A 57,671-nucleotide genomic window follows, 5' to 3' on the forward strand; every position below is an offset into this window, starting at 1 on the left:
ATTACGATCACGTGGAATCTGTAGCTTAAGTTCACCATATTCTGTTTTGACCTTACGGTCATAGGTGCCATTGCGAGAGTTACCTGAATGGAAACCAATCCGCTCATACTTCTCATAATCTAAAAAGACGGTCAATTCCGTTCTTAAGAGTGTATTTACGGCCAATTCTAGATGAGAACGAAAACATTCGTTTAAATCACCTTTTGTGGCTAGAGTCTGTAAGATATCTGTAGTAAGATTGTTCATAGGGAAGTCCTCTTTTCTGTGAATGTAGTGTGGTAACTCTATTCTACAGAAGGGGCTTCCTTTTTTCTATTTACACAAGATATTTTACACTCTCATAATAATTCACATAATAGTTATAAGGAGTTAAATAATGAAAAGTAGTTATACTAATAATAACGCAAGAAGACTAGTTATTCTAGGTCTATTTATTGCATTAATCATCATTCAAAGTTGGGTACCCTTCCTTGGCTTTATTACCATTGGGCCAATTGCAATGACTATTATTCCCATTACGGTAATATTAAGTACATTGTGGCTCAGTACTAGAGATGGTATGATTCTAGGCCTAGTTTTTGGTTTAAACTCACTTGTTCGTGCATGGCTTATTGGTAATCCGGTAGAAAGAATGATCTTCACGTCGCCTTTAGTTAGTGTTTTACCACGAATTCTTATGCCACTTCTTTTAGGTTTATGTATTAAATATATTCTTGATCGTTTTTCTGATTCTACTAAAGGTGCTGTTGCAGGCTTCATTGGTAGCATCTTAAATACGATTCTAGTTCTTGGCGCTATTGGAATCTTCAAACCTACAGAATATATTGGCGCCATAGATGGCGCAAATGTCAGTCAATTATGGCCGATTTTATGGGGAATTGTTACGGCCAATGGTATTCCAGAAGCGATTTTAGCAACAATTATTACACCCATTATCTTCATAGGGGTTAATCGCTCAAGACGTTAAAAAACAGCTTCAAAGTGTAGTGCCCCCCTGAATCCGGACATGGATTTAGGGGGTTTTTAGATGGAAAAAGAATATAATAAAGAGCTAAGATTGACGGTAGTTAAAGAAAATGAAGCAGGTGTTTCACACAAGAGTTTAGCTAAAAAATACGGTGTGGCACGTAATACAATTCAAAATTGGTGTTATCAATATCAAATGTATGGTGAGGCTGGGATTGAAAATAGCTTGTCTAAAACGAAATATAGTGGCGAATTCAAGTTATCTGTTTTAAACTATAGACACATACATCAGGTGTCTTATAGGGAAGCGGCTGAACACTTTAATATCAAACAAGGCTCCACGATTGCCAACTGGCAGAGAGCGTATGATAGTCAAGGGTTTGAAGGCTTAAATGGGGCACCGGGACGTCCAAAAAACAAAGGAGACCGTGCAATGACTCATCAAGATAAGCAACCTCGAAACCTATCACAATCTGAACTAGAAGAACTTATTGAATTAAGAGAAAAAACTATGTATTTAGAAGCGGAAAACGCGTATCTAAAAAAGTTGAAGGCCTTGATCCAGAAACAATCAAACACAAAGAAAAAACAAAAATAATTCTGGAGTTAAGGCGTGAATTCCCAGTGATTAAGCTTAATACTTGGCTTGAGTTGGTAGCCATTCCTAAGAGTTCATTCTATGAATGGAAGGCGAAATTAAATCAACCCGAGGAGGATACGGAAGAGAATACACTCATCGAAGTAATTAAAGCAATCATTGAAGCGTCAAGTCAAAGTTATGGGTATCGCAGGGTCACCTTAGCTCTAAATCAGCGAGGACGTAAAATTAATCATAAGCGTGTCTTAAGAATTATGCGAGAAAATCAGCTCTTGTGTGTGAAATTCCGCCGTAAAAGTCGTCGATATAGTTCATTCAAAGGAGAAGTTGGAACCATCGCTGATAATCATCTGGATCGCCAATTTGTTACGGAAGAACCGAATCAAGTTTGGTTGAGTGATGTGACCGAATTTAAAGTAGCCCATTCAGAAAGTAAATTGTATTTATCGCCGATCATGGATCTCTATAATGGTGAAATTATCGCGTATAGTCTCAGTCAATCTCCGACAGTTAAATTTACCAATCAATCGCTTGAAGATGCATTAACAAAGTTACCTGAGCAACACGACTTAATGGTACACACCGACCAAGGATTTCATTATCAACACTGGTCATGGGTCAAGCTACTTGAAGAAAACAATATTTGTCAGAGTATGTCCCGACGAGGGAACTGTCTAGATAATGCACCGATGGAAAACTTTTTTGGTTTATTGAAGCAAGAAATGTACTACGGTGAAACTTTCGATAGTATCGAAGAGTTAGAAGCACGAATCAGATCATATATTTACTGGTACAATCACGAACGAATTAAAACAAAACTAAACGGCCTGTCGCCTATTCAATATAGGTTACAAGCCGCTTAGTAAAAATATTCAATTAAAGTCCGTTTTTAAGGGTTCACTACAAAGTGATTTCACTTCGAAGCTGTTTTTTTATACGTCTTCTAAATATTCATAGCATTTGTTACTTCTAGCAGTACAGTAATATCTTCCGAATAGAACTAACAACTGATGTGCATGGCTCCAATATTTTTCAGGTAATTTTTCCATTAATATCTTCTCTACTTGTACGGGTGTAGCATCTTCAGGAACGATGTTTAATCTCTTGCATACTCTTTCAACATGAGTATCTACTGCAATCGCTGGTGTATCAAAAACAACTGAAAGTACAACATTTGCAGTTTTTCGTCCTACTCCAGAAAGTGACATCAAATCTTTACGGTTATCAGGGATCTTCCCATCAAATTTATCAACAATATCTTTAGCAGCACTTACTAAATACTTCGCTTTATTACGGTAAAGTCCAAGTGTTTTAATGTAGGGTTCAACTTCCTGAGCTGTGACTTGACTCATTGATTCTGGATTTGGAAAAGCTTCAAATAAGGCAGGTGCTATCTTATTCACTTGTTTATCTGTTGATTGTGCACTTAACATTACAGCAACTAGCATGTGGAAGGGATCATCATAATCTAATTCAGATTTTGCATCTGGAATTAATCGATCCATACGGTGGATAATATCAAGTACTTCTTCTGAATTTAATGTCATATGTCTCTCCTATTAATTGTTGTCCCAGTAATTAAGTGGTATTTCGATATGCTCATATTGTGAATCATCCACCATTTGTGAATTATTCTGATTATTTCGCTTCTCAAATCGCTCAATGTCCCTTTGAGCTTCTTCTGCCGTTCGAATATTTTTCTTTTCCCAATTGAGTAAAATACGATCAATGTATTTTAAACTCAATGCTTGGTTTAAAACTGCTTGTTTTAAAGCTAATTGAACTAATTTTTCATCGTATTTAGATATATTTACCCAGTCATTTAAGGTTTCTAACTCAATCTGTGTCAACTGTCTTCCAAATTCTTGTTCAAATGATGTTACAATATTTAATCCTTCATTTTTGGGAGTAGAATGGTTCTTTTTCGTATATTGTGCGCTCTGAGCACTTTGTTGGAAGTTTATCTCATCTAACTTGTCGAATAATGGTCTCAAAGTATAATGATCAGTTTGTTTGCCTTCATTATTCGGCACCAATTCGATTTCTAGGAAATCTTTATTCATAAGTTGACTTAATGTATCGCTCACTTTATGACTACTCCAACCAAGATTAATGGATATACGGTTCATATCTTCAGATAATCTTCCTCGATTGATTTGAGAAAAAATATATAATAATAAAACCATTTGATCACCGGTTAATTCAAGCTGATGGTATTGATCAAAAAGAATATTAGGTACCGACGTAAAACCGTCTTTAATCCAATCATAAGCCGTGCTTCTCATATCATCTTTAACTCCCTTCTATTAAAATTTTCCCTATAAACGCATAAAAGCCATCTGAAAATGGCTTTTACACAATAAATAATTTGTCTTATGGATATAAACGGTTTAATAATCTTGGGAATGGGGCTGTTTCTCTTATATGCTCAATTCCAGATAACCAAGCCACTACACGTTCAAGACCCATTCCAAACCCACTATGTGGTACGCTACCATAACGTGATATATCTAGGTACCATTGGTAAGCATCTAAATCTAAACCAAATTTAGTAATGTTTTCTTTCATGATTTCGTAATCATTCAAACGTTCTGAACCACCAATGATTTCACCATATCCTTCTGGAGCAATCATGTCGGCACATAAGACTGTACGAGGATCTTCTGGATTAATCTTCATGTAGAATGGTTTAATTGCTTTTGGATAATTAACAATAAAGATTGGACGATCGTATTTACTAGCGATAAATGTTTCATGAGGTGAACCAAAGTCGTCTCCCCATTCAATATCATCGAAGCCATTCTCCGTTAATAATGCAATGGCATCAGTATAAGATACACGTGGGTAAGGTAATTTCGTATATTTTTCTAACGTAGCAACATCACGTTCTAAAGTAGATAAAGCTGAACCACAATGATCAATCACATTACGTACAATAAAAGCAACATACTCTTCTTGTACTTTTAAGCTTTCCTCATGATTGTAGTTTGCCATTTCAGGTTCCATCATCCAAAATTCAATTAAATGACGACGTGTTTTTGATTTTTCTGCTCTAAACGTTGGTCCAAATGAGAATACTTTACCAAAAGCCATTGCTGCAGCTTCTAAGTATAATTGACCACTCTGTGATAAGAATGCATCTTCATCAAAGTATTTAGTATGGAATAACTCAGTTGTACCTTCAGGAGAGCTTCCTGTTAAGATAGGAGGATCCACTTTAATAAAACCACGATCATTATAGAATTCATAAGTTGCTCGAATAATTTCATTACGAATTTGCATTATAGCATGTTGTTTTGATGAACGTAACCATAAATGACGGTGATCCATTAAGAAGTCTGTTCCATGATCTTTAGGTGTAATTGGGTATTCATGACTTTCACCAATCACTTTAATTGATTCAACTAACAGTTCATAACCTAAACTTGAACGGTCATCTGTTTGGATAACACCTGTTAATTCGACACTAGTTTCTTGTCCTAAGTGTTTAACTAACTCAAAAGTCTCTTCGCCTACTTGGTTTTTTAACACGACACCTTGGAAGTACTCGTGTCCATCGCGTAATTGTAGGAATGCAATTTTCCCACTACTTCTTTTGTTTGTAACCCACGCATGAATTTTTACTTGTTTATCTATATAGTCGCCTGCTTGGCGCATTGTAATTGTATCCACAATATTCCCCCTATAATCTTAAATATTAGCGATAGTTTGAATCCATTCGCCATTTGACGCATTAATATAATAATACGATAGTGTATTATTCTCAGCTTTAAATGAAATCTCCCAAACGGGTTGCTTGCCCATCATCCCAATACGTGGTCGTAATAGTTTCGTTGGTTCATTTTCACTGAGTGTAATTGATAAGGCATCTTGATGAGATATGATATCTTGAGAAGTATAATACTGAATATCTCCTCCGTCTTGCGTAATAATTGCATATATTTGATTTCCATTTTCATCTGTAAAATCTAGTGTAAAGTAAGATTCATCAATAGTTACCCAATAGAAATCGTTAACTTCTTCGACAGTATGATCTAAAGAAACTAAATCAACAGTTTCCTCTTGAGCTTGCACCATCGAACCCATACTTTGGGAATAGATAAATAATAATGCAATAAGTACAATTAACAATATAATTGTTAATCCTGATACTACTTTACGGTTCAACGTTTGGCCTCCTTTCAAGATTACTTTCTAATTTCATGACCGTTATATAATAACATATTTTTGACGTAAATTGAATAAACACTTAATGTCGTTAGTTCAATATATTAATTTCAACCATTGACTCTAATTGATCTAATATTTCTTTTGTATAGTACTTTGTATATAAACGCTTATCCATAATATAAAGTTTTTCATTCGCATAATTATTACTAATAAAATTGATGAGGTTTTTAATTCTTTGAATCATTTGTGGTAGTAATATATCATCAAATAATTCGGTTTGATCTTTTGTTTTCTTTAGATAATGATACTTCGCTTGAATTTTAGTTTCACCTGGAGATTGAAAAGGTAAATTATATAACAGAACTGAAATTTCAGTTTGCTTATCTCCCCAAAGAAGATCTGTGAAACTTCTTTCTCTAAGAATAACAATAACTTTTTCAGTTTCATGAATCCGCCTTCTAATTCGATTTAAACTACCTGTTATGGACTCAGCTAAGATATGATAATCTTTAGAAATTTCATCATTAAGAATTAACTTATGGAACAAATCCGAAACTAAAAACTGATTCGGCATAATAATTATTATTTTGTCACCTAACATCTTTCGATCACTATTTATAAAGTCAGATAAATCAGAAATTCGTGTGGCATTATCTTCACCTTGAATAAATTCAACAGGATGATTTATGATGTGTTTATTTTCTTTAAACAATGTTGGGAGTTTTAAATAATCGAAGGCCACATCCAATTGAATCCAATTGGAATCTCCAGTCATTCTAGAATTATAATAGTTTCCTGAACTAACTAATAATGCACTTTGCATTTCAAGTAGCCAAGTAAGACTTTCTTTCTTAATACGAATAGGCTTCACTTGAATAGAAATATTATAAAATTTATTATTGACTCGTGTTGCACTGATTGTCATATAATTGTTTTCGTCATTCATCAAATTCATTTGTTCTAGTTGGTTTATGAAGCGATGTAAAAGTAGCACTGGTTGATTAATTTTCTTCACCTTTTCAGACTCAGCATCTAATTGCTTATAAAAACTAGCTAATTTATCTCTAATCCTATTGGCAAAGTCCATGATCTTATTCGCGTCATCGGATTCAATATTCACGAAAGTTTGAACTTTTTCTTGTTGAATTTTATTATCAAATGATTCTTCTTTTAATATATTGCTGATTATCGAAATCAAATTATTACTTAAGTCTCTCATCGATTGAATCTCTTTGCTTAAATGAACAATATACTGATTATCACTGTAAACTTGTTGTATATCATCGAATAAATTAAGTAATTGATTATTTAAATCACTCAATTCAATATTCCTTTGTTGAATAAAGCGAGCAGAATCAATAAAAGAATTAACATTACCTATAATTAATTTTCGACTGAATAAATACTCTATTTGTTCTCTGTTTTTTAGCATCATACTGTGCAAATTAACGTCATAAGTTATAATAATATTTGCTTTTTTAGCATACTCAATTACTTGATGAAAATTCGAATGATTCTTGACTAATAAGTCCTTTGTCTGATGTTTGCTTAATAAATTTTTAATAGACAATTCTTTATTTATTTCGCTAAAATCGCCAAATTTTGAAAATGATTGCCAATGTATAGATGCCGCTATTACGAGTAATTCCTGTTGATTATTACGTTTAAAATTATATTGAAGAATATAATTTTCGAAAGCTTTTTCATGTAAATAATTTCCTTGTGACTTTAATAAAGCTATCTTTTCTAATGATGTGTGATTTACAATCAAGTCATTCCAATAATTCGATTCATCTAACGTTGGAAAAGATAATAAATAACGTCCCTCTTTTAAAATCGTTTCATTAAATATCACATCATATGGAATGGGACGATGCGTATCTTCTAACACAGCAAAAGGATGGTTTTGCCATTTTTCATTTATAAATTCAGAAAGGGTTAGGTTCTGTTTAGGTAAGTTTTCCCCTTCTAAATTTACTTTTGTCCTTTTGACACTAACTATCTCGTTTAAAATAAACTTATCTGGATTAGTAAAAAATTCTATTTCATTATATCTCAGGTTCCTTAAGAAAGGTTCCATTCGACTAAGAGTCTCAATCGGAATCTTTTTCGCAATTTTAGCTAACTCACTCATAATATCAACAGTGATTAATGCATCTGAATAGGCATCATGAGCTTCACTGTATTCTAAATTAAAATGACGACTTAAATCAGTTAAATTAAACCCGATTGCAGTTGGAACGATAATTTTCGCAAGAACTACTGAATCTAAAGCGACAGGATTAAAATCCAGATCAAATCTTTCAAAACTTTCTTTAAGTATACGTAAGTCAAAGCCTAAATTATGAGCAATAAAGACACAATCTTTGAGTCTCTCATGCCATAAAGTTGCTACACTATTAAATTGTGGTGCATTCACCACATCTTCTTCTTTGATGCCTGTTAACTTAGCAATGTGATCTGGAATCTCGCGATTAGGATTTATTAACATCGAATATGTATTAACAATATTGCCATCAGATATAATAATTGCTCCTATTTGGATGATTCGGTCACCCTCGTCAATATTTGGACCTGTCGTTTCAATATCAACGATTGCAATTTTATTCTTTAACCTAGGCATACAAACACTCCTAATCTATACTGCCTCTATTTTTTATATAAGTTTCAATCATACTATAAGTATTTTCTAGTTCCATTTCAATAATTAATCGTTCTATCTTATCTAACCATGCCCCAATTTCTGGACCGCCTTTTTTAAGATTAAGGATTGTCATAACATCTTTTCCATTAACGGCTATATCTTTTTTGCTTTTAATAGGTAATGCGTTGTAGATATCAGCGACAAATTTATGGTCTAAAAATTGAGTTTCAAATAAAAAGTCTTCAACAAGTTGAACATTCAAGTAGTCATAATTGTAAACTTCCCAACTTGTGACTAGTTCTTCTTTAAAGTAGTCAAACAATTGAATCATTTGGATCACATCTTTAATAAATGCATTACTGTGTGTCCATTCTTTTAAGAAACTTCTGATTGTTTCTGGCTGAATGATTCCCATGTGCTTTAGCATTCTAGCCCAAACTAAACGCTCATCTCGTAAATTATTGGAGATGTTTTCAAAATCTTTACTTAATTCAGTCATGACTATTTTTGCTGACGCTTGCGTAAACCCAGGCAAATAATCGGCTAAGCCTGTGTTGACGAGTAACTGAGCTTTATCTGCAAATGAATTCCCTAGTAAAAATTTACTAAATTCAATTCTGATTCGTTCAATTGAAATATGTTGTAAATTTGCTTTTAAAGTTTGAATCGCTTTAAATGACTCTTCTTCTATCTCAAAACCTAGTTGAGAGGCGAATCGAATCGCTCTCATCATTCTTAAAGCATCTTCTAAGAAGCGCTCTTGTGCATTACCAACACATCTGATTAGATGGTCATTTAAATCCTTCAAACCACCGTGGTAGTCATATAATTCGCCTTGACGGTCAAATGCCATCGCATTAATTGTAAAATCACGTCTTAATGTGTCTTCTCTTAAATTTCGAACAAAATTTACTTCCTCTGGCCGTCTAAAATCAGTATAGTCGCCTTCCGTTCTAAAGGTTGTTATCTCATAAGGTGCTTTATCAACAACGACTACAATCGTACCGTGTTCTTTCCCGACATCAAATGTAATTGGAAACATGGCTTCAACTTCTTCTGGTCTTGCACTGCTTGCAATATCAATGTCGTTAATTTTTTTATTTAATAATGTATCTCTTACACAACCCCCAACAAAATAAGCCTCATGCCCATGAGACTCAATTTGTCCTAATACAGGAATTGCTTCTTGAAATAATGGATCTGTCAGTGATACAAACATATTATTCACCTTTCAATTTTTCAATTTGTGTTAAATAATAACTCACTTTATCAAAGTCGTATTTCTCTAATGCGGTATTTAAACCTTTATTTAATAAAGATAGTTTCGTTTCCAATGAAATTTGATATAGACCGTCTTCTAAGTCCACCAAAAATTGTAGATTTCCTGGGATATACGGATTATCTTCAAAAACATCAAATCTGTATAGCTGTTGATAAAGGTGGGGAATATCCAATTCAACATAAAAATCTTGCTTTGAAAAACGATGGTTCAAGCGAATATCATGAAAGGCTTGGTCGCTTAAAGTATAACTTAACTGATCTTTATAATAAATAAAAGGCAGTTTTGTATTCGAATTAAAGGAAATGTAAATTCCACGCGGAGCGTACTTTGCCCCTTCAGAAAATAGTATATTATTCATTAGCTCAGAATTTGTTGATAGAAATTGCAATAAATAATTCACAGATGGATTAGAATGTTGGTAATTTGAAATTAACCATTTTAAAAATTGTCTTTTCCTTTCATTTCTCTCCATTTTCTTACTCCCATTCTTTATATTCATCTAAATCAGAAAAGTCATTTTTAGACTGTATTTCTTTACTCAAAGCTTTCAATTTTGGTATATCATAAAACGTATTATTATATTGATTGATGACTTCTAATGCCTTCTCTACTTCTTTATTCGTAAAATAAAAGTTAGCTAGACGGAAAGCTAATTCCTCGTGAGGTAGTAAATAATCAAGCGCACTTAAATAATCTTCTTCTGCTTTATCTTTAAGACCTAAAGCTTCATAAACAATCGCAAAGTGATAACTCATATATTCATGATCAATTTGTTGCCCTTCAAATACTCGTAAATAATGTAAGGCTTGTGCCGCATCACTTTTACCTAAGTAATAATTTACGATAATGTTAATTGCCAAATAAAAATCTTCGCTATTATCAATTAAGTTTGTATAATCGATGAGCTTTTCAATGATGTCATCATTTAAATGATCCAAATCATCGGCTACTGTTGCTATGTTTAATATCATTGGATCTAAGGGTGGTATTGTTTTGGCTGACCATGTTAATTCTTTATATAAATTAGATTTCTGTCCAGTTGTTTTGTATAAATCAATTAAAAGGATTGAATAATTTATATTATCTGAATCTTTTTGTAGTGCTTTTTTAGCGTAATCAATTGCTTTATCGAATTGAAATAATGACTTATACACATTAGCAAATACAAAGAACTCATCTTCTGTTTCTAGTGGAATTCGCTCGTCTTTTTCGAGTTTTTCAACAGCTGCTAAATCAATAATTTCTTTTAAAGACTCAACTTCAACTAATTTCAGTCGAACATCACGGATATTTTCATAATCATCTAAATACTCATACACCGCTCTATAATAACTTTCTGCTTGCCTAATATTTCGCTGTTCTAAGTAAATATCTCCTAAATCTTCATAGGCTTCTCCTAGTGTCGGATAGCTTTTAATAATCTGGCGATACATATCAATCGCTTCAGTATGACGATTTAAATTTTTAAGTAATCTTGCTTCCAATAATTTGAGTTCAGGATCTTCATTGTCAGATTTCGCTAAATCTAACCAATAAAAGTACGCCTTGTCATAGGCTTCATATTGGTACAATTTGTTCACAATTTGCTTAGCATATTTTTTATATCTTTTTAATTCAAATAATTCAATTAATACAGTCAATCCTTGATCGACTGATCCCGTTTTAAATAGTATATCAGCTAAGCTTTCAAGTGCGGGTATATAACTACTATCTTCACTCGCTCTTTCTATATAATCAATAATAACTAACCGTTGTTCTTCAATGGTATCTACATTGCCTAATTCTTCTAAAATCTCATCTAGGATTGTCATTATCAAACCCTCCTTTACTCATTCTTATTTATTATACCACCGACATGTATTGTTGCCAAAATTAATCGGCGAATAATTGAATATTATGTGTCGTATATTTAAATTGGAAGGAATAAACAAAATATGTAATATTAAAATATTTAGTCCGCAATTGGTCCGCAGAACGTCCTAAACCCAAAAATAAAACCCCTAAAGCCTTGTGGCTCTAGGGGTTAAAAGCTTAAATTATTTTACAGCTTCTTTTAATGCTTTACCAGCTTTGAATCCTGGTACTTTACTTGCTGGAATTTGAATTTCTTCTCCAGTTTGTGGGTTACGACCTTTACGAGCAGCTCTATCACGAACTTCAAATGTACCGAATCCGATAACTTGAACTTTATCGCCAGAAGCTAAAGTTTCTTCGATTGTTTCGAATAAGGCTTCAACCGCTGCTGTTACGTCTTTCTTAGTTAAGTTAGTTTTTTCTGCTACTTTTTCTACTAATTGTGCTTTATTTGCCATTAGTATTCCTCCTTATATAAATCCTCATATTTGAGATATTTGAAATATACGACATCTCTTTAACGGATATTTCATTTATAAGAATAACACATAAAAGCTTATAATACAACGTTTTACACTATTCTTGAATAAATCTAAACTAAAATTTAAGCATTATGAACGCGCACGTGTAATTATATGTACCGGAGTACCTTCAAAATAGAAACTTTCACGTAACTGGTTCTCTAAAAAGCGTTCATAACTGAAGTGCATTAACTCAACATCGTTCACAAACACAACAAAAGTTGGTGGGTTGATCGCAACTTGTGTCATATAGTAGATTTTTAAGCGTCTACCTTTATCCGTTGGTGTTGGATTCATCGCAACAGCATCCATTACTACGTTATTCAATACAGAAGATTGAACACGTCTTGCGCGGTTCTCGTGAATCATATTAATTAGTTCAGGTAGTTTATTTAATCTTTGTCCTGTTTTTGCACTCACAAATAAGATAGGTGCAAAACGTAAATATTGAAATTCTTTACGAATTTCTTTAGTAAACTCGTCGAATTTATTATTACTTTTGTCAACGGCATCCCATTTGTTAACAATAATAATAATACCTTTACCAGCTTCATAAGCATATCCAGCGACGCGTTTATCTTGTTCGATAATTCCAGTTTCAGCATCTAATACCATACAAACAATATCACTACGTTCAATTGCAGATAAAGCACGCATAACACTATACTTTTCAGTGTTTTCCCAAACTTTACCTTTTTTACGAATTCCTGCGGTATCGATCATTGTATATTCTTTACCATCAGCTGTTTTGAACTTAGTATCAACTGCCTCACGCGTGGTTCCTTCAATATTTGATACAATGACGCGTTCTTCCTTCAATATTGAATTCACTAAACTAGATTTACCTACATTAGGACGACCAATAAAACTGAATTTAATTGAATCATCATCATCTGTATCACTAGAATCTGATGGGAACAATTCCACTATCTTATCTAATAAATCACCAATTCCGGTCCCATGTGAACCAGATATTGGAATAGGATCACCTAAGCCTAAAGTATAGAAATCATAAATCATTTGTCGTTGTTCAGGATTATCTGCTTTATTAATCGCTAGGACAACTGGTTTATTTGTTCGATGCAGTCTTTGGGCTACTTCTTCATCCTCAAGAGTGACACCTTCTCTAACACTCGTCACCATTACAATAACATCCGCTTCATCCATAGCTAAATCTGCTTGGTAACGTACTTGATTCATTAATGGCTCATTACTCATATCAATCCCACCGGTATCAATCAAACGGTATTCTTTACCAATCCATCTACCTGTTGCATAAATACGATCACGAGTTACTCCTGGATGGTCTTCTACAATCGATACCCTCTCTCCAATAAGTCGATTGAATATGGTTGATTTACCAACATTTGGTCGACCTACTAAAGCAACTACTGGTACTTTACTCATTCATTTCACCTCCATAAATTAAGAAAAGACTGACTAATGAAAAGTCAGCCTCGTTCTTTAAGTCAAATATTATTCCTATTCACCTTTGAATTGGTCTAATTGATCACCTAACATGTCAGCTAAAGTAAATCCTGAATCGCTGTCATCAGATGAGTCTTGGAAGTTTCTTTGACGGTTTTGTTTTTTGTTTCCTGTATTACGTTTGTTGTTCTCACGACGTGGTTTGTTAGAGCTAGCTGCAGGAGCTGGAGATTCTTCCATACCTTCTGGTTGATCCAATAATGCTTTCACAGAAAGTGATAAGCGGTTTTGTTCTGGATCTACACTTAATACTTTAACATCAATTTCTTGACCTTCCTCAAGGCGTTCGTGAGGTGTCGCAATGTGTTCGTGAGCGATTTGTGAAATATGTACTAACCCTTCAACTCCTGGGAATACTTCAACAAATGCACCAAAGCTAGTTAAGCGTTTAACAGTTCCTTTTAATTCAGAACCTTCTGGAGCTTTTTCTTCGATGTTATCCCATGGGCCTGCTAATGTATCTTTAATAGATAAAGATACGCGGCCATCTTCTTCATCAACTGAAAGAACTTTAACGTTAACTGTTTCGCCTGGTGTTAAGTAATCACTTGGTTTATCAACATGCTCATGTGCAATACGACTAATATGAACTAATCCGTCCACTCCACCTAAGTCGATAAATGCACCAAAGTTTACTAAGCGAGCTACAGTACCTTCAACAACTGAACCTTCTTCTAATTCAGCTAAACGTTCAGCGTGTTTTGCTTCGCTTTCTTTACGTGCAATTTCTTTATGTGATAAAATTAAACGGTTTTCACTTGGTTCAATTTCAACAATAACGAATTTTAAAGTTTGTCCAACGTATGGTGTGAAGTCTTCTACGAAGTGATCTTCAACCATTGAAGCTGGAACGAATCCACGTACGCCTGCATCTACAACTAATCCGCCTTTTACAACGTTTTTAACTGGTGCTTCGATAGTTTCTTCGTTTTCAAATTTAACTTGTAATTCTTCCCAAACTTTTTTAGCATCTACACGTTTTTTAGATAATAAAAAGTTTCCATTTTCTTTATCTTTAATTGGTTTTAATACCACTAATTCGATTTCATCACCAATATTAACAACATCCGTTAATTCTTCAACAGGTGTAGCTGATAATTCATTGCGTGGAATAACTCCTTCAAGTCCGCCACTTTCTTGAATAGAAACACGTACTTGATTGTCATCAAAGGCTAATACATCACCTTGAACAGTATCGCCAACTTTAATTTCTTTAACACTCCCTAAAGCGTCTTCCATAGTTTCCATAGACTCTTCTACTTCTGTAGTTTCTGTCTCTTCAACCACTTCTTCATTTTCATTTAATTCTTGATTTTCTACAAACTCTGACATTTACCCAATTCCTCCTAAGCGTTACCTAAAAAATAGTGGTTCTTCTTATAATTTAAGAACCGTATATAAGCATATCATATCAAATATTCAGTCATCAGTCTAGTAAAATGACAATATAATAGCGATTTAACAATACTTATTTCTTAATATGATTAATTATTGTATTTACAACTTGTTCCACTGATAAATGATCCGTTTCTAACTCGATTGCATCGTCTGCTTTTTTCAACGGACTGTGCTCGCGATTTGAATCATAATGGTCTCTTGCGACAATACTTTCTTCTATTTCCTCAAGTTTTTGATTAGATAAGCCCTTTTCAATATTTTCATCGAAACGTCTTTTCGCTCGCACTTTCGCTGAAGCATTCAAGAAGAATTTATACTCCGCATGTGGTAGGACCACGGTCCCAATATCCCGACCATCCATGACTACTGAATGTGTACTTGCCATATTCCGTTGGTCTTCCACTAGTTTTTCTCGAACAAATGGATAAGCTGAAATTTCTGATACATTTGCTGTGACCACATCCGATCGGATTTCACGACTAACATTTTGATTATTCAAATACATTTCTTGAATACCTTTATCTGATCTTTTAAAACTTATATGAAGTGTTGGTAATATTTTTTCCACTCTTTCAACATCACTTACGTTTATACTATCTTGTAAAACAGCTAAAGTGACCGCTCTATACATTGCCCCTGTATCAATGTAGACAATATCAAGTTTTTTAGCAATGGCTTGTGCGACAGTACTTTTCCCTGATGAAGAGGGTCCATCTATGGCAATTTGAAAATTCGACATTAAAAATTCTCCTTTTAATCAAAATAAATAGAGACCTTTAACAGATCTCTATTCTATAAACTTATACTATGGTAATACGACTGTGTCTCCTGGGAAAATAGCTGTATCAGTTGTTGCCCCATTCGCACTTAATAATGCATAAAGATCTACGCCGGTATTTCTAGAAATAGCATACCATGAATCCCCTGCTTGAACTGTATATGTTCCGCCCGTTGTAGGTGGTGTCTCTACAGGTGTTTCAGGTACAACTGGTTCAGTTGGTGTAGGTGGTAATTCCGGTTCAGGCTCAACTTCTTCAATTGATTCTATTGGTTCTCTACTAATTTCTGAACTGGACTCTTCTTCACTTTCACTTTCGTCTGTGCTTGATTCACTTTCATCAGCACTTGACACTTGTGATAACTCAGAATTTCTAGAAAAATTAATCTGTTCAGCACTACGATTTGGTATTTCGTCATTATCTAATTGTGTATTCACAGAAATAAACAATAAGAAAGGCGCAATAACCGTAATTACAATAATTGCTAACAACACTTTAGAAAGTGTTGTTGCTTCTTTTGCTGGTTGGTTGCGTGCAGTTCTTGAATATTGACGGTTTTTTAAATTTTCATCTTCTCCAAATTTTCGATTCCAAGGTTTGCTTTCTTTTTTTGAAGGTGTCTCTTCAATAGTTTCTTCAACCTCAGATTCAAAAACGTCTTGATCTTTATCTTGTTCCTTAGACATAAGAATCCCTCCTAAATATGCATAGTTAATGATGATTCATTTTAATACATAGTTAACTTTCCCTATTATATTACCATAACTTAATCTTTTTTTTGCCAATAAAATAGATTTCTATTATCAATAACATCATACTGAAAAGAATCTGTAAAGCAATGGTAATAGAACAAACAGGTTTGCTTTATCATTCTACATTATACATTATTTTTCTGCTTATTCCACTACTATATGAATATATTCGTCATTAGTTTTGTTTTTTATGTTTTAAATTGATATCTCCATACAATAATTTTAGTACAATCTTTAACTACAAACAAATAAAAAGCGAGCAATTCACAATTTATGTGAACAACTCGCTTGTATATATATTATTTGTTTTAATTTGTTCTCAATAAATTATATCCAGGATAAATAGCATTTCTTTTTCTTAATAAATTTGGAACGATTTTGATGACCAAAATTTGACCTACACTTAAAAAGATACCTTTTATTAAATTAAATGGTGCTACAACAGCTAGAATATAACCGAAGTAATCATCAATTGGGAAATTCAACACGGTTGTATAAATTGGCAAAGCGATATAGTAATTTATTATCGACATTGAAACCACTAAACCGACTGTCAGAGTAATACTCATTAATACAGCTTTGAATTTCCAACTAACTTTCTTAAGAGAATTTAGAATGAAGTGTGTCGGAATAAACATAACAACTGATGCAGTAAAACTCATGACAGCTCCAATTGGAAATCCTGCTTGCCCGCCTTGTAAGATATAGTTAATAGTATCTCTGATAAACGCGACTACAACAATACCAACCGGTCCATGAATTAACATTCCAACCAAAACAGCTAAATCACTAAAATCAATCTTTAGAAACGGTGCAGCTGGTAAAATCGGGAAATCAAAGAATCTCAGAATAACTCCCCAAGCACCTAATATAGCCAATAACATCATAGTTCTAACCTGTGATCTTTTTTGCATTTTTCTTCTCCTTTTTCGTCCCAAGACTAAAAAAATACGCCTTCTCACCCTACTTTTCCCAGGGTAAAAAGACGTACTTTAAAAGAATATACTCAAAAAAGTGTATATCATTTAATCTTCTTCCATCCAGACTTTACTGTCGGTACTGGAATCTAACCAGATCAGCTCGATGACTCGAGTTCGTGGACTTTACCACCGGTCGGGAATTACACCCTGCCCTGAAGACGTATTGTATTTTATTTAATTATACCTTAGCATATTCAATTGAATAAGGCAAGTCGTTTGTGAAAAAACACACGAAATTTTAACTATCATCATTTCATGCACTCAATTTATTACTTTAAATTTTATTCATCTAAAGCAATCTTCTTTAACTTACCTACTTCAAAAGCTGTTAAATCACGCCACTCACCTGGCTGTAATGTACCTAAATCCAAGAAAGAGAATCGTTCGCGTTTCAAGCGGTAGACTTCATGTCCTACAGCCTCGAACATATTTTTCACTTGGTGATTCCAACCTTCATGTATTGTTAACTGTACAACGGAAGTTTTCTTTTCTTTATTAGTTGAAATAACTTTCGCTCGGGCTTTAGAAGTTTTCTTACCATCTATCATGACACCTTGCTCTAATTTAGTCAGTGCTTTTGTGTCAACAATACCGTTCACCGTTGCAATATATACTTTATCTATATTATAGCGTGGGTGAGTTAACAAATTCGCAAAATCACCATCATTTGTTAATAAAATTAAACCGGTTGTATCGAAATCTAAGCGACCGATAGGATAAATACGTTCTTCTACTCCCTGAATAAAATCAACAACTACTTTACGGTCAGTGGGATCACTCACAGCACTGATAACGTTTTTTGGTTTATATAACATAATATATTTTGGTTCTTCTTTATAAATAGGAACCCCATCTACTTCAATAACATCCGTCTTAGATACTTTTGTACCTAATTCCGTTACTAATTTACCATTTACTTTAACATGTCCATCTACGATTAAATCTTCACTTTTACGACGACTTGCGACACCCGCATTCGCCATTGCTTTTTGTAATCTTTCCATTTAGTTACTCATCCTCATTCTGATTATTTTCTTCGTCATATAATTCAATTGGCCATTCTTTCAAGTCAAACAATTCTTCGGAGGAAAGTTCTGCATTTAATGCAATGGGTTCAATTTCTGGTAAATCTTCTAATGTTTTTAAACCAAAATAATCCATAAAGTAATCGGTGACCCCGTATAACACTGGTCGTCCCGGTGCTTCAATCCTTCCAATTTCTTTGATCAAATCTCGAGATATTAGTTTTTGTATTAAACTACTCGAAGAAACACCTCTAATCTCATCAATAGCCATACGCGTAATTGGTTGGCGATAGGCTACAATTGATAATGTTTCAATCGATGCTCTGGTTAGGTTTTGTGAAAATGGAGCTTGAGCATATTTTTCTACATCTTTTGCCAATTCTTTTTTGGTAATTAATCGGTATCGTTGATTGAAATTCACAACTTCAAGCGCTGATGAATCATCCGTTTGAAAATTAAGTTTCAACTGTTCAAGACAGTCGTCAATGCTACTAATTGGCTCTTCTAAACTCTGAGCCAACTCTTGCCGACTCACCCCATCATCACCTGCTACAAATAATATACTAAATACTCTCTTTATTAACTCATTCACAAATCTTACTCCTCTAATTTCTTCATTTGAATTGGATCATCTTTACTTTTTTGAAGAAAGATTAGATGTTGCTTTCTTACTAATTCCAACATCGCTAAAAAAGTCGTTATAATTTCATTACGTGTTCCGTATTGGAAAAATTGATCAAGAGTCACTGAATCATTATCTGTATCAAACTGAAATGCAGCCATAATCTTATCCATCTGATCTGAAACCGTTAATGATTCATGTTGAATTTGTCTTTCAAGTGGTTCTCGACTCGCTGCTTTTTCAACAACACTGGCCATCGCCTCAGCTAAATCAGTCAGTGAAAGTGCATCTTCATCTAAAGGTACAAATTCTTGATACGAACTTAAATCAGCCATCTGACGTGAGAATAGTCGCGCCCTCTCATCTTGTTTGATTTGTAATTGAGTCGCAACGGTTTGGAATTGCTGGTATAAAAGCAATTGTTGAACAAGAATATCACGCGGATCACCCTCATCGTAATCTTCTTCATAATCTGGACTTGGTTCAATTGGTAGTAAGATATTACTTTTAATCTCTAATAACGTTGCAGCCATAACTAAATATTCTCCAATAATATCTAATTCTAGCTTATTCATTGCCTCAATATATTTAATATATTGATTAGTAATCTCAGTCATGGGAATATCATTGATATCAACTTCCATCTGTTTGATCAAATGAAGAAGCAAATCAAATGGACCTTGAAATGATTCTAATTCAATTCTTAATTCTGTGTTTTGCAAATAATCTCCCCATTACATTCGAAAATTCTATAAAGATTGATTATATTTTGTGCTCCATTTTGCTAAGATATCTACCGTATTCATCGCACCGATAACAGTGGCATTAGGGTGTTGCTTACGCAGTAGTTCATACATTTTATACCCGATACCTTCATCTCTAAAAGAAGGCACAACCGCAATTCGATGTACGATAATTGTTGTCGATGAGGGTGTATCTTCATTTTGAGACTCTAACGTATTTTTTTCAATACATATTAATCCAATAAAATTTTCACTTTCATCATTTTTATATAACAAAATATCAAAATTAGGATCTTCTCGGTATGACTCTAATAGACTGCTCATTTCACTCAAATTCGCTTTCTCATCGTCATAAGTGTAAGAAAGTAACCCTAATATAATTTTTTCGTTTTTGTTTTTTGAACTAATTAACATGGAAACCTCCTCGTCCCTTAATCACTTGAGTGATATTACCATGTTATGATAATTATTTCAAGAAATTGTACATTAAGTTGATTCTATATATAAACAAACACATTGAAAAAAGACATGATACTTCTTTATAATTCAAACTGTTTTTTAGTAGACAAAGAAATATAATCGACTACTAAGAAAACACAATTTATCATTATAAACTTATCCTGTCTTTTTCCAAATGCATTGGCTAAATTTGATTAATTAATTCTGTAATAAGTAATTTAAATCTTGGTTTTACTTTAGTAGAAACTTCAACAACCTCTTCATGATTCAATTCAGCTTGCATACCTGCAGCTAGATTAGTAATACAAGAAATACCAAATACTTCTAAACCACAATGTTTTGCAACAATGGCTTCTGGTACAGTTGACATTCCAACTGCATCTCCGCCCATCACACGTGTCGCTCTAATTTCAGCAGGTGTTTCATAAGTTGGTCCTGTAAACCAAGTATAAACACCTTCTTTAATTGGGAAGTCATTATCTTTAGCAATATCTTTTAATAATTGTTGACCGCGTAAACTATATGTTTCAGTCATGTCTACGAAACGTGGTCCATGTTCGCTAATATTTTGACCAATGAGTGGGTTGGAACCCGTAAAGTTCAAGTGGTCAGTGATAATCATTAAGTCACCAGGATTAAACGATTCATTTACGCCACCTGCAGCATTTGTAATAACAACTGATTCAACACCTAATTCATTAAATATACGCACAGGGAAGGTTACTTTGTCTAAGTCATAGCCTTCATAATAATGAAAACGTCCTTTTAAAGCGATAACTTTTTTCCCAGCAAGTGTTCCATATACTAATTTTCCGTCATGACCTTCAACTGTCGACACTGGGAAACTAGGAATATCAGAATAATCAAGTTGAATAGACTCTTGAATTTCGTCAGCTAAATCACCTAAACCAGATCCTAAAATCAATCCTACTTTTGGTTCTGTGATTCCTTTACTTTTAATATAATCAATAGCTTCTGTAAACATAGTTTATACCCCTTTTATTTTATTTGGTCTAGGAAAGATTGCCCTTCTTTAGTTTGTTTCACTGAGAAGTTATCAGAGATTGTCGCAGCAATATCACTGAAGTAAGTTGCATCTAATTCTTTTGGTTCGTTGATTGCTTTGCTATAAACTAATACTGGCACATATTCACGTGTATGATCAGTTCCAGTGAAAGTTGGATCATTCCCGTGATCAGCCGTAATAATTAATAAGTCATTATCAGCTAAGTGGTCTATCATTTCTGGAATACGGGCATCAAATTCTTCTAATGCATCTGCATATCCTTGTGTGTTACGACGGTGACCGAATTTAGCATCAAAATCAACTAGGTTTGTAAAGCTTATGCCTTTAAAGTCTCTATCCATCACTTTGATTAATTTATCGACACCATCCATATTACTTTCAGTTCGGTAGCCTTCGGTAATTCCTTGACCGTTAAAGATATCTTCGATTTTACCAATAGAAATAACATCAAATGATTCGTCTTTCAAGTAATCTAAAGTTGTTTTTCCAAAAGGACTTAATGCGTAATCATGTCTATTACTTGTTCTTTCAAAATTACCTTCTTCACCTAGATAAGGCCGAGCAATAATTCGACCAATCATATAAGGATCTTCTAAAGTTATTTCTCTTGCATACTCACAAATTTTATATAATTCTTCTAATGGTATTACTTTTTCATGAGCTGCAATTTGAAGAACAGAGTCCGCTGATGTGTAGACAATTAAATCACCTGTTTCAATTTGGTGTTGGCCTAATTCATCTAAAATTTCAGTTCCTGAAGCTGGTTTATTCCCTATAATTTTGCGACCAGAAAATGTTTCAATTTTTTCAATTAATTCATTTGGGAAGCCTTCTGGGAAAACTCGGAATGGTTGGTCAATACGTAGACCCATGATTTCCCAATGTCCAGTCATTGTATCTTTTCCTGCAGATACTTCTTCTAATTTAGTAAAATATGCAGTAGCATTTTCAACTGGTTCGATGCCTTTAATTGGCGCTATATTAGCTAAACCCATCTTTGTTAAGTTTGGTAATTTTAAACCAACCGTGTTTGCAATATTACCTAAAGTATTTGATCCAACATCGCCAAATTTTTTAGCGTCTGCTGCTTCTCCAATACCTACTGAGTCCATAACTAGTAAATGTATTCTATCAAATGTCATATTTTTACTCCTTTAATCTATCGCTCTTGGAAATGAGTTACGATATATTTCTTGTAGTCGCTGTTTGGATACATGAGTATAAATTTGTGTGGTGGAAATGTCTGAATGCCCAAGTAATTCTTGTACCATTCTTAAATCAGCCCCATTCTCTAACAAATGTGTCGCAAAGGAATGTCGCAGAATATGAGGTGACACTTCGTGATCAATCCCAGCCAAGTTAACATATTTTTTTAAATTTTTCCAAATTCCTTGCCGGGTAAAGTGTTTACCACGTTGGGTTAAGAATAGAATGGTAGAATCGGTCGATTTTTTAGCGTAAATTGGATAAACTTCTTCAAGATACTTTTTAATCCAAAAAAGAGCTTCTTCACCGATGGGGATAATTCGTTCTTTATCTCCTTTACCGACTGTTTGTATAAAGCCTAATTCGAGATGAAGTTCATTCATCTTTAATTGAGTTAACTCGCTGACCCGTAACCCCGTCGCATACATCACTTCTAATATCGCTCGGTCACGGATACCATTATTAGTTTCCGTATCCGGTGCTTCAAGTAAATGATTAATTTCTTTTGAACTCAATGTTTTTGGTAAATGTTTGCGATTCTTTGCCCCTTGGATTAAATCCATTGGGTTGTGATCCATCTTTTGTTCTCTAATTAAATAGTGGAAAAAGTTTTTTAAGGTCGAAATCATTCGATTCGTTGTACTCGCTGCAAATCCCGCTTTGTTTAGGCTTATAATATACAATTGTATTGTGTCTTTATTAATATTGTTAATTTCGTCAAGTTCCAGTTTGTTAATAAATGTAACAAACTTCTTCAAATCTCTCATGTAACTTTGGATGGTGTTTTGTGATTTTCCTTGGTCAATCAATAAATAACGTTCGTAATCATCTATTAATTCATCCATTCAATCACTCCTATACTAATCCTTCAGAAAAATTCCTTTTTCCTTCTCTTGTGTAACACGGCCGTTCTTCATCAATCTTCCAACGGCACGTTTGAATTGTGATTTACTCAACCCTAAATAATTTTTGATTTCTTCAGGATCTGATTTATCGTGTAGAGGTAAGAATTTATCAGGTGTCTTACTTAAGACCGCATAAATCATTTCTGAATCATCATCTAATGCTTCAAAAGCACGTGGTTTCGCAGATCCATTTAAAGTACCATCTTTATGAACATGAATAATTCTTAATTGTACTGACTCACCTACACGAAGTCGGTGTTCCATTTCACTTTCATGAACAAATATCTCGAAACCTTCGACAGATATCGCTTGAACACCCACACCTTTATTGCTTATTACTGTTGCACTAACTTCCTGATTCATCATACGGGCTGGTGCTTTGCGTTTTAATTTATTAAAATCCTCTTCTTGTGCTAGAACACCCCAAAAACGGTCTTTATTATCAACTTGATATGTTAAGTATAACTTATCTCCGTGACGAGGCCATTTTTTATTATCTTCTGGTAAATCATCCAGAGATACTACGATGTCTTTATTAATTAAACCAACATCAACGAAAATTCCAAGACTATATATTGATTGAATAACTCTTCCCCAACCATAATAACCAGGGCGTATATTTGGTAATTCTACTTGTAAGATGTTCGTCTCGTCTTTATCTTGATAGATTAATCCCTCTACTATTTCACCATTTTTATAAGTTTCATCAGTAGAATCCTTTGGAATATTAAATGTAATACCGTCTTTTTGGGCAAAATAGCTTAGATCATTTTCATCTATAATTTTTGCTTCAATTATGTCTCCAAATTGAACCATTTAAGCCCTCCTTCTTATAATTTTTACTGCTCTTTAATTTCTATTTTAACATAAAGTCGACATGGATTTCTTCATAAACATCCATTATAAACCTTGTATAATCATTGTTACCTGTATTTTATACGAAAATTCATAAAAAAATGAGCGCCATCAAATCGAAGTTAGAATACGTAGATTTGATGGTGCTCTTAATTAAAATATAAGATTAGATACTTACTGTTGCCCCACGGTAAATGCGTCCACGACGAGCATCTACTGTAACTAATTCGTCAGCTTTAATTGAAGATAATGCTCCTTCAACTGCAACAATAACTGGAATTCCACGTTCAAGTCCAACAACTGCAGCATGAGAAGTAATTCCACCTTCTTCAACAATAAGTGCTCCAGCTTTATTAATTGCTTCAGAATAATCAGCATCTGTGTTTTTAGCAACTAATACTGAACCAACAACTGTTTTAATATTTGCTTCTTCAGCAGAGTTTGCAATAACAGCTTTACCGATGTAGTTTCCGCTACCAACACCTTCACCTTGCGCTAACAATGTTCCGATTAATTGGATCTTCATTAAGTTAGTTGTACCAGATTCAGTTACTGGGACACCTGCAGTGATGATAATTAAGTCACCTTCACTTGCAAAACCTGTTTCTTGAACCAATTGAGTTGCTGAGTCTAACATCTCATCTGTTGATCCTGGTGCTTCGATTTCGAAAGCTTGTACTCCCCATGATAATGTTAATGAACGACTAATTTCGTTATCAAATGTCGCTGCAATAATATTAGCTTGAGGACGGTATTTAGAAATCATTTGAGCAGTATGTCCAGAACTTGTCGCTGCTACAATTGTATTAATAGCTAAGTTTCTAGCAGTATGTCCTACAGCTTGACCAATCGCTTCAGTTAAGTCACGTTTGTCATATTCTTTAAGAGTAACCGCATCTTGACCAACTAATGCTTCTTCCGTACGTAATGCAATACTTGACATTGTTTTAACAGCTTCAACTGGGTAATCACCTGCGGCAGTTTCACCTGATAACATAACTGCGTCTGTACCATCAAAGATTGCGTTCGCAACGTCACCGGCTTCGGCGCGTGTTGGACGAGGATTACTTTGCATTGAATCCAACATTTGAGTTGCAGTAATTACAACTTTACCAGCTTCATTACATTTTTTGATAATGTGTTTTTGCACAATTGGAACTTCTGGCGTTGGGATTTCCACCCCTAAGTCACCACGGGCAACCATGATACCATCAGAAATTTCTAAAATTTCATCTAAGTTATCTACACCTTCTTGGTTTTCAATCTTAGAAATAATTTTAACATTAGGACGTCCTTCTTCTTCAAGTACTTGACGAATTTCCATAACGTCTGATGCACGACGTACAAAACTTGCTGCAATAAAGTCAGCTCCTTCACGTACTCCGAAACGAATATCATTTTCATCTTTTTCAGTGATACCTGGTAGATTAAGTGATACGTTTGGTACGTTCACACCTTTACGAGATTTAAGAATACCGTTGTTTTGGATTTCTGTTACGATATCACCATTTTCGTGATCGATTTCAGTGACTAATAAATCAACTAAACCATCATCTAATAAGATGTGCCCGCCGACTTTAACGTCGTTAATTAATTGATCGTAAGTAACAGAGAATCTTTCTTCGGTACCAGCAACTTCTTCCATAGAAATTCGAACAGTTTTACCTTTATCTAATTTAACAATATCTGTTGCCATTAAATGAGTTCTGATTTCTGGTCCTTTAGTATCTAATAAGATACCTACGTTTTGTTTAGTTGCTTCACGAGCAGCTTTTAAAGTGTTGAAACGAACTAATTGCTCTTCATGATCACCATGTGAGAAGTTAAAACGAGCAACGTTCATTCCAGATTCAATTAATTGCTCCATTGTTTCTTGAGCGTCACTTGCTGGTCCTAAAGTACAAACAATTTTAGTTTTTTTAATATTCATTGATAATATTCTCCTTTTAATTAGATTTAATTTCCACGATCAGTTAATTCTTGATTTAATTGGAATAGATCTTGTCTAACATGGTGTTCAGTTTTTTCTAAAGTTTCTACAATATCAAATACAGTTAATTGCTCTTCACGAACACCTAAGTAGATAGCTTTTTGTCCTTCAATTATTAAGTCAACAGATCGAGCTCCCATTAAAGTTGCAAAGACACGGTCACGTGCAGTAGGTGTTCCACCACGTTGAATATGTGATAACGTAACACCGCGAACACTTTGATCCGGTGCTAATACTTGGAATTGTTCAACGAAATTATCAACATCCATCGCCCCTTCAGCTAGAACAACTAGAGAATAATCTTTACCTGCTGAGCGTCCTGCTTCTGTACGGCGAACAACATCTTCAATTAAAAATTCTTCTTCAGGGATAATAATTGCATCTGCACCCGCAGCTACCCCTGCCCAAATTGCGATATCTCCAGCGTGTCTTCCCATCACTTCTACAACAAATGTCCGATTATGTGATGCAGCAGTATCTGAAATTTTATCAATCGCGTCTAAGGCGACACTGACAGCTGAATCAAATCCAATAGTGTATTCTGTTCCAGGGATATCATTATCAATTGTTCCAGGTATTCCTACGGCTGGGAAACCTAATTTAGATAAACATAAAGCTCCTGCAAATGATCCGTCACCACCAATAACCACTAAAGCATCAATACCAAATTTTTCTAATTGGCTAATTGCTTTTTCTTGATACTCTTTGTGTTTAAATTCAGGATAACGTGCTGAATATAACATTGTTCCACCACGTCGAATGTTATGATGCACATCTGAGAGTGTTAGTAGTCGGAAATCTCCTTCTACTAAACCACGATAACCATAGTATACTCCATAAACTTCTAAACCATGATGAATCCCCTGCTCAACGACTGCACGAATAGCTGCGTTCATACCAGGAGCATCACCACCACTAGTTAAAACGGCAATACGTTTGATTTCCATTTTCCACCTCTAATTCAATAATACAGATTGGTAAGATTTTTACCACTGCCGTTATTTTATCATTATTCATATATAAAGTCATATAATTTCAATTCTTTTTTATGAAAGGAACGTTTTCATTTTCATTTTCTTGCTTTAATATAGGTAATTAAATGATTTATTTAAAAACTACTCGATCCTGACCAAAGATTTCTTTAAGTTGTTGTTGAACTCGATAACTATAACTAATTGTATAAGGCGAATCCAATTGAATTGTTTGTCGATTTCGGTCGACTAAAATGATATCAGCTGGTCCAAAGTTGTCCAAGGCCAATTGCTTCACATTCTCAATTTTTGCATGAGCTTGGGTGAAATCTTCTATTTGTATAAAACAACGACGAATGGTATTTGTTGGTGGTGGCATTTTTTGATTATTTTTATATTTACTGACGGGTTTTAATCCGTCAACGACGATTTGTAAGTTGTCGCGCCGGTCAACACCTACCGTACCTTCGATAATTAATATATTATCCTCTCTCAGTAATTGCATACTTTTTTGATAAATCATTGGAAAAACAACAAGGTCGATGGCGTAAAATTCATCTCCAACTGTTGAGAAAGCCATTAATTCATTTTTCTTTGTTCGGATTACTTTTACAGTCTGAACCAGTGCGATTAGTTTTACTTTTTTCTTTAATGGAGCGTTTACAGCATCAGAAATATTAATAAAATCAGGATCATTATTAATAATATCTTTATACGCATCTAGCGGATGCCCTGAAATTGTAAATCCGAGTGCTTCTTTCTCATGATTCAACCGTTCGATCAGTGAAAAATCTTCTTTCCATTCAATTTTAGGTTCCATTTCTTGAAATAAATTAATATTTTGGCCACTGAATTCAACGGATTGGATCATAGCAGGTAAATTATGTACCAATGTTGCCCGATTTGCACCAAATCCATCAAAAGCGCCAGCATAAATTAATGGCGATATCATATTTACTTTTAATAACTTGAGTGGTAATCGCTGAAGAAAGTTCAATAGATTTTTATATGCTCCCATTTGACTCCGGTCTTCCAGGATATGGTCAATAAGTTCTCCCCTAACACCATTGACTGAGTTGAAACCAATGCGCAAACCTTCATCAACATTAAATCCTGCCCCACTTTTATTAATATCCAACGGTAATAATTTCTGTAATCTATGTTTAGCCTCTTGGATATAATGATTAAAAGAAGTCGATTGCGAGCGCCCATTGTTTAATATCGCTTGATAAAATTCTTCTGTATAATTAGCTTTCAAATAAGCTAATTGATAGGCCAGGGTTGAATAAACAACGGCATGAGCTCGATTAAACCCATAATTACTAAATTCATATATATAATTGTAGACAACTTTAGCAGCCTGTTCTGTATGACCTTTATTGATGGCTCCATTCACAAAATGCTCTCTTTCCTTTTCCATGACGTCTACTTGTTTTTTCCCCATCGCACGCCGTAAAATATCCGCTTCACCCAGAGAAAATCCAGCCATATCAACGACAATTCGCATGACCTGCTCTTGATAAACAATAATTCCATAAGTCGTATTCAATATTGGTTCTAAGACTTCGTTGACGTACTCGATTTTTTCCTTGCCGTGCTTTCTTCGAATAAAGGAATCAATTTCTTTCATTGGTCCTGGTCGATACAGTGCATTAACGGCGACTATATCTTCAAAGTTTTCTGGCTTCAATCGTTTTAGTACATCTTTAATTCCGTCTGATTCAAATTGAAATACCCCATTTGTATCGGCTTCCTGAAACAGTTTAATCGTTTCATAATCATCCATTGGTATATCTTGTGCTAAGAGATCGATATTTTTATTTACTTTAATATTTCGGATAATATTATCAAGAATTGTTAAGTTTCTTAATCCTAAAAAATCCATCTTTAATAAGCCCATTTGTTCGACATCGTTCATTGTAAACTGTGTGATTAACAAATCATTCTCACGATCTTTGACGGGAATAATCGAATCAAGCGGAAAATCATTAATTACTACTGCTGCCGCATGGGTCGAATTATGACGAGGTAATCCTTCTATAGTTTGTGCCGCATTAAAAATATCTCGATTAAATTCGCTCTCTGACACAATTGCTTGTAATAATTTGGATTGTTTGACTGCTCTCTCTAAAGTCATTAATTGGTTTTGATCAGATGGTATTGCTTGCGACCAACGTTTTAGTTGATCACTTTCCGCACCAACGACACGCAAAGTATCTCGAATTGAAGCTTTCGCACCAAAGGTTCCCATAGTTACAATTTGAGCGACTTGTTCATGTCCGTATCTTTTTTGAATGTATTTTAATACTGCTTCTCTTTTATTATCTGGAATATCGATATCAATATCGGGCATATTGTAGCGTTCTGGGTTTAAAAAACGTTCGAATAATAAATCAAATTCGATAGGATCAACTAATGTAATTTGTAATAAATAACTGACCAGTGAACCCGCTGCCGAACCCCTACCCGGTCCGATTCGAATATTTTTCTCATGACAATATTTGATAATATCCCATACAATTAAGAAGTAGTCACTGAAGCCCATTCGATCAATGACTTGCAATTCATGATTTAATTGCTGGATGTATGTTTCATCTTGACTTTTGGCTATTTTCTCTAGTTGATTGAACGTCAATTCTTTGACATATTCTGAGGCCGTTAAATCATCAGGCGCTTGATACTTTGGTAAATAGGATTGGCTTGAATCAATGGCCACATTCAATTTTTCAACAAGTTTTTCTGTATTATTCCAAACTTCTTCTAATCCGTTATTAACATACATTGAACGAAGTGTTTCTTTTGGAAATAAAAAGTTTGATCCTTTTGAATAACGTAATGAATGATCAATCGTTTCATTGTCTTTAATGGATTCGAGGATTTGTAAACTGAAAGCTTCGTCTTCTTTTAATGAATTTACTAATTGAGCTACCACTTGTTGGATATGATTTTCCTGCGCAAAATGTGATAACATCTCAATTTCGAATTTGTTGTAGGGATAGATTGTCATTCCCATAAATACATGATTATTTCCGAATACTTGATTAAGATAAGTTACTATCTTCTTTCCATGTTCGCCATCCTCATGAATAATGGCTTGTTCCATCTCACTCAATCTTCCCGATGATATATATACTAAATCAGTTGCTTGTTGTTCTAAATAAGCCCAAACTTCTAAATCATCAATGTGATTATTTTCGACCATTCTTGAAATTTTTATTAGATGATGATAACCTGTTTCACTCTTTGTATACAGCATAAATGGGTAACGCTCATCTTGTCTGATTCCACCAATTAGCGTAATGTTTAAACCAATTAAAGGCTTCAAACCCATCTTTCTCGCTTGTGTGTAAAATTGTAACGCTCCGTGAAGCACTTGATTATCTGCTAAGCCAATCGCATCATAACCTAATCGTTTGGCTTCTTTAATATAATCATTGATTCTTAACGTACTACTCAAAAGTGAATACTCACTTTGAACATTTAATAACATCGGATCACCTCCTAATCATTCTCGTTAATATCATACCATATCGCTTCTATTCCCTCTATCTTCAAACTTTGAGAGAGAAAAAAACACCTTGTTGGTTTGACCAACAAAGCGCTCAAATTTACTTACAAAATTAACATTGCATCTCCAAAACTAAAGAATCGATACTCATTGTCTACAGCATGTCTATAAGCTTGCAGTATTCTTTCTCGGTTATAGAATGCACTAACTAACATCACTAACGTTGATTGAGGTAAGTGGAAGTTCGTTATTAAATGATCCACTGCTTTAAATTCATAACCAGGTGTAATAAAGATTGATGTCCAACCTGAACCTGCTTTAATTTCTCCGTTATTATCATTTGCAATTGTTTCTAGGGTTCTAACAGAAGTTGTTCCAACTGCTACAATTTTTCCGCCATTATCTTTAATTTTGTTAATGCGCTCAGCACTTTGAGCACTTAAGTTATAAAACTCAGAATGCATTTCATGTTCTTCTAGATTTTCAACAGACACTGGTCTAAATGTTCCTAAACCTACATGCAGTGTTAGTGGAATAATTTCAATTCCTTTTTCTTTTGCTTGTTGAAACAACTCATTTGTAAAATGTAAACCGGCTGTTGGTGCAGCTGCCGAACCATTTTCTTTTGCATAAACCGTTTGATAACGCTCTGGATCTTCGAGTCTTTCTTTAATATATGGTGGGAGCGGCATTTGACCTAATGTCTCCAATATTTCTAAAAAGACACCTTCGTATTCAAATTCAATGATTCGCCCACCATGCTCTAATTCTTCTTTAACTACTGCGCGAAGTTGAGCTTCTTTACCAAATTCGATGACCGTTCCTACTTTGGCTCGACGCGCGTGTTTAACTAACACTTCCCACTCATTACCTTGAGTATTATTTAATAGTAATACTTCTAGATGTCCACCGGTATCTGGTTTTACACCAAAGATGCGTGCTGGAATTACTCGCGTTTCATTGACTACTAAAGCATCTCCAGGATTTACAAAATCTATGATATGTTTAAAATCTGTGTCTTCCAAGGTATCGTCTTCTCTATTAAGAACTAAGAGACGCGAAGCGCTTCGGTCTTCTAGGGGTGTTTGAGCGATTAAATGCTCTGGTAATTCATAATCAAAATCTTTTGTCGTTAACATTTTATTCCTCTTTCGTTTCCATCCATGGGTAGCCTAAGTGTTCATATGTCTTTTTAGTTGCTACTCGGCCTCTGGGTGTTCTTTGGATAAAGCCATTCTGTAATAAGTAAGGCTCATACATATCAATGACTGTCTCTGTATCTTCACTGATGTTTATCGCAATCGTACTTAGCCCAACCGGACCACCATCATACAATTCAATCATTGTTGATAGTAATTTTCGGTCTACGCCATCTAAACCGTACTCATCAATATCAAGAATTTGCAGAGATTCGTCTGTTACTGATTGAGTTATTCTTCCATTACTTTTAACTTGTGCAAAATCTCGCACACGTCTTAGCAATCGATTCGCAATTCGGGGAGTTCCTCGGCTCCTTAAAGCAATTTCTTGCGCGCCATGGTCATCAATCTCAATTTGGAAAACATTTGCTGTTCGATTAACAATTGCTTTTAAATCCTCTGTATTATAGTATTCCAAATGAGACACAATCCCAAATCGGTCTCTTAAAGGTTGTGAAAGCATTCCTGCTCTCGTTGTTGCCCCTATCAGTGTGAACGGTGGCAATTCAAAGTGGATAGGCTGACTTGCTGATCCTTGCCCAATGACGATATCAACAAAATAATCTTCCATCGCAGAATACAATACTTCTTCAATTATACGAGGAAGACGATGAATCTCGTCGATAAAGAGAACGTCGCCTGGATTTAGTTCATTCAATATCGCTAATAAATCCCCAGGTCTTTCTATGGCTGGACCACTCGTTGTTTGTATTCCAACTTCTAACTCATTTGCAATAATCATTGCTAATGTTGTTTTACCTAAGCCTGGAGGGCCATAAACTAAAATATGGTCTAATGCTTCTTCACGCATTTTAGCTGCTTGTAAATAGACTGACAATTCTTTTTTTAATTTGTCTTGACCAATATAATCTTTAAGTAATTTAGGTCGAAGCAGTAATTGTTCTTGCATTTCTTCTGCTTCATTTAACGGTTCGTTTTGTAAAATACGGTCTTCATGACTCATACTCTGCCCTCCTTGTTAGTTTTTAATTAATAATTTGAAGGCATAACTCAAGCCGTCTTGGGTTGAGTTAAATTGCTCAGCCTTTATTGCTTTCTCAACACGTTTAATTTCACGTTGCGAGTAACCAAGACCTTCGAGTGCTTCGATGACTTTCTCATTAATCTCATCTGATGCACTTGTGCTTTGTGATGTGTCACTCTTAGCTACTTCAGAGGCAAAGTCTAATTGCCCTCTTAGGTCTAGTACCATTTGTTGGGCAGTCTTTTTACCCACACCTGGAAATTTCGTTAAATACTGGCTATCTCCCGATTCAATCGCTTGAATTAACCCATCATGATCATCTAAAGCTAAGATAGATAAAGCACTTTTAGGTCCAATCCCGGATACTTTATTTAATTTATGGAATAATTGTTTTTCGTTGGCATCGTAAAAACCGTATAAAGTCATCGAATCTTCTCGAGTGACTAACTCAACTTGACATTGAACGGTTTGACTTAAGTAGTCTTGCCAACGAAAAGGATTGGCTGTAATAATTTTATAGCCAATCCCATTCACATTAATAACAATATATTGTGGCGTAACAGAGTGTAATATTCCTTCTATAAATTCATACATAGTCTAATTACTCCACTTGGCTTTTATATTCACTGTAGCCCGCTTCATCCATTTCCTCAAAAGGAATGAATTTTAATGAAGCTGAGTTAATACAATAACGTAAGCCACCTTGATCTTGTGGTCCATCGTTAAATACATGTCCTAGATGTGAATCAGCATCGGTACTTCTCACTTCAGTTCTAACCATCCCATGACTTAAATCGGTATTTTCGACAATATTTGTCTTCGTGATTGGTTGTGAGAAAGATGGCCATCCGCAACCCGCATCATACTTAGTACTACTTAAGAATAAAGGTTCACCACTTACGATATCTACGTAAATGCCTTTTTCATAAAAGTCATCATACTCTCCCGTGAAAGGTCTTTCTGTTCCTTCGTTTTGTGTTACTTGATATTGAGTTTCATTTAAATTTTTAATTTGTTCTTGATAATCTAATTTAGCCATTATACTCACTCCTATTTTACATATTTAAGATATTCGCTATATCCTTTTTCTGCCATCTCTTCTTCAGGAATAAATCTTAATGCCGCTGAGTTAATGCAATAGCGCAGGCCACCCAATTCCTCTATCCCATCTGGAAATACATGACCTAAGTGTGAATCGGCATCGGAACTGCGGATTTCAGTACGTTTACGGTTCAAGCTGAAATCATCATGTTCAGTAACAAATGATTCTTCAATTGGCTGTGAAAATGATGGCCAACCACAACCCGCATCATACTTATCTGAACTTGAGAATAACGGTTTTCCACTGACAATATCGACATATATACCTTTTTCATAGAAATCATCGTATTCTCCAGTGAACGGACGCTCCGTCGCACTTTCTTGTGTCACATTATACTGTAATTCATTTAATTTTTTAATATTTTCATTGGATTTTTCTGCTTTACTCATCTAAATACCCCTCTCTCGTGTGTATCTTGGATTCGTTTGAATAGTTTTTCTAATGTGTTGTGATCAAATTCGACAAATACAGGACGGCCATGTGGACAATGGTATGGATCTTCTAATCCATCTAGTCCATGAATTAAAGCAATTGCTTGTTTATCATCTAAATAATGATTCGCTTTAATCGCGCCCCGACAACTTTGCATAATAATTGACCGTTCTTTTAATTCTTGAACTGTCAGATTCGGTTGCTTATTCAAAAGTTCTACTAAATCCGTTACTAATCCTTCGACCTCTTCATAATACAACCAATCCGGATAACTTTCCAACTTATAGCTTGTAGGCCCCATCAATTCCAAATAAAGACCTAATTTCTCGAATTGATTTTCTAATTCGCTAATGATCTCCATTTCACTTGTCGTAAAATTGATGATAATTGGCATAAGTAGCTGTTGTTGGATAGTAACATCGACCTCTTCGTTCATTAAGTCTTCATAACGGATGCGTTCTTGAGCCGCATGTTGGTCAATTAAATAAAATCCAGTCTCATTTTCTGCGATTAAATAGGTCCCATGAATTTGACCGACATATCTTAAACTGTAAAAGTCTAAGGAATATCGTTTGCTTTCTTCTACAGGTTGCTTGTTTGTTGTTGAAGAATCGAAGTCATTTGTTTGAATTGTTTCGTTCGTTGGTTCACTTCGCTGATAGATTACATCAGTTGGTTCTCCAATGGAACCACTTCGATTTGTGCCATTATTATTGAGCGCATGTTGCAATTGTTCTTTATAATCCATCGGTTTCGCTTCGGATTCTGTGTTTTGAACCCAGTCCGGTTCGATATTTGTTGGCGGTGCTTTTTGCGAAAAGTTAAACTGAACTGGATTATAATTTGTATTGTTTCTATTAACATTGGGCAAATCACTTTCTTCTAAAGAAGGAATTGGATTGACTACATCTAACGTTTGGTGCACCGCTTGTGTAATTAACTCACTTAATTCATCTTCCTTACTTAAACGTAACGTTTGTTTCGTTGGATGCACATTCACATCCACCAGTCTTGGGTCGAGTTGAATTCGAATAATAGCGATGGGATAACGCCCAATCATCAATTGTCTACCATACGCTTTAATTAACACTTCATCTAACATATAACTCTTCACTGAACGACCATTAATAATCCAATGGATATATTGTTTGCTCGTACGAGTTAAGGTCGGTTTAGATATAAATCCATTGATTGAAAAATCATCCGATTCGCTTTGGATTGAAATTAAATCTCTTGCAAATGCAGGTTGATACACACTCGCAATCACTTGTTGGAGATTACCGTTTCCATGACTGGCGAAAATCTCTTGACCATTGTGGGTCAGTTTAAACCGAATAGCAGGATAGGCTAAAGCAATATTTTGTATGAATTTCAAGGAATGACTTAATTCTGTCTTGATTGTCTTTAAATGCTTAAGACGGGCTGGTGTATTGTAGAATAAACTATTCACTTCAACCGTTGTACCAATTTTTGCTTGAGTCAATCCTTCTTCAATGATTTTAGACCCTTCTATCTCAATAAAATGTCTACTATCGTCATCTTCTGTCATTGACTCGACACGAACCTTACTTACAGAACCAATACTTGCTAGAGCTTCTCCACGGAAACCTAAGGAATTGATATTGAATAAATCTGTTGATTCATATATCTTACTTGTTGCATGTGCCATAAACGCCATTGGCAAGTCTTCGGCAATAATCCCTTTACCGTTATCGGTCACTTTAATTTTTTGAATACCTGCTTCGATTAATTCAACAATAATTTGTGTACTTTCAGCATCTATGGCATTCTCCACTAATTCTTTTACTACCGAGGCTGGTCGTTCAACGACTTCCCCTGCAGCAATTTGATTCGCCAAAAAGTCAGGCATTTGCTTAATAATTCCCACTATATCACCTCCAACAATATACTATAGTTCTTGATTCCATTCGTAAAGTTTTTGCATTGCTTCGATGGGAGTCATTTGATTAATATTAAGTGAACGTAAATCATCCACAATTGATTGAATATTATCTGGTACCACTTCTTGAATGACTTCAGCTTCTCGTTCAGCAAATAAATCTAATTGAACTGCTCCAGATTCACGTAAGTTTTTCGCATTGGTTTCGAGTTCGAATAGAATTTCTTGACTCTCCTCTAAGACTCTTTCAGGTAAACCTGCTAACTTAGCCACATGAATCCCATAACTTTTATCTGCCGGTCCATCAAGAACTTTATGTAAGAATATCAAGTTTCCATCGTATTCTTGGGCACCGACATGAATATTTTTCACTTCATCAATGGTTTTATCCAATTCAGTCAGTTCATGATAGTGAGTTGAGAAGATAGTCAACGCTTTGACGTTTTTAGCAATGTATTTAATAATTGCTTCAGCCAAGGCCATCCCATCGAAGGTCGCTGTTCCTCGTCCTATCTCATCAAATAAAAGTAAACTATTCTCTGTCGCTTCTTCCAAGGCCACATTCGTCTCCATCATCTCAACCATGAATGTACTTTGACCACTTGTCGTGTCATCTGAACTTCCAATACGTGTAAAGATTTTATCTACGATTGGTAGTTTTGCACGTTTAGCCGGAACAAAACAGCCGATTTGATTTAAAATAACACAAAATGCAATTTGACGCATAAATGTACTTTTGCCTGACATGTTTGGCCCAGTTAGTAAAAATAAAGATCGATCATCATCAGCGGATAAAGAATTAGGCACAAAATTGGCTTTTCCAATTAAACTTTCGACAACTGGGTGTCGTGAATCTTCTAATTCAATTCTTTTAGCTTCATGGGTTAATTCCGCACGAACATAGTCTTCAGACTCACTAATATTAGCGAAGTTGACTAGTACGTCTAATGTAGCTACTTCATGAGCTAGCTCTTGTAAGTCGCTCACATATTTTGCTACGTGTTCTCTCAGTGCAATAAATAAATCATACTCTAAAGACGTTGATTTCTCTTGGGCACCGAGAATAGTCGCTTCAATTTCTTTCAATTCTTCAGTAATATATCGCTCAGCATTCGTCAACGTTTGTTTACGAATATAGCGGTCATCATTAAAGTTTGCTGCTTGGAGTCGGCTAATTTCAATATAATAGCCAAATACTTTATTGTAACCCACTTTTAACGTTTTAAGACCTGTCTGTTCGCGCTCTCTTTTTTGTAGCTCTGAGAGCCATTTTTGTCCGTTTTCCAAGGCATCTCTATATGTATCTAATTGTTCATTGACCTTATCTTTTATAATATTTCCTTCAGTGATTGAAATGGGAGGATCATCCACTAATACTGAATCGACGTATTCTAATAATGATTTATATTCATCTAATAATTTAAATGGCGTAGTATTGACATCATGAGCTAAATGATTGTTAATGACTTCTAATATTTTATTGATTCTAGGAATGCCTTGCAATGAATTACGTAATTGATTTAAATCACGTGCAGTTGCATTCCCTAAACTAATCTTTGTTATAAGTCGTTCTAAATCATAGATTTGGCTCAAACTGTCCATTAAGTCTACACGCTCAAAATAAAAACCCATTAAGTTTTCAACCTTTTGATGTCGATCAGTTAAATCATTCATATCTAGCAAGGGTTTGTCTAACCATTGATGTAATTTTCGGCCGCCCATGGCTGTTTTAGTTTTATCAATTAAGTCGAGTAAGGAACCTTTTTTCTTTTGTGAACGCAATGAGCGAGTCAATTCTAATTGTGACTTCGCATAATAGTTCATTTGCATATAAGAACTGAGTTCGTAACGTTCAACTTCCTTTATATGTTCTAAATTAGTAATATAAATACTTTCCAAATAGCCATAAAGCATATTTAAGTTTATTAATTCATCCTTTGTTGGTTCAGCTATCTTCCATGAATGTGTTATTTCATGGTTACTTTCGAATAAAGTAAAGAAACTACCTAAATGTTGTTTTAATTTCTCTAATAATTCGCTATCAATCTTGGAATCAATGATCACCTCTGAAGGATTAATCCCTTTGACTTCATTGACTAATTGATTCCAAATAGTCGTTTTGGTCAAATATAATTCCCCCGTTGAGATATCAATGTAGCTTAAATAATAGCCATTATCACCGATATGGATACATGCAAGATAATTGTTCTCTTTTGTTGGTATCGCATCATCTTCAAGAATTGTCCCGGGTGTCACCACTCTGACGACTTCTCTTTTGACCATACCTTTTGCTTGCTTAGGGTCTTCCATTTGTTCACAAATCGCAACTTTATAACCGGCTTCAATTAAGCGTTTTATATACTCTGTTGAAGAATGATACGGAACCCCACACATAGGTATCGGATTATCAGCATTTTTATTTCTGGATGTTAAAGTGATTTCTAATATTTTCGATGCTTGGATTGCGTCCTCATGAAATAACTCATAAAAATCACCTAACCGATAAAATAAAAACGCATCCGGATAACTTTCTTTAATCTTTAAATATTGTTCCATCATTGGCGTTTGTTTCGTCTTTTTTGCCATTTATATCTTCCTATCTAATTTGCTGATATATTGTTTTAATTGATTTTGCTAATCCTGTTGACGAATTGATATCGATGACAACTGCACTAATAACAGCTTCATTCGAAATTTCTTGTTCTAAGCGCGTTGGCAATTGGCTTGTAAAACGCCGAATGGAATCCTCTTTACGGAAACCAATCACACTATTTAAAGCACCTGTCATGCCGACATCTGATATATAAGCGGTTCCCTGTGGCAGGACTCTGCCATCATTTGTTTGAACATGTGTATGCGTTCCTACAAGTGCAGAGATTTGCCCATCAAATAAAAAGCCCATCGCTTGTTTTTCACTCGTTGTTTCACCATGAAAATCAATAAAAATATGGTTTGTTCTTTTCTTAACCGATTCAATTAACGGCTTCAAGTAATTAAATGCATCAAGTGAAGGCTTCATAAATACATTCCCTATGACATTAATAATAGCCAATTCCATATCATTCACTCTAACATAGTGAACACCTTTACCTGGAGTTCCTTCTGGCATATTGACTGGGCGCACTAAACACTTTGCGTCTGAAATAAATTCGTAAATATTTCGGTTATCAAAAGCGTGATTTCCTAGTGTAATCGCATCTACTCCTGATGACATTAGCCATTTATAGAGTGTTTCTGTAATTCCATGCCCGTCTGCAATGTTTTCACCATTTGCTATCGTAACTTGTGGTTTGTGTTCTTGTTTCAGTTGAGTTAAATATTTTTTTATTGCCTCTTGCCCACTTACTCCAACAATGTCGCCTATAAATAATATTTTCATGCAAGTCCTCTTTCCAGTTAATCTTACCTAGTATCATATCAATATTTTCATGTAAAATAAAGTCGACAGAATGATCCGACTTCATCTGATTGTTGCATTATATTTATCTTATTTAGCTTTTTAAAATTACTTTAATACCCAAAAAAATAAACCACGAGCATTAACGCTCGTAGTTTTAACTCAATTATTTGGCATATTCGACAGATCTTGTTTCGCGAATTACCGTTACTTTAATGTTTCCTGGATAATTCATTTCAGACTCAACACGTTTTCGAATGTCATGAGCCACTTTAGCCGCTTGTGCGTCATTGATTTTGTCTGGTCTAACTGCTACTCTGACTTCTCGTCCAGCTTGAATTGCATAAGCTTGAGAGACTCCATCAAAACTTGTTGAAATTTCTTCCAATTGTTCAAGTCGACGTATATAATTCTCAAGTGATTCACTTCTAGCACCAGGTCTTGCTGCAGAAAATGCATCTGCTAAAGCAACTAACACTGATATCATTGAAGTTGGTTGAGTATCTCCATGATGGGAAGCAATTGCGTTAATAATAACGTCTGATTCTTTATAACGTTTTGCAATCTCTGTCCCAATCTCAACGTGTGTACCTTCGATTTCATTATCTAATGCTTTACCTAAATCATGTAATAAACCAGCTCGTTTAGCTACGACAACGTCTTCACCTAACTCACCCGCCATATAGCTCGTTAATTTAGCTACTTCGATGGAATGTTTTAGGACGTTTTGACCATAACTAGTTCGATAAGCTAATCGACCAATGATTTTAATCAAGTCTGGATGCAGTGAATGAATGCCTAATTCAAATGTAGCTTCTTCACCGACTTCTCGAATTTTTTCATCGACTTCTTTTCTAGCTCTTTCAACCATTTCTTCAATTCGAGCAGGATGAATTCGTCCATCTTGGATTAATTTTTCTAAAGCAATTTTTGCAATTTGGCGTCGAATTGGATCAAATCCACTTAATACGACAGTATCTGGTGTATCATCAATAATTAAATCGATACCAGTTAAGCTTTCGAATGTTCGAATATTTCTACCTTCTCTACCTATAATACGACCTTTCATATCGTCGTTAGGTAATTGAACAACACTCACTGAATTGTCAGTGACAATATCGGTGGATGTTCTTTGAATTGCTTGTAGTATAATATTTTTCGCATTACGGTCTGCTTCGTCTTTAGCTTGTTGCTCTGCATCACGAACCATTATTGCTATGTCTTGAGCTAAACCATCTTTTGTTTCGTCAATAATTAACTCTCTTGCATCGTCTCGAGACAATGCTGCGACACGTTCTAATTCATCTTTTTGTTGTTGAATTATTTCATTCACTCTTGCTTCTTTATCAGTAACACTTTGTAGTCGTTTGTTCAAATCATCTTCTTTAGATTCAATATTTAATTCTCTTTTGTCTAAATTATTACCTTTTTGATCTAAATTTTCTTCTTTTTGAATTAAACGATTCTCGGATCTACTGACTTCATTGCGACGCTCTTTTAATTCCGCCTCAATCTCATTACGGTACTTTAGATTTTCTTCCTTCGCTTCGAATAGCGCTTCTCGTTTAAGATTTTGAGCTTGTTTAATTGCATCGTCAACAATGACTTCAGCATTTGCTTTCGCACCCTCAATACGTTTATTGTCTGACACTTTTTTGATTAAAAAGCCGATTATAATTCCAACTATTAAAGCAACGATCGCGAAGGCGATTGACATAAAGTCCATATGAGTCACCTCCTGATCTATGTAATTTTAAAGTATTCATTTTAGTGTTAAAATTAAGTAAAATAAATAGTGTGCAACCACACATACTATCATATGACTATTTTGTTAATTAGTCAATCAATCACAATTATAAAATATAGATAATTTCAAATTATTTTCTAATAGAAATCTCGGAGTAGGTGCTCAGGTCTATGAATGCTTAACTTTGAAGCTACCTGATGTAAATCGCTTACTATATTTTTTAGTTTATAAAATATTATTTAATTATTTTTCCTCGGAACTATCTAAGGGGATTATTCTTATGATTAAATTAAAGACCAGCCAGCCTGCTATAAAGTATAACAGGCTAACTGGTCTAAATTATTGAAATTAATTATCTATTATTATTCTTCGCTATCTAAAGGTAATTCAGTGCTTTCTTCTACTTTTTCTTCGTTAGCTTTTTCTTCTTTAACTTCTTTTGGTGTGAAGTAGTGCTCACGCACTTGAGCTTCAACAACTTCTAGAATATCTGGATTCTCTTCTAAGAATGTTTTCGCATTCTCTCGTCCTTGTCCGATTCGCTCTTCACCATAAGAATACCAAGAACCTGCTTTTTTAATGATTTCTAAATCAGCAGCAATATCAACGAGTTCTCCAATTTTAGAAATCCCTTTACCATAGATAATATCTACCATTGCTTCTTTAAATGGAGGGGCTACTTTATTCTTAACTACTTTAATACGCGTTCTATTCCCTACAAAGTTTCCGCTATCTTTAATTGATTCCGCACGTCTGACTTCTAAACGAACTGATGAATAGAATTTAAGTGCACGTCCACCAGGCGTTGTTTCAGGGTTTCCGAACATAACACCCACTTTTTCACGAATTTGGTTAATGAAAAAGGCAATTGTTTTTGTTTTACTAATTGAACCGGATAATTTTCTCAATGCTTGAGACATTAAACGAGCTTGAAGACCAATATGAGTATCACCCATCTCACCTTCAATTTCAGCTCTTGGAACTAATGCTGCAACAGAGTCAATAACAACGATATCAATGGCTCCAGATGATACTAATGCATCCGCAATTTCTAAGGCTTGCTCCCCTGTATCTGGTTGAGAAAGTAATAATTCCTCTACATCGACACCTAAATTTGCTGCGTAATCTGGATCTAATGCATGCTCAGCATCAATGAAGGCAGCTAAGCCTCCATTTTTTTGAACTTCTGCAATAGCATGTAGTGCAACTGTTGTCTTACCAGATGATTCTGGTCCGTAACATTCAATTATACGTCCTCTTGGGTATCCACCGACACCTAAGGCAATATCTAATTGTAAAGATCCAGTTGGTACAGTTGAAATACGTGTATCCGTACGATCTCCAAGACGCATAATTGCACCTTTACCAAAGTTTTTTTCAATTCCCTTTAATGCTAGGTCTAGCGCTTTTCTTCTATCTTTATCTACCATTACTTGTGCCTCCATTTCATTTCTATTACATTGTAACTTTACTTTTATCGTTTTGCAAGCAAAAAACGAACATATGTTCTATTTATTTAAAAATTCTTTTACTAAGTTTAAAACTTCAAACTCTGCCACTTCTCTTACAACATGTCTAGGTTTATTTGAGATGTTTAATTCTGCTACTTGGACTGGATGATTTTTTGCTGCTAGAGCAACAAAGACCTTTCCTGGGGGATGACCTTCTAAAGATTTCGGTCCTGCTACACCAGTTAATGAAATAGCTAAATCACTACCAGTTAAATTTAACGTTCTCTCAGCCATTTCTTGTGCAACTTCTGCGCTGACAACCGTATGTTCTTTAATAATTTCTTCCGGTATCCCAAGCATTTTGACTTTTTGTTCTGTTTGATAAGTAACAAATCCACCAACAATGACGTCTCCAGCACCCGGTGTATTCGTTAACCTTTCTAGGACTAAACCACCCGTTAAACTTTCTGCTGCCGATAATGTTTTGTTATGTTTTCTTAATTCGTCGACAATGAATTTTTCAAAAAGTTGCTCAGACCCATAACCAATAAAATGCTTCGTAAAGCGTTGACGAATTTGTTCAGCTAATTCATCTAAAACATCTTCGGACTCTTCATAGGTTACAGAATTATATGTTAAACGAATCGAAACACGTTTTGGTTTAGCGTAAATAGCTATCGTTGGGTTTGTTTGAGTTTCAATTAAATCTCTCAGTTTATCTGCAACGAAAGATTCCCCTACGCCATATAAATTAATGTATTTAGAACTAATAACCCCTTGCTTAGCCATCACACTTCTAATATACGGTTTGACATGTTCATTCAGCATATGCTTCATCTCAAATGGAGGGCCAGGTAAAACAATATAATATATCGTTTTATTATTTTTTTCTTTCGTGTAGATTAACCCAGCAGCTAGTCCCACATCGTTAAGAATTGTTTCTCCGCCATTAATCGTTAAAGCCTGTCTATAATTATTCTTTGTCATCTCTCGATTTTGGTTTTTGAAATAAGTTTCGACTCTCTCGAGTTGTTTCTTGTCGTGATATAATTCTTCACCTAAAAATTCAGCTAAAACTTGCTTTGTTATATCGTCTTCTGTTGGCCCTAAACCTCCAGAAAGAAAAATCAGATCAGATCTAGATGATGCAATCTCTAAAGCTTCATTTATCCTGTCACTATTATCTCCAACAACAGATTGATAATACGTACCAATTCCAATATCCAGTAATTCTTGTGCGATATCACTCGCATTCGTATTCACTATGTATCCCATTAATAATTCAGTACCTACAGCTATAATTTCTGCCTTCAAAAAAACTCCCCCTATATATATACAAGAAAAATGGTCAATTCCATTAATTTATTTTAAAAATAAAACAATTTACCCCAGATAAGATTATCATGAAGTAAATTGTTCTAAAAATAATATTCTATTGTTTATTTAAAACGAATTAGTTTTTAATTTTATTGCGTATCAGCAAAGACATGTCGACCTTTATAAAAATACTCTGCCCCAGAATATACCGTAAATATTAAACAAACGTAAATTAAAATGGTCGAAATAGGAATATTGAGTAACGCAAAACCAATATCGTCAAATAAGTAGAATATTATCGCAAACATTTGAGTAAAAGTTTTAATTTTTCCTGGCCATGCGGCAGCCATTACCTTACCACTTTGAGTAGCAAGTAATACTCGTAGCCCCGTAACAAGTAGTTCACGGCTCACAATAATCACGACTACCCAACCTGGAACTGTATTTGCTTGAACCAGCATAATTAAAGCAGCAATAACTAATAGTTTGTCCGCCATGGGGTCAAAAAACTCTCCAAATGATGTAATTAAATTATGTTTTCTAGCTAAGTAACCATCTAAATAATCAGTAATACTGGCAATGGTAAATACTAAACCAGCGATAAATTGAAAGACTGGAATATTTGCTCCCAATACATCAATATTGCCAAATTGATTTGGTATATACATTAAAATGATGAACACAGGAATTAAAAACATTCTTGCTACTGTCAGTTTGTTAGCAATATTCATTTGCATGTTTATTCAGCTCCCTCCGTACCATCTTCTGGTGCTAATACGGCAGGTCCTTGGAAATCTTCTTCAGAAGTCGTTGCGTCTTCTTCTGGTATATCTAATTCGATAGCACCATCTTCAGTTTCCACTCCACTATCTTCCGCTGCTGTAAAGATAATCGTCTCTGTTAAGTATTGTCCTTGAGGCTCAATTAACGTACCATTAACTGATAAATTAGCTCCCTCAGGATATCCGAAGGAAATTCTAACTTCTTGAGTACCTGGAGTCACGGTATGTTCTAACACTTCATCTTCAACAATGGTTGTATCTTGTACAATCACACCGTCTTCAAATACACCAACCCACACAAAGTTATTTCCTTCAAACTCAAAAGTATACTCTGAGAACGGTGCATTCAATTCATAAGTCGTAGCCTCACCAGGTTGTGAAGTTAATGTTAATACTTGATCTCCAACCATTATATCATTCTCTCCAAGCGCTGGCTCTTCAGTAGTAGTTTCAGATTCAGCATCTGATTCTGTCGCTGGCTCGTCCTGTTCAACTGATTCCGGTTCAACAACACTCACGATACTCGTCGTCTCACTTGAAACCGATTCTGCAGGTTGGTCGTTTTGACCGATACTATTAATCGCAAAAACTAAAGCAATCATTATTCCAATTACAATAGCTACTAATAAGATTACTGGTAAATAAGCAAGGACCGAATCAAAAGAATTATTTTCATTCGTAACATAACGTTCTGCACGACTAGGAATTTTATCGCCTTCCACATCATCAGAATCATTAGATTTATCAGAACCTGAAGACAATTCATCTTCATATTCAATTAATAACTCATCACCATTTAAGCCAACCATATCAGCGTACTGTTTAATAAAAGCACGCACATAAAAGCTACCTGGCATTTCTTCATAATTACCTAATTCAATGGCTTGTAAATATTTTTTTTGAATTTTTGTCATTTGTTGTAATGTATTTAGGGTATAACCTTTTTCTACACGCGCTTCGCGTAATTTAGTTCCCAATTCGCTCATAAAACAGACTCCTCTTTGTATCTAAATCTATACTACTGTATTATAGCATAGAATTTAAAGATAGTAATCTTAATTGTTAAGTATTTTGTCATGATTTAATCTTATAAATTTATTACATATATCTAAAAGAATCGCTGTATTAATGCAAAAAACGGCACTACAAATATAGGCCGTTTTAATATAAGAATTATTTTGATTTAATATAAGTTTTACCATTAGCAGCTGGACCAGATGCTTTTCCTACAAAGCTTACAAGTACTATAATTGTAATAATGTAAGGTGCGATTTGTAAATAAACTGGATCTATAGATTCAATGAGTGGAATTTGAGAACCAACTACTGATAAACTTTGAGCAAATCCAAAGAATATCGCTGCTAACATAGCTCCTACTGGATTCCATTTACCAAAAATCATTGCCGCCATCGCCATAAACCCTTGTCCTGCAATAGTAGAAACAGAGAAGTTTAATGAAATAGATTGAGATAATACCGCTCCCCCAATTCCACCGAATACACCTGAAAGTAGTACACCAGCGTATTTCATTGCGTAAACATTAATTCCCATTGTATCTGCTGCTTGAGGATTCTCACCAACCGCTCGGATTCTTAATCCAAAGCGAGTTCTCGCTAAGAAGAACCAACAGATAAAGGCAACAATAATACCTACATAAGCTGGTAAAGAAGTTGATTGGAAGAAAATACGTCCAATAACAGGGATATCACTTAAAAGTGGGAAATTAAAATACCCAAATGATTCGCGAATAATGTCTGTTTGTCCTCTTTGTTCAAATAAAACTCGTGTTAAGAACACAGCTAAAGCTGGAGCCGCTAAGTTAACAACTGTACCAGAGATAATATGATCTGCTCTTAAATTTACTGTTGCTAAAGCATGGACTGCAGCAATGAATACACCCGCAAGGGCTCCAACCAATAAACCAAGCCAAGGAGTCCAAGATCCAAATGTTTCAGCATAAAATAGGTTGAAAACTACGGAACTGAAAGCTCCCATCACCATAATACCTTCCAAACCAACATTTACAATACCACTTCGTTCAGAAAATACTCCACCGATCGCCGTAAATATTAACGGGGCTGAGTATACTAATGTAGATGATACAATTAATGCTAATAAATTGACCATTACTCATCTCCTCCTTGAACAATCACTTCTGTATTACTTAATTTAGATTTCTCACGACGATCCATAAAATAAGTAATAACATAGTTAGCACCTACGAAGAAGATAATTGCCGCCGTTGCAATATCAACAATTTCAGAAGGAACCCCTGCCATAAGTGGCATAATCGTTCCACCTGTTTTTAACCCACCAAATAAAAGACTTGCGAAGATGATTCCGATTGGATTCAGACCACCTAATAATGCTACAGCAAGTCCATCAAAACCAATGGCTGGAGCAACACCGTTCGTTAAGAAGACGTTTCTAAACTCGCCTAAGCCGTTCATAACTCCACCTAATCCAGCTAATCCTCCAGATAATAACATTGCTAAAATAATATTACGTTTCGCATTCATACCTGCGTAATTCGCAGCGTGCTTATTGAAACCAACGGATCTCAACTCGAAACCAACGGTTGTTCTTTGAAGTAAAATTGATACAAGAACTGCAAAGATTAAGGCTAAGAAAATACCACCATGAATCGTTGACCCGTTTGTTAAATCAGTTAACCATTGCAAGCGTAATGATGCATTCTCCCCAACGAAAGGCGTTGCATCTGCGCGATCAGTGATTACGTTACGAATAATATGATCAGAAATATAAATGGCTACATAGTTTAACATGATTGTTACGATAACTTCACTGGTATCAAAGAATGCTTTTAAAACTCCAGCAATTCCAGCCCATAAAGCACCAGCAATCGTTCCACCAAGTATTGCAAGTGGTAAGACAAGCCAACTTGGTGAATCAGGTAATGATATACCAATCCATACTGATACTAACCAACCTGCTAAAGCTTGACCTGCTAAACCAATATTAAAGAATCCAGCCGTATAAGCTACCGCAAAACCTAAACCAGTAAAGATTAGGGGAGTTGCTGCACGAATTGTTTGTCCAATATTAAATGGATTTCCTAAAGCTCCTGTAAGTAATGCTTTATAACCTTCAATTGGATTATAACCAAAAACCAACATAATAATTGCTCCAAAGACAAGTCCAATAACAATTGATAATAATGGGACCATAATTTGTCTAATATTTGACTTCACTATACAACACTTCCTTCCTGACGAGCCGCTTCAATTTCTGAAAATGGTGTTCCCGCCATCATCAATCCTAACTCACGTTCGTTTGTTTCATGTGTTGGAATGTCCGCAACAATCTTTCCATCAAACATGACTAGAACTCTATCCGTTACATTTAATATCTCATCAAGTTCGAAACTCATTAATAGAACACCTTTATCTTTATCGCGTTCGTTAATTAATTCTTTATGAATAAATTCAATTGCACCCACATCCAGTCCACGGGTCGGGTTTGCTGCAATTAAGAATTTAGGATCACTATCTATTTCTCTTGCAATAATTGCTTTCTGCTGATTACCACCAGATAATGATCTAGCAATAGCTTTCTCAGAAGTTGTTCTTACATCATAAGATTCAATTAGTTTTCTCGCTTGTTGTTCAATTTTAGTAAAATGTAATAAGCCATTACTTGAATAAGGTTTCGCGTAATAGTTTTTCAATATCATATTACTTTCTAATTGCATATCTAGAATTAAACCATACTTATGACGGTCTTCTGGAATATGAGCAATGCCACTTTCATTCACATCTCTCGGTGAAAGACCTGTAATATCTTTCCCTTCGAAGAGAATTTGACCTGATTCAACTGGCAATAATCCTGTCATTGCAAGTATTAATTCTGATTGACCATTTCCATCAATTCCCGCGACACCAACGATTTCACCTTTGCGAACTTTAAATGAAAGATCCTCAACCGCTTTTATACTACGTTCATCCAAAACATTAAGTGATTTGATATCAATTATTGTATCTGATGGATTTGCAAGTTTCTTTTCAGTAGTAAATGATACTGAACGGCCAACCATCATATCAGCTAACTCATTTGAAGTTGTTGTTGCTACATCAACAGTATCAATCGATTGACCACGACGAATAACAGTACAGCGATCGGCTACTTGTTTAATTTCATCCAACTTATGAGTGATGATAATAATTGACTTACCTTCTTCGGCTAATTTACGTAATGTAACCATTAAATCTGTCACTTCTTGAGGCGTTAGTGACGCAGTCGGTTCATCAAAAATCAAAATGTCTGCCCCACGATAAAGCACTTTAAGAATCTCAACACGTTGTTGCATTCCTACACTAATAGATGAAATACGAGCTGAAGGATCGACACTCAAACCATATTGTTGAGAAATCTCTTCAATTTTTTTCTGAGCTGTTCCTTTATCAATTGTTAGACCTGAGACAGGTTCTTCACCCAATATAATGTTTTCAACAACCGTAAAAGCATCTATCAACATAAAATGTTGGTGAACCATCCCAATTCCGAGTTGGTTGGCTTTGGTTGGAGAATCAATTTGAACAACTTCTCCTCCCATGTAAATATCACCTGATGTAGGTTCTAATAAACCAGAGAGAATATTCATTAATGTTGATTTTCCTGCTCCGTTCTCCCCTAATAAGGCATGAATTTCACCTTTTTTTAACTGTAAGTTGATATTTTTGTTCGCGTAGAACTCACCAAATTTTTTGGAAATGTCACGCATCTCAATTACAGGTACATTTGTATCTGTCATAATTGCTCCTCACATTCTATACTTATAATTTTGCAATCTGTTATATCATATATAATTATAGTCAAGTATACTAAAAAAGCATAGTAAAAATCATATTAAAGTATTCTATAATTGCAATTTTTGTAAAATAATTAGTGTTTGTACTTATCCAAATTAGTAATTTCACAGTGTTTTTTAGTTTTCCATGTTCTATAATGGTAAATCCTCATAAAAAAAGGGCACCTTCACGAGGCGCCCTTTACTTAAAAAACGATTAGTTTTCAGGAGTTTCTGGGACTTCAATTTCACCATCAATAATTTGTTGACGGTAATCATTTACAGTAGTTAAAACTTCTTCTGAAAGATTTCCTTCAGCTAAGCCAACTCCACCATCAGCTAACCCAAAGACTTGTGTTCCAGCTTCGAAGTTACCTGCTTTTGTTTCATTTGTAAATAATTGGATAGAATCACCGATTTGTTTTAACGTAGAAGTTAAAGTTAATCCGCGTTCTTCTCCATCAATTTCAATAATCCCTTCAGCGTCTTGATCCATATCAGCTCCGATAACCCAAATATTACGTTCTGGATCAGCAGACACTAAATCTTTTGCTTCTGAGAAGACTCCATTACCTGAATCTCCAGCAGCTTGGAAAATAATATCAGTATCAGCAGCATACATTGCTGCTGATAATTGACGACCACGCGGTGCATCAGCAAAACTTCCAACATATTCAACTGTAACTTCGATGTCAGGATTAACTGCTTCAGCACCAGCGACAAAGCCAGCCTCGAAACGGTCAAGGACAATCCCTTCAACTCCACCAATAAATCCAATTTTATTTGTTTCAGTTGTTGAAGCTGCAGCAACACCAGCTAGAAAAGCTGCTTCATTGTCTTGGAAATTAATAGAAGCAACATTTGGTTGATCCACTACAGAGTCAATAATCGCGAACTGTTGATCTGGATATTGTTGAGCAACATCATTAATCGCTGCTTCTAATTTGAACCCTACTCCGTAAATTAAATCAAAACCACTTTGAACCGCCGTGTTTAAGTTAGTAATGTAGTCTGAGTCAGTTGCTGATTCTAAATAATCAAAACCAGAAGTACCTCTCTCTAGGCCGTTCTCTTCTCCCCATAGTTGTAACCCTTCCCATGCAGATTGGTTAAATGATTTATCATCTACCCCACCTTGGTCAGTAATCATGATTGCACTAAAATCTTCTTGTGCGTTAGCAAAAATTGGAGAAGCTAATCCTCCGGCGAGTAAAGTAATTGTTGATAATTTAAGTAATTTGTTCAATGTATTTCCTCCCTTAGTTAATGTCTAAAGGTATTATAGGTTATAAAAAACGAGCTCTCAATAGTTTGACGTATTATCTCTTTAATTATGCCGTTATTGTTCGTGTTTTATTCTGGCGTTTCTGGAACTTCAATTTCCCCATTAACAATTTGTTGACGGTATTCTTCAATTGTTTCTTTAACTTCGTCAGTTAATTGACCTTCAGTTAATTCAACTCCACCGTCTGCTAAACCATAGACAGTGTTACCAGCGGTAAAGCCATCGGCTTCAGTTTGCTCAGCGAATTGTTTCACTGCGTCTCCAACTTGTTTTAATGTAGAAGTTAATGTTAAGTGGCGTTCTTCTCCATCAACAGTTACGATACCTTCTTCTGCTTGGTCACGGTCAACCCCGATTACCCATAAATTACGTGAAGGGTCGTTTGTTACTAAGTCTTTTGCCTCTGAGAATACTCCATTCCCTGTATCTCCAGATGCATGGAAGATAATATCTGCATCGTTCGCGTACATTGCTGCTGCAATTTGTTTACCTCGTGAAGCATCACCGAAGCTACCTGCGTATTCAACAGAAATTTCGATATCTGGGTTAATTGCTTGTGCTCCTGCAACGAATCCCGCTTCAAAGCGGTCAATAACAACCCCTTCAACTCCACCAACAAAACCTAGGTGATCTGTTTCAGTTGTTAATGCAGCTGCGACACCAGCTAAGAATGCTGCTTCATGGTCTTTAAAGTTTAATGAAGCCACATTTGGTTGGTCAACCACAGCATCTACAATGGCGAAGTGACGGTCAGGATATTGTTGAGCCATATCATTAATCGCTGGCTCTAATTTAAATCCAATACCGAAAATTATATCAAAGTTTGATGATAAAGCCGTGTTAATGTTTGTAACAAAGTCTGAGTCACTGTTTGATTGTAAGTAGTCATATCCACTCACTCCACGTTCTTTACCGTGCTCTTCACCCCATGCAGTTAATCCTTCCCATGCTGATTGGTTAAATGATTTGTCATCCACCCCACCAATATCCGTAATCATAATAGCAGAAAACTCTTCTTGCGCTGTCGCCATCGTTGGTAATGCAACTCCTGCAGCCATTAATGCTACGGCAGATAATTTAAGTAATTTTTTCATTCAATCTTCCTCCTTTTTTGTTCATTTAAAATTATACCGTAAGCTTAACAAAAACACAATGTAAGCGGTTGGGTTTTTTGAGCTTTTTCGATTTTTTCTATGCTCTTTCAATCATTGGTTTAACAACATTTTCATAAAAAGTTTGCTCAAAATAAAAAAATACCTAGTAGTAAACATTAATCTACTAGGTATTTAATTTTAATCTATTAAGACTTGTCTTGGTTTACTTCCATCTGGTTCACTTACTAAACCTAAAGCTTCCATATCATCGATTAATCTTGCTGCTCGATTATAACCAATTCTAAATCTTCTTTGTAATTGAGAGATACTGATTGTTTCTTGTTCTTTAATAAGTGCAACCGCATCTTCAAAGTATTCGTCATCAGATGCATTAGCTTTTTCAAGACTTTCATCTGTCACAACAATCGCTTCATCATAATCAGGCTCACTTTGATCTTTGATAAAGTCTGTAATACGCTCTACTTCAGCATCAGAAATATATCCACCTTGAACACGTAATGGTTTATTCATACCCATTGGTTGGAATAGCATATCTCCTCTACCAAGTAACTTCTCAGCACCGTTTGAATCTAAGATTGTTCTCGAATCAGTCCCACTTGAAACCGCAAAGGCTAATCTTGATGGCACATTTGCTTTTATAATCCCTGTGATAACATCTACGGATGGTCTTTGAGTTGCGATAATCATATGTATACCAGCAGCACGTGCCATTTGAGCTAAGCGAATAATCGCATTCTCTACTTCATTACTAGCTACTAGCATTAAGTCTGCTAACTCGTCAATAAAGACCACAATTTTTGGCAGTCTTTCATAGCCAGTTCCTTCATTTTTGTTTTGCTCTTCAATATAGTCATTATAGCTATCTACGTTTCTTACACCAGATGCTGCAAATAATTCATAACGATGTTCCATCTCTTGGACTACATTGTTTAATGCTTGAGCCGCTTTTCTCGGGTTAGTAACTACCGGAGATAAAAGATGAGGTAATTCATTATACATAGTCAACTCAACTTTTTTAGGGTCAATCATTAAGAATTTCACTTCATTAGGTTTTGCCTTCATTAATAAAGAAGCAATAATAACATTCATTCCCACTGATTTACCACTCCCCGTTGCACCAGCAATTAGTAAGTGAGGCATTTTAGTTAAATCGGCTGTACACACTGATCCTGATATATCTCGTCCTAAAGGCACTTCTAAAAGATTTGGTGATTTTAAGGCCGCATCTACAATTTCCCAAAAAGAAACTGGGCTCACTTGAGTATTTGGTACTTCTATCCCAATTAATGATTTGCCTGGAATGGGAGCTTCCATACGAATATCTCTGGCTGCGAGTGATAATGCAATATCATCAGATAATGAAACAATTTTACTTACTTTCACACCAATAGCTGGTTCAATTTCATATTTCGTAACCGATGGTCCTAAATTTGCTTTAACAACTTTAGCATCTACACCAAAACTTTTAAATGTTCTTTCAAGTTTATCGATGTTTTCATTAATCCGTTTGTATTCTTCAGATTGATCCACCGGCGGAATTTTCGTTAATAAGTTTTTTGATGGTAATTTATACCCTTTATGCTTACTTTTTTTCGATTCTTTTTTCTGAGTTGGATTGGCTTTACTGCTTTGTTCAAGAACAGAATCTAAATCATTATCAGTTGTGTTTTGGATATTATCAGATTGTTGTTGCCAATGAGCGGCATTAGAGTGTTGAACCGTTTCTTGGTTTGTCGGTTCTTCAGGTAAGGTATCAGCAATCTCATGAGCCAATGTATCATCATCTGCATCAATTTCTACGTTGTTATAAGATTCTTCTTCATAAGTCGTTGGCGCATCCCAATCAGATGGATTATTGTAATCATAATTAGGTTGCTGTGGCATATCAACAACTGATTCTGACTCATCTTCTTTTGTATGATTAGAAATTTGGTCAAAATAATCTAAATCTAAGACTAAATCTTTATCTCGTTCTAGTCTTGCACGTTCACTAGCTGCTGTTGACGCTAGTGCATCCGTATCATCATATACTTCCCAACTAGGTTCTTTATCTACTTTAATGGAAGGCTGATAACGGGGTTGCCACTGTTCGGTCGTTTCCTCAGCATCGTTGACATTAAATTTGTTCTTTATTTTATCAAATAAAGCTCTTCTCTGAGGTCTTTGCTTACTTACATAAGACACTTCTTCTCTTGAATAATCCTCATATTCATTAAATGAATCATTTTGTTCATAAATAGCTTCTTCAACCACAGGTTCGATGTCTTCAGTAATTTCCTCTTCTTCTACGAAAGATTCTTTATATGTAGAACGAACTTCACTAATTGTGTTTCCAACTCGTTTAAATCCTCCATATATTAAAATGAAAAAGTGTTTAATTGCATTAATAAATGCTTCAAAAGTCACACCTGTAGTCATAAAAAGCCCAATAAAGAACACAATACCTACTAATAAATATGTTCCCCATTGTCCAAATAAATAACCAAAACTCGCATAAAAAACTGCACCGAGCATCCCACCACCAAGACTGACTTGGTTTTGACCAGTTACAAATTCATTTTTGAAAATATCAAAAGTAATCGCAAAAATGGAATCAGGTAAAGGTTCTAAAGGATAAAATTGATTAAAATGAAGTAATGTCGTCATCGCTATTAATATAAACAATGAACCCATTAATTTTAATGCGGGGATATTAACAATGGAACGCTTCACAAACATTGCTAATCCAATAAAAGCAATTCCAACTAATAATAAATCATAAGCTTCACCGACAAACAGTCGAAATGTATTTAAGACAAGTGAACCAAAAAATCCCCAATTAAATAAGGCTATTATCGATATAAAAGCGACAATCAAGCCTATAATTAAATATATATAATGTTTTGAATGATCACTTATTTGCTCTGACTTATTAGCTTGAGCCTTCTTCTTTTTCGTCATGGACCATCCTCCTTGTTCTTCTATTCGCTAAACTTTACGCAACACTAATTATAGCATTGAATGGTGGATATATCGAATTCTTTATTAGAAATTCTGTGTTACAATGTAAACAAAAGAAAGGGAGCGATTACATGAAAACAACTGAATTAATCGTATCAGGACGCGTACAAGGTGTTGGCTTTAGAAATTATGTAAGTCAAATTGCAAAAGATCTTAATATTAAAGGAACAGTAAGAAATTTGTCTGACGGTGATGTCAAAATTATCGCTCAAACAGATGATGATACTTTGAATAAGATGGTTGAGCGAATCAAACAACCTCAACATCAATTTATGAAAATTAAAGATGTCGAGATCCACGATTTGCAACTCGATAAAGTTTATGATGATTTTTCTGTAGTATATTAACTTTTGTTAATTAAATATAGTGAGAATCTGATTGAATTCTTCATCTCTTTTCTATATTATATAAGAGTATGAATTTTAATGGAGTGATAACTTAGATGAAAAAGAAGCAAAAATGGATAAAAATTATTGGACTACTAGCTGTTGTTATACTAGTTATGTCCGGCTGTGTCTCTTACGATAGTGCTGGTAACCCTTCTGGATGGGTTTACGAGTATATTGGTCGACCTGCATCCACTCTAATGGACTGGATTGCTGGGATTTTCGGCGGTAGCTACGGGGTAGCAATCATAATTATTACAATCATCACACGATTACTTATGATGCCATCATCAGTAAATATGACTAAAAATTCAATGATTAGTCAATCAAAAATGAAGATCGCTCAGCCTGAGATTGATGAAATCAATGCTGAAATGGAAGAAACAAGCGATCAAAATGAAAAAGCAGCGTTACAACAAGAACTTATGCAAGTGTATAAGAAATACGACATTAATATGTTTGGTGGTTTAGCAGGATGTCTACCACTACTAATCCAAATGCCTATTATTTCTGCTGTATATACTGCGATTCGTTCGTCTCCAGAAATCTTAAGAAGTAACTTCTTAGGTATTAACTTAGGTGAGCAAAGTATTCCACTTGTAGTTGGTGTTGTTCTACTTTATGCACTACAAGGCTGGATGATGCAGAAAAATACGCCTCAATCTGATAACCCTCAAGCGCAACAAACATCGCGTACAATGATGTTAATGAATCCGCTAATGATTGGTTGGATTACTTATGCTTCTGCAGCTGGATTAGGAATTTACTTCTTAACCGGTGGTGTGTTCGCAATCTTCCAACAACTTTATATGAATAAAGTGGTAAGACCAAGAATTGAAAAAGATATGGAAGCTGAAGCTGAGAAATACGCACATGTTAAACGTACACCTCGTAAAAAAGCAACTAAAGCTAAAAATACGAACAAAGGTGATTCAAAACGCTTAGTGCCGACGAAGAACAATGTCAATACTTCCAATAAGAAACGCCGTAACGAAGGTAAACAAAGACGTTAATCAATTTTAAAACATAAATTTATACATAAAAAACGGATACGCTAATCTGTTGCACTTCCTTAATTTAGGTAGTTACAACAGACGCATATCCGTTTTTTTTTTATTATGGAATAAACATTATAGTTTTTTACGTTCGGCGATTTGCTTACTCTTATATATTTGTCGAGTGTCATTCAAGATTGGAAATTCAATATAAAAAATCGAACCGTGATTAATTACACTCTCCACTCGAATCGCCCCTTTATACCCTTCAACTAATTGTTTCGCAATACTTAGGCCTAAACCATTCCCACCTTTATCACGTGATCTTGCTTTATCAATTCGATAAAATCGACCAAATACTTTTTCTTTATCTTCATCAGTCATACCCTCACCAAAATCTTGTATCGCAATCTCAACTTTAGTAAAGCTCTTACTGATAGATACGTGGATTTCTTTACGGTCACGGCTATATTTAACTGCATTATCCAGTAAAATAATGAGAACTTGTTCAATATGATTTCGAAATGCTTGAATATATAAGCTTTCACCATCATCATCGGAATCAAGATAGAAATCAAAATCTTCGTGGATAATTTTAAAGTTATTGAATACTTGCTCGGTTGTCGAATAGACTTCTGTTATCTCATCTTTATAGTCGATATCCACATTCTCCGCTCGAGAAAGATCTAACATTTCTTGTACTAAGTCTTTCATTCTCGTTATTTCTTGTAATGAAGAGGCGATGGATTCTTCAAGAACTTCGGGATCATCTTTACCCCAACGATTTAATAATTTCAAGTGACCTTCAACAATCGCAACAGGTGTTCTTAATTCATGTGACACATCTTCGACGAATTGTTTTTGATTAGTCACATATTTGTCAATTTTATCTAATAACTTATTCACGTGTAAACTTAAATCGCTCCACTCATCCTCTGAGACTGGTTTTCTAACCCGAATGTCAGATAAGTTTTCTTCTTCTACCAAATCCAATGAGTTATTAAGATAAGTTAGAGGTCTTAGGAAAC

Annotated in this window: 51 protein-coding genes and 1 riboswitch (1 of these 52 running past the window's edge); of the genes, 5 read left to right on the top strand and 46 right to left on the bottom strand. The window is 34.9% G+C overall.

Features of this window, described 5'->3' with window-relative positions:
* Positions 1-246 (bottom strand): transposase (locus tag ACEN33_RS01470; RefSeq protein WP_407094427.1); only part of this gene is annotated, 246 nt, incomplete at its 3' end.
* Between the two features lie 130 nt (positions 247-376).
* Between ACEN33_RS01470 and ACEN33_RS01475 the strand changes: the two genes are divergently transcribed.
* Genes ACEN33_RS01475 through ACEN33_RS01485 form a run of 3 tightly spaced genes read left to right on the top strand, consistent with a single transcriptional unit; the run spans position 377 to position 2,427 of the window.
* Positions 377-967, top strand: a complete 591-nt coding sequence (locus tag ACEN33_RS01475; protein ID WP_407090141.1) for an ECF transporter S component — start codon at positions 377-379, stop codon at positions 965-967.
* A gap of 60 nt (positions 968-1,027) precedes the next feature.
* Positions 1,028-1,564 (top strand): helix-turn-helix domain-containing protein, encoded by a 537-nt coding sequence (locus ACEN33_RS01480; protein ID WP_407090140.1) that lies wholly within the window; start codon positions 1,028-1,030, stop codon positions 1,562-1,564.
* Entirely contained in the window at positions 1,561-2,427 is an 867-nt protein-coding gene (locus tag ACEN33_RS01485; RefSeq protein WP_407094438.1) for an IS3 family transposase, read from the top strand. Before ACEN33_RS01480 ends, ACEN33_RS01485 begins: the two co-directional genes overlap by 4 nt.
* Before the next feature lie 69 nt (positions 2,428-2,496).
* Here the strand turns inward: ACEN33_RS01485 and nth are convergent, their stop codons facing one another.
* The 44 genes from nth to ACEN33_RS01705 all read right to left on the bottom strand — a co-directional run bounded on the left by nth (position 2,497) and on the right by ACEN33_RS01705 (position 55,202).
* On the bottom strand, positions 2,497-3,111 hold the full coding sequence (gene nth, locus ACEN33_RS01490; RefSeq protein ID WP_407090138.1) for an endonuclease III: 615 nt from the start codon (positions 3,109-3,111) through the stop codon (positions 2,497-2,499).
* A gap of 12 nt (positions 3,112-3,123) precedes the next feature.
* Positions 3,124-3,849 carry a DnaD domain-containing protein gene (locus ACEN33_RS01495; protein WP_407090137.1) on the bottom strand — a complete coding sequence of 242 codons (726 nt, stop codon included), beginning with the start codon at positions 3,847-3,849 and terminating at the stop codon, positions 3,124-3,126.
* An 88-nt stretch (positions 3,850-3,937) separates the two neighbouring features.
* Positions 3,938-5,221 (bottom strand): asparagine--tRNA ligase, encoded by a 1,284-nt coding sequence (asnS, locus tag ACEN33_RS01500; protein WP_407094439.1) that lies wholly within the window; start codon positions 5,219-5,221, stop codon positions 3,938-3,940.
* A gap of 33 nt (positions 5,222-5,254) precedes the next feature.
* Positions 5,255-5,731, bottom strand: a complete 477-nt coding sequence (locus tag ACEN33_RS01505) for a PepSY domain-containing protein (protein ID WP_407090135.1) — start codon at positions 5,729-5,731, stop codon at positions 5,255-5,257.
* Positions 5,732-5,822: 91 nt separating this feature from the next.
* Positions 5,823-8,357, bottom strand: coding sequence for an exonuclease domain-containing protein (locus ACEN33_RS01510; protein WP_407094428.1), 2,535 nt, complete (start codon positions 8,355-8,357; stop codon positions 5,823-5,825).
* Positions 8,358-8,367: 10 nt separating this feature from the next.
* Entirely contained in the window at positions 8,368-9,597 is a 1,230-nt protein-coding gene (locus tag ACEN33_RS01515; RefSeq protein ID WP_407090132.1) for a CCA tRNA nucleotidyltransferase, read from the bottom strand.
* Position 9,598: 1 nt separating this feature from the next.
* On the bottom strand, positions 9,599-10,132 hold the full coding sequence (locus tag ACEN33_RS01520) for a YpiB family protein (RefSeq protein ID WP_407094429.1): 534 nt from the start codon (positions 10,130-10,132) through the stop codon (positions 9,599-9,601).
* 4 nt (positions 10,133-10,136) lie between these two features.
* The gene (locus ACEN33_RS01525) at positions 10,137-11,471 is read right to left on the bottom strand and encodes a tetratricopeptide repeat protein (RefSeq protein ID WP_407090129.1); all 1,335 of its coding nucleotides are present in this window, start codon (positions 11,469-11,471) and stop codon (positions 10,137-10,139) included.
* A 225-nt stretch (positions 11,472-11,696) separates the two neighbouring features.
* A complete protein-coding gene (locus ACEN33_RS01530; protein WP_138403718.1) occupies positions 11,697-11,972 on the bottom strand; it encodes an HU family DNA-binding protein in 276 nt (91 codons plus the stop codon).
* Positions 11,973-12,125: 153 nt separating this feature from the next.
* Positions 12,126-13,442 (bottom strand): ribosome biogenesis GTPase Der, encoded by a 1,317-nt coding sequence (gene der, locus ACEN33_RS01535; RefSeq protein ID WP_407090127.1) that lies wholly within the window; start codon positions 13,440-13,442, stop codon positions 12,126-12,128.
* 75 nt (positions 13,443-13,517) lie between these two features.
* Positions 13,518-14,855 carry a 30S ribosomal protein S1 gene (gene rpsA / locus ACEN33_RS01540; RefSeq protein WP_407090125.1) on the bottom strand — a complete coding sequence of 446 codons (1,338 nt, stop codon included), beginning with the start codon at positions 14,853-14,855 and terminating at the stop codon, positions 13,518-13,520.
* 136 nt (positions 14,856-14,991) lie between these two features.
* A complete protein-coding gene (gene cmk, locus ACEN33_RS01545; RefSeq protein ID WP_407090124.1) occupies positions 14,992-15,660 on the bottom strand; it encodes a (d)CMP kinase in 669 nt (222 codons plus the stop codon).
* A gap of 66 nt (positions 15,661-15,726) precedes the next feature.
* Entirely contained in the window at positions 15,727-16,386 is a 660-nt protein-coding gene (locus ACEN33_RS01550) for a LysM peptidoglycan-binding domain-containing protein (protein WP_407094430.1), read from the bottom strand.
* Positions 16,387-16,760: 374 nt separating this feature from the next.
* A complete protein-coding gene (locus ACEN33_RS01555) occupies positions 16,761-17,366 on the bottom strand; it encodes an ECF transporter S component (protein WP_407090120.1) in 606 nt (201 codons plus the stop codon).
* A 110-nt stretch (positions 17,367-17,476) separates the two neighbouring features.
* A riboswitch (FMN riboswitch) is annotated at positions 17,477-17,596 on the bottom strand.
* A gap of 117 nt (positions 17,597-17,713) precedes the next feature.
* On the bottom strand, positions 17,714-18,436 hold the full coding sequence (locus ACEN33_RS01560; protein ID WP_407090118.1) for a pseudouridine synthase: 723 nt from the start codon (positions 18,434-18,436) through the stop codon (positions 17,714-17,716).
* Positions 18,437-18,440: 4 nt separating this feature from the next.
* A complete protein-coding gene (scpB, locus tag ACEN33_RS01565; protein WP_407090116.1) occupies positions 18,441-19,049 on the bottom strand; it encodes an SMC-Scp complex subunit ScpB in 609 nt (202 codons plus the stop codon).
* A 5-nt stretch (positions 19,050-19,054) separates the two neighbouring features.
* Positions 19,055-19,801 carry a segregation and condensation protein A gene (locus ACEN33_RS01570; protein ID WP_407090114.1) on the bottom strand — a complete coding sequence of 249 codons (747 nt, stop codon included), beginning with the start codon at positions 19,799-19,801 and terminating at the stop codon, positions 19,055-19,057.
* A gap of 27 nt (positions 19,802-19,828) precedes the next feature.
* The gene (locus ACEN33_RS01575) at positions 19,829-20,236 is read right to left on the bottom strand and encodes a GNAT family N-acetyltransferase (protein WP_407090113.1); all 408 of its coding nucleotides are present in this window, start codon (positions 20,234-20,236) and stop codon (positions 19,829-19,831) included.
* Between the two features lie 229 nt (positions 20,237-20,465).
* Positions 20,466-21,266, bottom strand: a complete 801-nt coding sequence (locus tag ACEN33_RS01580) for a purine-nucleoside phosphorylase (protein WP_407090112.1) — start codon at positions 21,264-21,266, stop codon at positions 20,466-20,468.
* 14 nt (positions 21,267-21,280) lie between these two features.
* Positions 21,281-22,450 (bottom strand): phosphopentomutase, encoded by a 1,170-nt coding sequence (deoB, locus tag ACEN33_RS01585; protein ID WP_407090111.1) that lies wholly within the window; start codon positions 22,448-22,450, stop codon positions 21,281-21,283.
* Positions 22,451-22,462: 12 nt separating this feature from the next.
* Positions 22,463-23,359, bottom strand: a complete 897-nt coding sequence (gene xerD, locus ACEN33_RS01590) for a site-specific tyrosine recombinase XerD (RefSeq protein ID WP_407090109.1) — start codon at positions 23,357-23,359, stop codon at positions 22,463-22,465.
* Between the two features lie 15 nt (positions 23,360-23,374).
* A complete protein-coding gene (locus ACEN33_RS01595; protein ID WP_407090108.1) occupies positions 23,375-24,235 on the bottom strand; it encodes a S1 RNA-binding domain-containing protein in 861 nt (286 codons plus the stop codon).
* A gap of 205 nt (positions 24,236-24,440) precedes the next feature.
* The gene (gene pyk, locus ACEN33_RS01600) at positions 24,441-26,198 is read right to left on the bottom strand and encodes a pyruvate kinase (protein WP_407090145.1); all 1,758 of its coding nucleotides are present in this window, start codon (positions 26,196-26,198) and stop codon (positions 24,441-24,443) included.
* Between the two features lie 32 nt (positions 26,199-26,230).
* Entirely contained in the window at positions 26,231-27,205 is a 975-nt protein-coding gene (gene pfkA, locus ACEN33_RS01605; protein WP_407094440.1) for a 6-phosphofructokinase, read from the bottom strand.
* Between the two features lie 163 nt (positions 27,206-27,368).
* On the bottom strand, positions 27,369-30,725 hold the full coding sequence (locus tag ACEN33_RS01610; RefSeq protein WP_407094431.1) for a DNA polymerase III subunit alpha: 3,357 nt from the start codon (positions 30,723-30,725) through the stop codon (positions 27,369-27,371).
* A gap of 122 nt (positions 30,726-30,847) precedes the next feature.
* Complete coding sequence (gene queA, locus ACEN33_RS01615) at positions 30,848-31,882, bottom strand: tRNA preQ1(34) S-adenosylmethionine ribosyltransferase-isomerase QueA (RefSeq protein WP_407094432.1); 1,035 nt, start codon at positions 31,880-31,882, stop codon at positions 30,848-30,850.
* Between the two features lies 1 nt (position 31,883).
* Positions 31,884-32,906 carry a Holliday junction branch migration DNA helicase RuvB gene (gene ruvB, locus ACEN33_RS01620; RefSeq protein ID WP_407090102.1) on the bottom strand — a complete coding sequence of 341 codons (1,023 nt, stop codon included), beginning with the start codon at positions 32,904-32,906 and terminating at the stop codon, positions 31,884-31,886.
* A 15-nt stretch (positions 32,907-32,921) separates the two neighbouring features.
* Entirely contained in the window at positions 32,922-33,521 is a 600-nt protein-coding gene (ruvA, locus tag ACEN33_RS01625) for a Holliday junction branch migration protein RuvA (protein ID WP_407090101.1), read from the bottom strand.
* A gap of 7 nt (positions 33,522-33,528) precedes the next feature.
* A complete protein-coding gene (msrB, locus tag ACEN33_RS01630; RefSeq protein WP_407090100.1) occupies positions 33,529-33,966 on the bottom strand; it encodes a peptide-methionine (R)-S-oxide reductase MsrB in 438 nt (145 codons plus the stop codon).
* A gap of 11 nt (positions 33,967-33,977) precedes the next feature.
* Positions 33,978-34,418, bottom strand: a complete 441-nt coding sequence (msrB, locus tag ACEN33_RS01635) for a peptide-methionine (R)-S-oxide reductase MsrB (RefSeq protein WP_407090099.1) — start codon at positions 34,416-34,418, stop codon at positions 33,978-33,980.
* Entirely contained in the window at positions 34,415-36,349 is a 1,935-nt protein-coding gene (gene mutL / locus ACEN33_RS01640; protein WP_407090098.1) for a DNA mismatch repair endonuclease MutL, read from the bottom strand. The genes msrB (ACEN33_RS01635) and mutL overlap by 4 nt, the downstream gene beginning before the upstream one ends.
* A 21-nt stretch (positions 36,350-36,370) precedes the next feature.
* Positions 36,371-38,947: a DNA mismatch repair protein MutS gene (mutS, locus tag ACEN33_RS01645; RefSeq protein WP_407090097.1), complete on the bottom strand. Its 2,577-nt coding sequence runs from the start codon at positions 38,945-38,947 to the stop codon at positions 36,371-36,373.
* A 10-nt stretch (positions 38,948-38,957) separates the two neighbouring features.
* The gene (locus ACEN33_RS01650) at positions 38,958-39,740 is read right to left on the bottom strand and encodes a TIGR00282 family metallophosphoesterase (protein ID WP_407090096.1); all 783 of its coding nucleotides are present in this window, start codon (positions 39,738-39,740) and stop codon (positions 38,958-38,960) included.
* 184 nt (positions 39,741-39,924) lie between these two features.
* A complete protein-coding gene (gene rny, locus ACEN33_RS01655; RefSeq protein WP_407090095.1) occupies positions 39,925-41,484 on the bottom strand; it encodes a ribonuclease Y in 1,560 nt (519 codons plus the stop codon).
* A gap of 383 nt (positions 41,485-41,867) precedes the next feature.
* Complete coding sequence (gene recA / locus ACEN33_RS01660) at positions 41,868-42,935, bottom strand: recombinase RecA (protein WP_138403694.1); 1,068 nt, start codon at positions 42,933-42,935, stop codon at positions 41,868-41,870.
* 78 nt (positions 42,936-43,013) lie between these two features.
* A complete protein-coding gene (locus ACEN33_RS01665) occupies positions 43,014-44,270 on the bottom strand; it encodes a competence/damage-inducible protein A (protein WP_407090645.1) in 1,257 nt (418 codons plus the stop codon).
* Between the two features lie 152 nt (positions 44,271-44,422).
* Positions 44,423-45,010, bottom strand: a complete 588-nt coding sequence (pgsA, locus tag ACEN33_RS01670; RefSeq protein WP_407090646.1) for a CDP-diacylglycerol--glycerol-3-phosphate 3-phosphatidyltransferase — start codon at positions 45,008-45,010, stop codon at positions 44,423-44,425.
* A 2-nt stretch (positions 45,011-45,012) separates the two neighbouring features.
* Positions 45,013-46,041 carry a helix-turn-helix domain-containing protein gene (locus tag ACEN33_RS01675; protein WP_407094433.1) on the bottom strand — a complete coding sequence of 343 codons (1,029 nt, stop codon included), beginning with the start codon at positions 46,039-46,041 and terminating at the stop codon, positions 45,013-45,015.
* 187 nt (positions 46,042-46,228) lie between these two features.
* Entirely contained in the window at positions 46,229-47,182 is a 954-nt protein-coding gene (locus tag ACEN33_RS01680; RefSeq protein ID WP_407090648.1) for an ABC transporter permease, read from the bottom strand.
* On the bottom strand, positions 47,182-48,243 hold the full coding sequence (locus tag ACEN33_RS01685; RefSeq protein WP_407090654.1) for an ABC transporter permease: 1,062 nt from the start codon (positions 48,241-48,243) through the stop codon (positions 47,182-47,184). Before ACEN33_RS01685 ends, ACEN33_RS01680 begins: the two co-directional genes overlap by 1 nt.
* A 23-nt stretch (positions 48,244-48,266) precedes the next feature.
* A complete protein-coding gene (locus ACEN33_RS01690) occupies positions 48,267-49,826 on the bottom strand; it encodes an ABC transporter ATP-binding protein (RefSeq protein ID WP_407090649.1) in 1,560 nt (519 codons plus the stop codon).
* Positions 49,827-50,079: 253 nt separating this feature from the next.
* Positions 50,080-51,108, bottom strand: coding sequence for a BMP family protein (locus ACEN33_RS01695; protein WP_407094434.1), 1,029 nt, complete (start codon positions 51,106-51,108; stop codon positions 50,080-50,082).
* Between the two features lie 107 nt (positions 51,109-51,215).
* A complete protein-coding gene (locus ACEN33_RS01700; RefSeq protein WP_407094435.1) occupies positions 51,216-52,241 on the bottom strand; it encodes a BMP family protein in 1,026 nt (341 codons plus the stop codon).
* Positions 52,242-52,439: 198 nt separating this feature from the next.
* Positions 52,440-55,202 carry a DNA translocase FtsK gene (locus ACEN33_RS01705; RefSeq protein WP_407094436.1) on the bottom strand — a complete coding sequence of 921 codons (2,763 nt, stop codon included), beginning with the start codon at positions 55,200-55,202 and terminating at the stop codon, positions 52,440-52,442.
* 131 nt (positions 55,203-55,333) lie between these two features.
* Between ACEN33_RS01705 and ACEN33_RS01710 the strand changes: the two genes are divergently transcribed.
* Both ACEN33_RS01710 and yidC read left to right on the top strand, forming a co-directional pair.
* A complete protein-coding gene (locus tag ACEN33_RS01710) occupies positions 55,334-55,609 on the top strand; it encodes an acylphosphatase (protein ID WP_138403687.1) in 276 nt (91 codons plus the stop codon).
* 95 nt (positions 55,610-55,704) lie between these two features.
* Entirely contained in the window at positions 55,705-56,661 is a 957-nt protein-coding gene (gene yidC, locus ACEN33_RS01715; RefSeq protein ID WP_407090652.1) for a membrane protein insertase YidC, read from the top strand.
* Between the two features lie 117 nt (positions 56,662-56,778).
* Here the strand turns inward: yidC and ACEN33_RS01720 are convergent, their stop codons facing one another.
* A protein-coding gene (locus ACEN33_RS01720) for a sensor histidine kinase (protein WP_407090653.1) crosses the window boundary here: on the bottom strand, positions 56,779-57,671 show its 3' portion. It continues 616 nt past the right edge of the window; the window shows 893 of its 1,509 coding nt (coding positions 617-1,509); its start codon lies beyond the right edge, outside the window; the stop codon is at positions 56,779-56,781.

It is taken from the genome of Ruoffia sp. FAM 24228 (genome assembly GCF_045528575.1).
Taxonomy (GTDB): domain Bacteria; phylum Bacillota; class Bacilli; order Lactobacillales; family Aerococcaceae; genus Ruoffia; species Ruoffia halotolerans.

Coding starts and splice junctions, on each gene's coding strand:
- deoB (WP_407090111.1), bottom strand. CDS start 22,450: ATGACATTTGATAGAATACATTTACTAGTTATGGACTCAGTAGGTATT.
- ACEN33_RS01700 (WP_407094435.1), bottom strand. CDS start 52,241: ATGAAAAAATTACTTAAATTATCTGCCGTAGCATTAATGGCTGCAGGA.
- ACEN33_RS01530 (WP_138403718.1), bottom strand. CDS start 11,972: ATGGCAAATAAAGCACAATTAGTAGAAAAAGTAGCAGAAAAAACTAAC.
- ACEN33_RS01690 (WP_407090649.1), bottom strand. CDS start 49,826: ATGACAGATACAAATGTACCTGTAATTGAGATGCGTGACATTTCCAAA.
- ACEN33_RS01685 (WP_407090654.1), bottom strand. CDS start 48,243: ATGGTCCCATTATTATCAATTGTTATTGGACTTGTCTTTGGAGCAATT.
- msrB (WP_407090100.1), bottom strand. CDS start 33,966: ATGGCTAAATTAGATTATCAAGAACAAATTAAAAATTTAAATGAAACT.
- ACEN33_RS01560 (WP_407090118.1), bottom strand. CDS start 18,436: ATGGAAAGATTACAAAAAGCAATGGCGAATGCGGGTGTCGCAAGTCGT.
- ACEN33_RS01480 (WP_407090140.1), top strand. CDS start 1,028: ATGGAAAAAGAATATAATAAAGAGCTAAGATTGACGGTAGTTAAAGAA.
- asnS (WP_407094439.1), bottom strand. CDS start 5,221: ATGCGCCAAGCAGGCGACTATATAGATAAACAAGTAAAAATTCATGCG.
- nth (WP_407090138.1), bottom strand. CDS start 3,111: ATGACATTAAATTCAGAAGAAGTACTTGATATTATCCACCGTATGGAT.
- ACEN33_RS01650 (WP_407090096.1), bottom strand. CDS start 39,740: ATGAAAATATTATTTATAGGCGACATTGTTGGAGTAAGTGGGCAAGAG.
- ACEN33_RS01705 (WP_407094436.1), bottom strand. CDS start 55,202: ATGACGAAAAAGAAGAAGGCTCAAGCTAATAAGTCAGAGCAAATAAGT.
- cmk (WP_407090124.1), bottom strand. CDS start 15,660: ATGTCGAATTTTCAAATTGCCATAGATGGACCCTCTTCATCAGGGAAA.
- ACEN33_RS01475 (WP_407090141.1), top strand. CDS start 377: ATGAAAAGTAGTTATACTAATAATAACGCAAGAAGACTAGTTATTCTA.
- mutS (WP_407090097.1), bottom strand. CDS start 38,947: ATGGCAAAAAAGACGAAACAAACGCCAATGATGGAACAATATTTAAAG.
- pgsA (WP_407090646.1), bottom strand. CDS start 45,010: ATGCAAATGAATATTGCTAACAAACTGACAGTAGCAAGAATGTTTTTA.
- rpsA (WP_407090125.1), bottom strand. CDS start 14,855: ATGTCAGAGTTTGTAGAAAATCAAGAATTAAATGAAAATGAAGAAGTG.
- ACEN33_RS01675 (WP_407094433.1), bottom strand. CDS start 46,041: ATGAGCGAATTGGGAACTAAATTACGCGAAGCGCGTGTAGAAAAAGGT.
- ACEN33_RS01580 (WP_407090112.1), bottom strand. CDS start 21,266: ATGTTTACAGAAGCTATTGATTATATTAAAAGTAAAGGAATCACAGAA.
- ACEN33_RS01525 (WP_407090129.1), bottom strand. CDS start 11,471: ATGACAATCCTAGATGAGATTTTAGAAGAATTAGGCAATGTAGATACC.
- ACEN33_RS01495 (WP_407090137.1), bottom strand. CDS start 3,849: ATGAGAAGCACGGCTTATGATTGGATTAAAGACGGTTTTACGTCGGTA.
- ACEN33_RS01575 (WP_407090113.1), bottom strand. CDS start 20,236: ATGTTAATTAGTTCAAAAAACAAAAACGAAAAAATTATATTAGGGTTA.
- xerD (WP_407090109.1), bottom strand. CDS start 23,359: ATGGATGAATTAATAGATGATTACGAACGTTATTTATTGATTGACCAA.
- ACEN33_RS01595 (WP_407090108.1), bottom strand. CDS start 24,235: ATGGTTCAATTTGGAGACATAATTGAAGCAAAAATTATAGATGAAAAT.
- ACEN33_RS01610 (WP_407094431.1), bottom strand. CDS start 30,725: ATGTTATTAAATGTTCAAAGTGAGTATTCACTTTTGAGTAGTACGTTA.
- ACEN33_RS01680 (WP_407090648.1), bottom strand. CDS start 47,182: ATGGTCAATTTATTAGCATTAATTGTATCATCTACATTAGTATACTCA.
- ACEN33_RS01510 (WP_407094428.1), bottom strand. CDS start 8,357: ATGCCTAGGTTAAAGAATAAAATTGCAATCGTTGATATTGAAACGACA.
- recA (WP_138403694.1), bottom strand. CDS start 42,935: ATGGTAGATAAAGATAGAAGAAAAGCGCTAGACCTAGCATTAAAGGGA.
- ACEN33_RS01555 (WP_407090120.1), bottom strand. CDS start 17,366: ATGCAAAAAAGATCACAGGTTAGAACTATGATGTTATTGGCTATATTA.
- der (WP_407090127.1), bottom strand. CDS start 13,442: ATGAGTAAAGTACCAGTAGTTGCTTTAGTAGGTCGACCAAATGTTGGT.
- ruvA (WP_407090101.1), bottom strand. CDS start 33,521: ATGTATGAATTTATAGAAGGAATATTACACTCTGTTACGCCACAATAT.
- ruvB (WP_407090102.1), bottom strand. CDS start 32,906: ATGAGTCATGAAGACCGTATTTTACAAAACGAACCGTTAAATGAAGCA.
- queA (WP_407094432.1), bottom strand. CDS start 31,882: ATGTTAACGACAAAAGATTTTGATTATGAATTACCAGAGCATTTAATC.
- rny (WP_407090095.1), bottom strand. CDS start 41,484: ATGGACTTTATGTCAATCGCCTTCGCGATCGTTGCTTTAATAGTTGGA.
- ACEN33_RS01710 (WP_138403687.1), top strand. CDS start 55,334: ATGAAAACAACTGAATTAATCGTATCAGGACGCGTACAAGGTGTTGGC.
- ACEN33_RS01520 (WP_407094429.1), bottom strand. CDS start 10,132: ATGGAGAGAAATGAAAGGAAAAGACAATTTTTAAAATGGTTAATTTCA.
- yidC (WP_407090652.1), top strand. CDS start 55,705: ATGAAAAAGAAGCAAAAATGGATAAAAATTATTGGACTACTAGCTGTT.
- ACEN33_RS01515 (WP_407090132.1), bottom strand. CDS start 9,597: ATGTTTGTATCACTGACAGATCCATTATTTCAAGAAGCAATTCCTGTA.
- msrB (WP_407090099.1), bottom strand. CDS start 34,418: ATGAGTAAAGCAGAAAAATCCAATGAAAATATTAAAAAATTAAATGAA.
- ACEN33_RS01550 (WP_407094430.1), bottom strand. CDS start 16,386: ATGTCTAAGGAACAAGATAAAGATCAAGACGTTTTTGAATCTGAGGTT.